The following is a 54,157-nucleotide window of genomic DNA, read 5'->3' on the forward strand; positions in this document are numbered from 1 at the left end:
CACGACGATCATGCCCATCATGCCCATCGCCATCTGCACCATCTCGTCGGCGTGCGGGTGATACATGAAGGTGCCGGCGTGCCTCATCTCGAACTCGTAGACGAAGGTCTTGCCCGGCTTGATGTGCGGCTGCGTCAGGCCGCCGACGCCGTCCATGCCGCAGGGCAGGATCACGCCGTGCCAGTGCACGGTGGTGTATTCCGGCAGCCTGTTGGTGACGAAGATCCTGACCTTGTCGCCCTCGACCGCCTCGATGGTCGGGCCCGGCGACTGGCCGTTATAGCCCCATAGATGCGTGGTCATGCCCGGCGCGAACTCGCGGGTGACCGGCTCGGCGACGAGATGGAATTCCTTCCAGTCGCCGTTCATGCGGAACGGCAGCGACCAGCCGTTGAGCGTGACCACGGGCTGATAGTCCGGCCCAGCGCTTGGATGCAGCGGCGGCTGCATCACCGCCTTGTCCATCACCGGCGCTTCGGGAATGGCGGCGGCCTGGACCCGGCCGGAGACGGCGGAGGCGCCGGCCAGCGCCGCGGAGCCGAGCAGTGTGCGGCGTGAAAACATGCGTGCTCTCCTGTCAGTCGTTGCCGGGCGCGACTGCGCTTGCGGTCTGCTGTGCGCTGTCCTCGCTGCTCGCGACTCCGCCATTGACCGCAGCCGACAGCTCGGCCTCGGCGAGGAAGAAGTCTCTGACGGCGTCGATCGCGGCGCGGCGCGAGGCCAGGCGCTGCCGCGCCTCGAGCAGCAGCGCGAAGATGTCCACCTGCATGCTGGAATAGCGCAGCTGCATCTCCTCGCTGATGATCCGGCGCAGCGGCAGCACCTCGCGGGCGTAGTGGCCGGCGATGTCGAAGGCCGCGCGGTAGCTGCGATAGGCGTCGCGCGCCTCGGAGCGGACGGTGACGGCGCGCTCGGTGAGGCGGTTGAAGGCGATGTTGTAGGTCTCGGCCGCCTGCCGCACGCGGACCTCGCCGCCGTCGAAGATCGGGATCTGGAACTGCACGTCGTAACCGCGTTCGCGGATGACGCGGCCGTCGGGCTCGACGGTCTTGCGATCGAGGCCGGCGAGATCGAGCAGGGTGACGAAGCGCGTCGCCTCGCTGAGCTGCAGCGAGGTGGCGAGCGCCGTGAGCTCGAGGCGGGCGATCTGCAGATCGATGCGATGGCCGACGGCATCGGCCTCGACGAAGGGCTGGCTCAGCGGGCGGCGCGGCAGCGCCGGCAGCCGGTCGGGCAGGCGGAAATTCAGATCGTCGCCCCACAGGCCCATCAGCCGGATCAGCCGCTCGCGGGCGCTTCCTGCGGCACGGCGGGCGGTGGCGAGCTCGGCCGTGATCTCGGCATAGAACACCTGCTCGCGGGCCTGGTCGAGCCGGTTGAGCGCGCCGGTCTCGCCGAGCTTCGAGGCGAGCTTCGCGGTCGCCTCCGCAGCCGATTGCGCCTCGACCAGCAGGGCCACCAGCTCGTTGGCGGCGACGACGCGCACATGCGCGCGGCGCACCTCCGCGGCGAGCCGCAGCGTCGCCAGCGCGGCCTTCAATTGGGCCTGGCGAAACCGCTCGCGCGCGATCTCCGAGCGCAGCGGCAAGGTGGCGAGCGCCAGGATGTCGCCGGCGACCTGGCGCTCGGCCTCCAACGCGCCGTCGCCGCTGATGCGCATCAGGGAGAAGGTCGGGTTCGGCGGCAGGCTGGCCTCGACCATGTCCGCCTCGCTGAGCGCGAGCGCGTTGTAGGCCGCCTGCAGGCCCTTGTTGTTGAACAGCGCGACCTGCACGGCGGCATCAGCCGACAAGGGCCGGGCGAGCAGGCGGCGCGTTGCAGCGCGGACGCGTTCGGCGTCGTCATTGCCTCTCACGGAGGCGACCTCCTTGCCGGTGGTGTGGCCGGTGATGTCCGCGACGGCGCTCATGCCGCCGTCCGGCGAGAACGAGGCACAGCCTGCGAGCGCAAGTGCTGCGGCGAGCGCCGCGAGCCTGATGATCCCCTGCATGTGGCGCTCCTTAGCGGCTCGGCTCAGGGCGCGGTGCGCCGGGGTCGGTGCGCTGGCCCCAGGCGGCCGGTGCGGCCGGGCGCAGCGGCGTGTAGGGCCCGACGACCCCCGACATGCGCACGGGCGCAACGTTCGCCGCCGGATCGGCCGGATCAGCCCCGGCCAATGCGATCGTGCGCGGCTGGCAGGCGCCGAGGCTCGCCGCGGCAAGCAGCGTCAATGCGCAAGCGGCAACGGAGAATGGCAGGCTGCGCCGCGCCGGAGATGCGGCAGCGGGCGTCGCCATGTATTGCGACAACATGAGGTATCCTTGGTCTGTCGATGAATCGCGAGCAGCCGCGCGCGACATGCGCGCGAAGCCGGCGTCGTTCGCTCAGACCAGGACGATGGGGGGCCGATACAGGCGCTGCGGCGTGCGACCGGGCAGGCCTTCGTCGCGCGGGGTCACGCTGGTGGCGGCGAACGAAGCGGGAAGGGTGACCGCCGGCAGCGCGGCAGCGAGGCCCACGGCGCACATCATGGCGCAACAGGGGCCCGGCATCTTGCTGTGATCGTGGTGCGACGGCGCGGGAGCTGGCGCCTGCATCCCAGCGTCTGCAACAGGGTGATCATGATGATGGGCGTGCGCGGTCTCTACCTGCGGCATCGCCGCCAAGATCATCTCGTGATGAGCCGCGTCATGATGAGGGGCCGCAACGGCAACGACGGTCTCGTCGAAGCAGGGCGCCGCCCCATCGCCCAGCGCGAGCGCCACGCCCGGGCTGAGCACGCAGACGAGGTAAGCGAGGACGAGCAGCCGTCCCGCCACCATCAGCATCTTCCGTGTCAGTCCCAAGGACATGCGCGCCCAAATCACTCTGATCCGCCGCGCAACCTAATGATAAAGCGCGGCGCCGCCAAGAGGGCCGGACCGTGATCGTGCAGATCCTCCTGTTGCGCTGCTTCTGCATGCCCAATGCCGCAGCAATGTGGCTTGACCTGATGCGGTGCGGCAACGAAGTTGCGGACATCGTGCACGGACCCAATACAAGATTCGAGGAAGCGCCTCATTTCATTCCGGACTCGCGCCAGGCCTGGGCGCGGCTGGCGCTTGCGCTCGTCATCGGTTCCATCGGCGGCGCGGGGATGTGGACCGTCGTCGTCGTTCTGCCGGTCGTGCAGGCCGAGTTCGCCGCCAGCCGCGGCGCGGTCTCGCTGGCCTATACGCTGACGATGTTCGGCTTCGGCCTCGGCGGCGTCGTCGTCGGCCGCATCACCGACCGCTTCGGCATCGTCACCGCGATGGCCCTCAGCATCACCTGCACCGCGGCCGCCTATCTGCTCGCCGGCGCGTCGGTGACGCTGTGGCAGTTTCAGGCGGTGTATTTCCTGATCGGGATCGGTTCGTCCGTCACCTTCGCGCCGCTGATGGCGGAGGCGTCGCACTGGTTCGTGCGCTATCGCGGCCTCGCCGTCACCATCGTCGCCTCCGGCAACTACGTCGCCGGCACGGTGTGGCCGCCGCTGGTGAACTGGGGCGTGCAGCAGATCGGCTGGCGCGCCAGCCATGTCGCGCTCGGTGTCTTCTGCGCGGTGACGATGAGCGCGCTGCTCCTGGTATTGCGCGCCCGCATGGACGGTGCCGGCGCGCAGAATCATGCCGGCGCGGCGCCGCCGCAACTGGAGCTGCCGATCTCCACCAATGCGCTGACCGTGCTGCTCAGCGTCGCCGCGATCGCCTGCTGCGTGGCGATGGCGATGCCGCAGGTGCACATCGTCGCCTATTGCGGCGATCTCGGCTACGGCGTCGCCATCGGCGCGCAGATGCTGTCCTTGATGATGGGGCTCGGCATCGTCAGCCGGATCGGCTCCGGCTTTCTCGCCGATCGCATCGGCGGCGTCAGGACCTTGCTGATCGGCTCGCTCGCGCAGGGTTTTGCGCTGCTGTTCTATCTGTTCTTCGACGGCCTGACGTCGCTCTATCTGATCTCGGGCATGTTCGGCCTGTTCCAGGGCGGCATCGTACCGAGCTATGCGATCATCGTGCGTGAGGCGATGCCGGCGCGCGAGGCCGCCACCCGGGTCGGCATCATCATCTTCGCCTCGGTGTTCGGCATGTCGTTCGGCGGCTGGGTCTCGGGCGTCATCTTCGACGCCACGGGATCCTATTCGGCGGCCTTCGCCAACGGCATCGCGTGGAATGGCCTGAACCTGGCCATCGTCGTGACGCTGCTGATCCTGGCACGACGGCAACACCGGCTGGCGGCCTGAAACAAGAGGCGTTGCAGCGGAGCCACAGCCGGAGTCCAATATCCGGTTTATATGCACGTCGTCATACAAAATCCCGGCGCCCGCCGCAAATTCATCGAATCACCTCACCCAACTGTGGAACTCGATCGGAGCCGATCGTGGCCATTTGGCCTCGTGCGTGCTCCGCATCGCGAGGTTGGTTGTCGCGAGGTCTCAGCCGAGGCCGCGGTCGCCCGTCGCATGCCTGACGCAGGCAGGCCTCGAGGTGAATGCTCCGGACCGGTCGAGAACGCTGCGGCGGCATCGCGATGGTGCAGGAGGCCGTTGCGCTATGTCCATCGTCACGAAGGCAGCTTCGCAAGTCGCGCTTGCCGCGCTCGCAGCCGGACTCATGCTGAGTCAGGCGTCTGCGCAGGCGTGGCCGCAGTTGCAACAATCGCCGCAACCTTCACAGCCGCCGCGCCCCGCGGCGACCCGCTCGGTAATCGTGCCGGTGGCGCCGGCTCCGTCCAAGCCCAACGCCGCCATTGCTCCGGCGCCGCCACGTCCCGCCGGCCTGCCGGCGTCGCTGTCGCCCGCGCCCGGCAGCGGGCCGGACGTGTGGCGGCTGCCCAACCCGACCGACGTCAACGACGGCACCGTCACCATCATCACCGCGCCGGCCGGCGGCGCCACCTCCGTGTTCGGCTCGGACATGGCGCGCGTGCTCGATGATCAGACCAACGTCCGCGTGCTGCCGGTGCTCGGCAAGGGACCGGTGCGCAACGTCTCCGACATTCTGTTCCTGAAGAGCATCGACATGGGCGCGGTCGCAGCCGACGTGCCCGAATTCTATCGCCTGCAATACGGCATCCCCGACATCACCTCGCAGCTCCGCTACATCGCGCGGCTCTATCACAACGAGATCCATGTCATCGCGCGCTCCTCGATCCGCTCGATCTTCGACCTCAACGGCAAGCGCATCATCGCGCCGACCGATGTCGGCTTCTATTCCGCGCGCGTGATCTTCAACCGCCTCGGCCTGACGGCGTCGTTCGACTATGCGACCGATGATGCCAGATCGATCCAGAAGCTGATCGATGGCGACGCCGACGCCTACATCGTCTCCACCGGAAAGGTGTTCCAGCTCGCCCGCAGCATCAGGAACGACAACCGCGCGCTGCACCTCGTGACGATCCCCTACGACCGCCGGCTGCAGGACCTCTATCTGCCCACGACGTTGTCCTCCGAGGAATATCCGAACCTGCTCAACCCCGGCGAGACGATCGAGACGGTGGCGATCGGCATGCTGCTCGTCAGCTACAATTGGCCGGAGAATACCGAGCGCTATCGCAAGGTGGCGCGCTTCGTCGAGGCGTTCTTCGCCAACTACGACGAGTTCATGAAGCCGCCGCGGCATCCGAAATGGCGGGAGTCGAGCATCGTCGCCGCCATCCCGAACTGGAAGCGGTTCAAGGCCGCGGAAGAGTGGCTGCTGGCGCGCAACATGGTGCCGCGGCCGCAGGTCGCCGACGTGCGCCAGACCCAGTTCGAGAGCTTCGTGCGCCAGAGCGGGGGACAGCTGTCCAACGATCCGGCTGAGCGCAGCTCCCTGTTCCGTCAGTTCCTGCAATGGCGCCAGCAGCATGGCGGGCCGCCGACGCCTTCGCGCTGAGCTGTCAGCTCGCTGTTGTCTACTTCGCGAGCTCTTTCGAGCGCGCCGTGGCCGCGGCGACCGCCCTGGTCAGCAGCGGCTGGAAGCCGTCGGCTCTCATCAGCACCGACAGCGCCGCAGCGGTGGTGCCGCCCGGCGAGGTGACGTTCTGGCGCAGCGTGGCGGACGGCAGGTCCGATTGGCGAAGCAATTCGCCGGCGCCCGACACGGTGTCGCGCGCGAGCTTCGTCGCCAGCGCCTCGGGCAGGCCCGCGGCGACGCCGGCGCGGGCGAGTTCCTCGGCGAGCAGAAATACGTAGGCAGGACCCGAGCCGGACACCGCGGTCACCGCGTCCATCAGCACCTCGTCGTCGACCCATTCCACCGCGCCGGTGGCGCGCAGCAGCGCGTCGGTCAGCGCCCGTTGCGCGGCGCTGACATTGGCGGCGGGCACCGCCACGGTGATGCCGCGGCCGATCGCGGCGGGCGTATTCGGCATCGCGCGCACGACCGCGCCGCCGATCGTTTGCTGCAGGCCGGCGATCGTCGTCCCCGCCATGATCGACAGCACGAGCGTCGCGTCGCCGACCCACGGCTTCAAGGCGGGGCCGGCGTCGGGGAACATCTGCGGCTTGACGGCAACGATGACGACCTCGGCCGGCGCAGCCGCCGTCGGATTGAGGCGGACGCCCCTGGCCACCAGCGCCGTGATCTCCGCCGATGGCATCGGCTCGATCACCACCACGCGCGCAGGATCGAGCCCGCCGGCCAGCCACCCGGTCAGCATCGCGCCGCCCATCTTGCCGGCGCCGGCCAGCACGATGGTGCCGGTGGTGTGTTGAAGTTCGGAAACGGACGTCATTGAGCCACTACCCGTCATGGCCGGGCTTGACCCGGCCATCTATCAAGATCGAGAAGCGGCTTTTAGATGGGAGATGGATGCGCGGGTCAAGCCCGCGCATGACGAGAGGGCGCAGGCCTACGCCTCGCCTTCCGTATCGAACAGCGCGGCCGCCATGGCTTCCTGGGTCGACTTGCCGGCCCAGACCACGAACTGGAAGGCCGGGAAATAGCGCTCGCAGGCGTGGATGGCGCCGGCCAGCATGCTCTCGCATTGCAGTCCCGACGCGGTGATCCCGCCGGGCAGCACCAGGGCCTGGCGGTGCATCACCATGCCGGTGTGGGTCCAGATGTCGAAATGGCCGAGCCAGAGCTGCTCGTTGATCGCGGCGATCAGCCGCTGCACCTCGGCGCGGCGCGCCTCGGGGATCTTCATGTCGAAGGCGCAGGCCAGATGCAGGGCCTCGATCTCCGCCATCCAGGTGAAAGAGAGCTGATAGTCGGTCCACTGCCCCTTGGAGGCGATCGTGATCTCGTCCTCGCCGGAGCGCTCGAACATCCAGTTGTTGTCGGCCGCAATGGTCTCGACCACGCTCAGCGGGTGGTCGGTGGAATCGATAGTGCTTTCGAGCAGGGACATGCCGTCTCGACCTCGTCTTCTTGATCTCGTTGGTACATACGCGGCGACCCGGCCCACGCCCTCTCGGCGCTTCGAGACCCGGCTTGCAGTCCCGGAGGTACCCCGGGCGTGCGAGGACAAACTGATGTGATTTGCGGAATCTGCGCAACGGGGGGGCGAGTCCGTCCACAGCCAAACACCGCTTCGTCCACAACTCCTGTCCGGCCTGTGGAATCATGGCCGAATGAGAACAAAACGGAATCGGATTCGCCGCAACCGCCCCGTCCGAGCCGATTTGGCCGCGGGAACGGCCGCGAGCGGTTGCATGGCCGCCCGTCGTGGACCGCGGGCGTGAGGCCTTGCCGCAGCCGCCGACCGCCTGCATAGTTCGTTCGGGCCGTCCATCCGGGCGGCCGATGTTCTCAGGGCGGGGCGAAATTCCCCACCGGCGGTAAGCGTTCTCGGTCGAGCGCGAGCCCGCGAGCGCCTTCTCGGCAAGGCACGGTCTGGAGAATTCTGTTCTCCGGAACGCGTCGCGCAGAGAAGGGTCAGCAGATTCGGTGCGATTCCGAAGCCGACGGTCACAGTCCGGATGAAAGAGAACGGGTCCCGGCACCCCGCGCAATCCAGCGTGGGGGCGTCGTCGTTCCGTGTGCCCTGATTCTGGTCTCTGACGAGGACAACCATGAATCAGATGTTGCAAGACGCGCCTACTGATACGCCCACCGACACCATCACCGCAGGAACGTCGCCGCCGGCGGATACGCCGGTCGCGTCACCGCCCGACGAGTCGCCACCGGCGCCGTCGCATCCGCGCTTCAGCAAGCCGCAGCGCGTCGCCTTCGTGCAATCGGCCTGGCATCGCGACGTCGTCGCCGAATGCCGTCTGGCCTTCCTCGACGAGATCGAGGCGCGCCACATCCCGCGCGATCGTGTCGACATCTTCGAGGTGCCAGGCTCGTTCGAGATCCCGCTGCATGCGCAGCTCCTGGCCAAGACGCGGCGCTACACCGCCATCGTCGCGGCCGGCCTCGTCGTCGACGGCGGCATCTACCGCCACGAGTTCGTCGCCGACACCGTCATCAAGGCGCTGATGGACGTGCAATTGCGCACCGAGGTGCCGATGTTCTCCGCGGTGCTGACGCCGCAGCAATTCCACGAGACGCAGGCGCATTTCGAGTTCTTCCGCAAGCATTTTGCGACCAAGGGCATCGAGGTGGCGACCGCCTGCGCCGAGACGCTGCTGAGCCTGGAGCGGCTGCGCAGCCAGGTGGCGGCGGGGATCATCTGAGGCGGTGATGTCGTGTGGCTGGCTTCAGGCTAGCCACACACCCGCTATCGAAACGCCGGGATCGAGATCTCACGGCAACGGCAGTGAACTCCCCTCCCCCTTGCGGGGAGGGGTTGGGGGTGGGGGTCTCCGGGCGCCGAACTTCGTCATGTGCATCTTCGGTTTTGCCGAACAAGACGAATGCGATGGCGTGTGTCATCGCCGTCATCCTCTCGAATGCGAGTGATCATCATCGAGAGCACGACTCGTGGACCCCCCACCCCCGACCCCTCCCCGCGAGGGGGAGGGGGCTCACCGTCTCGCGGCTCGAGCTCGAATTCAGCCTCTTGCTCCGCGCCGATCAGTCATCGTGTCGTCCGCCCCACCCTCAGCGACAACACGCCCCCTCACGCTCCCCGCCTTGTGTTGTCAATTTCCTCGCCACCCCTGTAAAATCTCTCCTGGGAGGAGGCTTGCCCGTGGCGACGGGCGGCCGACAAGGATGATCGAAGGATACGATCCTTATCTCGTCGCGCTCTCGGTCGTGATCGCGAGCCTGGGTGGCTATACCGGTTTCAGTCTCACCGCGCGCATCCGCAGCGGTCCGGGAGAGAATGCGCGCGTGCTGCTGTCCGGCGCCGCCGGCATTCTGGCCGTGGGCATCTGGACCATGCACTTCGTGGGCATGATGGCGGCGCCACTGCCGGCCGATGCCGTTTATCTGGTGCTGCCGACCATCATCTCGTTCCTGATCTGTGCGCTCGTGATCGGCATCTCGCTGTTCTTCGTCAGCATCGGCGATCCCTCGCCCCGGCGCGTCGTCCCTTCCGCGCTGCTGCTCGGCGCCGGCATCGCCAGCATGCATTATGTCGGCATGCACGGCCTGTCCGGCTCGTTCGGGCTGACGCATGATCCGATGCTGGTGGCGCTGTCGGTGGCGATTGCGATCGTCGCCGCCTATGGCGGCCTGCGCATCTTCCTGGCGCGGCAGGACGGGCTACGGCTCGCCATCAGCGCGGTTGCGTTCGGCATCGCCGTGTCCGGCATGCATTACACGGCGATGCTGGGAATGCATGTCGTGCCGATGGGTGAGGGACACCATCACGCCGCAACAGGACTTGCTGCGTCGCCGCAAGCGCTCGCGATCGTCGTCGCCGTGCTGTGCTTCGTCATCGTCGCCGGATTTTTGCTGTCGCTGGTGCCGGACCCGCGCCGTCAATCGCAGCCGATGCCGGCCGTTGCCGAGGCTGCGCCGCAATTGGCACCGGAGCCGGCCGCGACGGCGGCCGAACCGGTCGTCGAGGTCGCCGTTCCGAGCCGGGCGACGGCGGCGCCGTTGGGGGGCATCGGCCAGCCGCCGCGCGCGACCGCGGCGCGATTGCCGCTGGAGGGCGCCAACGGCACCCATTTCATCGATGCCGCGGACGTGCGCAGCGTGCGCGCCGATGCGCACTACACGCGGATCCACGACGGCACCCGCGAGCGGATGTGCCCATGGTCGATCTCCGAGGCTGAGGCGCAGCTCGATCCCGGCCGCTTCATCCGCGTGCACCGCAGCCACATCGTCGCGATCGAGCATGTGATCTACGTCGGTAGGGAAGGCGAGGGCGCGATCATCGAGCTCGATGGCCCCTCGAAGCCGCGCGTGCCGGTGAGCCGCGCCAAGGTCGCCGAGGTCAAGGCGCGGCTCGGGCTGCGGCGGCCGGCCTGAGTTCAGCGTTCGTTTCGCTGCTGCAACAGAGCGCCGCCATTCTCCCCAACGCATGCAACACCGCTCGCGCGTCTTGCCCGGCCGCTCACGCCGTCACTCGCGCGATTGGGTCGCCCTCGCTGACGCAATTCGTGCGCGACCAGCCGCATTTCGTGCGATTTCGCCGCTCTCCGTGCCGGCTTCGTTGCGCGGCCAGCGATCCCGATCGACGCTCCGCGCCAATCCGCGATGCGTCCGCGTTCGCACTTCGCTCTCGCAGCACGAACGCCCGCCGCAACAACGCGACGGCCTTGCCGATAAGGCAGGCCAGCACAGGAGAGGAAACGTCATGATTCCTGGCCCGTTCGACTATCACCGGCCGGCGAGCGTCAACGATGCGATCAAGCTGCTCGCCGACCTCGGCGATGACGCGCGACCGCTCGCCGGCGGCCACAGCCTGCTGCCGATGATGAAGCTGCGGCTGGCGACCCCGGCGCATCTGATCGATCTGCACGGCATCGCCGGGCTCAAGGGCATCCGCCGCGATGGCGACCGCATCATCATCGGCGCGATGACCACGCAGGCCGAGCTGCTGGCGTCTGCCGACATCGGCGAGGCGCTGCCGATCCTGCACGAGACCGCGCTCTTGATCGCCGATCCGCAGGTGCGCTACCGCGGCACGCTCGGCGGCAATGTCGCCAATGGCGACCCCGGCAACGACATGCCGGCCTTGATGCTGGCGCTGGACGCGTCCTATCGGCTCGAAGGGCCGAACGGCGTTCGCGAGATCGCGGCGCGCGAGTTCTACCAGGGCGCTTATTTCACCGCGCTCGAGCCCGGCGAGATCCTGACCGGCATCAGCATCCCGCTTCCGGCTGCGGGGCACGGCTACGCCTATGAGAAGCTGAAGCGCAAGGTCGGCGACTATGCGACGGCCGCAGCCGCCGTGGTGCTGACGATGGCTGGCGGCAAGGTGGCGACGTGCGTGATCGCTCTGACCAATCTGCACGAGACGCCGTTGCTGGCGACCGATGCGGCGACTGCAGTGATCGGCACTACGCTCGATGATGCCGCGCTGAAGGCGGCGGCGAGCGCCGCGCGCGCGATCATGCAGCCGGCCTCCGACGCGCGGGGACCTGCCGAGTACCGCACGCATGTCGGCGGCATCATGGTGATGCGCGCGCTGCAGCGCGCTGCGAGGCGGGCAACCTGAACGCACATCGCCACTCGGCGAACTCTCTCTTCTCCTCCCCCCTTGTGGGGGAGGGCCGGGGAGGGGAGTAGCCCTAAGCGACACTGCCGCTGAGGACCCCCACCCCCGACCCCTCCCCGCAAGGGGGAGGGGAGCGCACTGACACTGCGGCTCAAGTGGTGCCCAAGCTTTGCGATTTCCCAGGGAGCGACGAATGCCCAAAACCCATATCACGATGAAGGTGAACGGCAGCGAGGTCGAAGGCCTCGCCGAGCCGCGCACGCTGTTGGTTCATTTCCTGCGCGAGCAGGCGCAGCTCACCGGCACCCATATCGGCTGCGAGACCAGCCATTGCGGCGCCTGCACCATCGACATCGACGGCATGAGCGTGAAGAGCTGCACCATGCTCGCGGTGCAGGCCAACGGCTGTGAGATCACCACGATCGAGGGCATGGCCAACGCGGACGGCACGCTGTCGCCGCTGCAGGAAGGCTTCCGCATGATGCACGGCCTGCAATGCGGCTTTTGCACGCCCGGCATGATCATCCGCGCGCATCGGCTGCTGAAGGAAAATCCGTCGCCGACGGAAGCTGAGATCCGCGCCGGCATCTCCGGCAATATCTGCCGCTGCACCGGCTATCAGAACATCGTCAAGGCGATCCAATACGCCGCCGCCAAGATCAACGGCGTTGAATTCCAGGAGGCCGCGGAATGAACGACATGACTCCCACGCGGGAACAACGCGAAGCCGCGCTCGAAGGCATGGGCTGCCGGCGCAAGCGCGTCGAGGACATCCGCTTTACCCAGGGCAAGGGCAACTACGTCGACGACGTCAAGCTGCCGGGCATGCTGCACGGCGACTTCGTGCGCTCGCCGCATGCCCATGCGCGGGTGAAGGCGATCCACACCGAGGAGGCGCTAAAGGTGCCCGGCGTGCTCGCGGTCATCACCGCCGAGACCCTGAAGACCGTCAACCTCGCCTGGATGCCGACCTTGGCCGGCGACGTGCAGATGGTGCTCGCCGACGGCAAGGTTCTGTTCCAGAACCAGGAGGTCGCCTTTGTCGTCGCCACCGACCGCTACGCCGCCGATGACGGCGTCAACAAGGTCGTGGTCGAGTACGAGCCGCTGCCGGTGCTGGTCGATCCGTTCAAGGCGATGGATTCAGATGCGCCCGTGCTGCGCGAGGACCTCGTCGGCAAGACCTCGGGCGCGCACGGCCCGCGCAAGCATCACAACCACATCTTCGAATGGGCGATCGGCGACAAGGATCTCACTGATGCGGCCTTCGCCAAGGCCGATGTCACCATCAAGGAGATGATCTCCTATCACCGCACCCATCCGTCGCCGCTGGAGACCTGCCAGTGCGTCTGCGCGTTCGACAAGATCAAGGGCGAGCTGACGATCTGGGGTACCTTCCAGGCGCCGCATGTCATCCGCACCGTGGTGTCGCTGATCGCGAAGATCCCGGAGCAGAAGATCCATGTCATCGCGCCCGACATCGGCGGCGGCTTCGGCAACAAGGTCGGCGCCTATCCCGGCTATATCTGTGCCGCGGTGGCCTCGATCGTGACAGGCAAACCGGTGAAATGGGTCGAGGACCGCATCGAGAACCTGACCGCGACTGCCTTCGCCCGCGACTACCACATGACCACCGAGATCGCCGCGACCAAGGACGGCAAGGTCACCGGCCTGCGCGTCCACGTGCTCGCCGACCACGGCGGCTTCGACGCCTGCGCCGACCCGTCGAAATGGCCGGCCGGCTTCTTCAACATCGTCACCGGCTCCTATGATTTCCCGGTCGCGCATTGCGTGGTCGACGGCGTCTATACCAACAAGGCGCCGGGCGGCGTCGCCTATCGCTGCTCGTTCCGCGTCACCGAGGCGGCCTATTGCATCGAGCGCGCGATGGAGATTCTGGCGCAGAAACTCGGCATGGATCCGGCCGAGCTGCGCCTGAAGAACTTCGTCAGGCCGGAGCAGTTTCCTTATCACTCGGCGCTCGGCTGGGAATATGACTCCGGCGACTACCACACCGCCATGCGCAAGATGATGGAGGCCGTGGACTACGCGGCCTTGCGCAAGGAGCAGGCCGAGAAGCGCGCCGCCTTCCGGCGCGGCGAGACCCGCGAGATCATGGGCATCGGCGTCTCCTTCTTCACCGAGATCGTCGGCGCCGGACCGTCGAAGAACTGCGACATTCTCGGCATCGCGATGTTCGATTCCTGCGAGATCCGGCTGCATCCGACCGGCGCCGGCATCGCGCGGATGGGCACCAAGAGCCAGGGCCAGGGGCACGAGACCACCTGGGCCCAGATCATCGCCAGCGAGATCGGCATTCCCGCCGACAACATCATGGTCGAGGAGGGCAACACCGACACGGCGCCCTATGGTCTCGGCACCTACGGCTCGCGCTCGACGCCCGTCGCAGGGGCAGCCATCGCCATGGCCGCGCGCAAGATCAAGGCCAAGGCGCAGATGATCGCGGCCTACAAGCTCGAGGTCCATGAGGACGATCTCGAATGGGACATCGACGGCTTCCGGGTCAAGGGCCTGCCCGAGAAGGTGATGTCGATGAAGGACATCTGCTGGGCGGCCTACAACTCCGTGCCGCCGGGCATGGAGCCGGGGCTGGAGGCCGTCAGCTATTATGATCCGCCCAACATGACCTATCCGTTCGGCGCCTATCTCTGCGTGATGGACATCGACGTCGACACCGGCGTGTACAAGGTCCGGCGCTTCTATGCGCTCGATGATTGCGGCACCCGCATCAATCCGATGATCATCGAGGGCCAGATTCATGGCGGCCTCACCGAAGCCTTCGCGATCGCGATGGGCCAGGAGATCCGCTACGACGCCGAGGGCAATGTCGTGACCGGCTCGTTCATGGACTTCTTCATGCCGACCGCGGTCGAGACGCCGCATTGGGAGACCGACTTCACGGTGACGCCCTCGCCGCATCACCCGATCGGCGCCAAGGGCGTCGGCGAAAGCCCCAATGTCGGCGGCGTGCCGGCATTCTCCAACGCGGTCAATGACGCGTTCTCGTTCTTAGGCTCGACGCACATCCAGATGCCGCATGACTATTGGCGCAACTGGCAGGCGGCGAAGAACCTGGGCGTGGTGGTGTAGACCAGATCCAACAGCACTCCCGTCATTGAGAGGAGCGAAGCGACGAACCAATCCAAAGTCCCGCCCACCACCCTGGATTGCTTCGCTCCGCTCGCAATGACGTCGAGCGAAACGACTCTGTAGCCGCATCGGCAGTGCGCTCCCTCCCCCTTGCGGGGAGGTTGGGAGTGGGGGTCCCGGCGGCAGTCTCGCGCGGGCCCCCCCCTCCCTAGCCCTCCCCCACAAGGGGGGAGGGAACGCACAGGCTTCGCGGTGAAATCGAGAATCAAACGCTTATGAAAACCCGCGACGACATCGCGCAATCGCTCTCCGCCTGCGGCTACATCGCCGATGGCGAGCTTGCGACCGCGATCGCGCTGATGCATCTCCTCAAGCGGCCGCTGCTGCTGGAAGGTGAGGCCGGGGTCGGCAAGACCGAGGTCGCCAAGGCGCTCGCCTGCGTGCACGGCACCGAGCTGATCCGGCTGCAATGCTATGAGGGTCTTGACCAGAGCTCCGCGCTGTACGAGTGGAACTACCAGCGCCAGCTGCTTGCGATCGAGGCGCATCGCGGCCAGCCAGATACCATCGAGGACCAGATCTTCTCCGAGAAGTATCTGCTGGAGCGGCCACTGCTTGCGGCGATCCGCCGCGCCACGCCGCCGGTGCTGCTGATCGACGAGATCGACCGCGCCGACGACGAATTCGAGGCGTTCCTGCTGGAGCTCCTGTCGGACTTCCAGATATCGATTCCCGAGCTCGGCACCATCAAAGCCATCAGCATCCCGCACGTGGTGCTGACCTCGAACGGCACCCGCGAGCTGTCGGACGCGCTGCGCCGGCGGTGTCTGTATCACTATGTCGACTATCCCGACGTCGATCGCGAGGCCCGCATCATCCTGGCGCGGATCGATGGCGCGTCGGCGTCGCTTGCGCTGCAGATCGCGCGCCTGGTCGAGGGCCTGCGAAAAGAAGAGCTGCGCAAGGTGCCGGGTGTGGCCGAGACGCTGGACTGGGCAGCCGCGCTGGTCGGGCTCGATGTGCGCGACCTCGAGGACCAGCCGGAGGTGGTGCATGACACCTTGATGTGTCTGCTCAAGACGCATGAGGACCGCTCCCGCATTACCCGCGAGGTCGCCGCGCGATTGTTGGGGAAGGTCGCATGAGCTGCTGTGGCGCCACGCCTGATCATGAGGACATGGACGCGGTGGCGCGGCTGGTCGCGGGACGCCTCAGCGCATTTCTCAAGACGCTGCGCGAAAACGGCTTTGCGGTCGGCCTGTCGGAGGGGCAGGATGCGGCGGCCGTGATGACCGCAGGCTATGCCGACAGGCCCGGCCTGTTGCGCTCCGCCTTCAAGCACCTGTTTTCGGCGCGCAAGAGCGAGTGGGATCGCTTCGACGGCCTGTTCGACGCGTTCTGGCTCGGCAAGCGCGTGCGCTCGCGCGTTCTGACGGCAGGGTCGCCGCAATCGGCGAACAGCCCGTCCCTGAAGAGTCTGCAGGATGCGAATGCTGCTCGGCAGGGGCATCACGGCCCGACCGATCAGATTCCCTCTGACGAAACCCCACGCGAGGCGGGCGGCGAGGGCGTCCGCGAAGGTGCATCGCGCGTGGAGTCCATCAGCGATACCGACTTTCGCAAGCTCGCAGATCCTGACCAGGTCGCGCTGGCGCATGAGGCCGCGGCGCGGCTCGCCCAGGCGATGCGGACACGGCTGACGCGCCGCGATCAGTTGCGGCGCAAGGGCGAGCGGCTCGACCTGCGCCGCACCATCCACCGCAACATCAGCCATGGCGGCGTGCCGATCGCGCTGGTGCATCGCCGCCGCAAGCCCAAGCCGCTGCGGCTGGTGGTGCTGCTCGACGCCTCCGGCTCGATGAGCCCCTATACGTCGGTGTTTGTTCGCTTCATCCACGGCGTGCTCGACGCCTTCCGCGAGGCCGAAGCGTTCCTGTTTCACACCCGGCTGGCTCACGTCTCCGATGCGATGAAGGAGAGGGATGCCGCGCGGGCGCTCGATCGGCTGTCGATGATGGCGCAGGGCGCCGGCGGCGGCACCAGGATCGGCGAAAGCCTAGCGACCTTCAACCGCTGGCACGCGCCGCGCGTCATCCATTCGCGCACCTGCGTGATGATCGTCTCCGACGGCTACGACACCGGTGACCCAGCCTTGCTCGGCCGCGAGATGGCGCAACTGTCGCGCCGCTGCCGCCGCGTCGTCTGGCTCAATCCGATGCTCGGCTGGCACGGCTACGCGCCGGAAGCCCGCGGCATCAAGGCGGCGCTGCCGCATGTCGATCTCTACGCGCCCGCGCATACGTTGAGTTCGCTCGCGGCGCTGGAGCCTTATTTGGCGAGGTTGTGAGGATGCGATGCGCGGCATTGTTGTGAGCTCAAGGCGCGCTGTCGCAGCATCGGTGGTGCGCTCCCTCCCCCCTTGTGGGGGAGGGCTGGGGAGGGGGGTACCCCGACATCGGTGCAAGACGCCCCCTCCCTAGCCCTCCCCCACAAGGGGGGAGGGAACATACCTTCTCTGTCGAAGCAGTGTGCTTCCGACAGTCCGCATAGGAGGCAGTCATGACCGCTGCTCCCGAACTGCTCGATCTCGCCGCGCAACTGAAGGCCAACGACGAGAGCTTCGTGCTCGCCACCGTCGTCCGTACGGTGTCGGTGACCGCCGCGAAGGCCGGCGCCAAGGCGATCATCCGCCCCGACGGCAGCATCGTCGCGGGCTGGATCGGCGGCGGCTGCGCCCGCGGCGCGGTGCTCAAGGCGGCGCGCGAGGCGCTCGCCGACGGCATTCCGCGCATGGTGTCGGTGCAGCCGGACGACCTGCTCGCCGAGCTCGGCGTCAAGCCGGGTGAGATGAAAGAGGGTGTGCGCTTCGCTTCCAACATGTGCCCGAGCAAGGGCACGATGGACATCTTCGTCGAGCCGGTGCTGCCGCATCCCTCGCTGGTGATCCTCGGCGCCAGCCCGGTCGCGATCGCGCTCGCGGCGCAGGCGCGGCCGCTCGGCTATCACGTGACGCTGGCGGCGCCGGCGTCCGATCTCGTCACGACACCGGAGGCCGATGTGCTGATCGATGGCTTCGCGCTGGATCAACCGGCCGGGAGCAGCCGCTTCGTCGTGGTGTCGACGCAAGGCAAGGGCGACGAGGCGGCCTTGCGCGCCGCACTCGCCTGCGATGCGGCCTACCACGCCTTCGTCGGCAGCCGCCGCAAGATGGACAGCCTGCGCGACAAGCTGATCAAGGACGGCATCGACGCCGCGCTGCTCGACAAGGTCAAGGCACCGGCGGGCCTCGATCTCGGCGCCATCACGCCGGAGGAGATCGCGATGTCGATTCTGGCCGAGATCACTCAGGTGCGGCGTCGCGGCCAGCGCGGCTGATTTCCGTCACGGCGCGAGCGGCAGGTCGAACGAGACCCTGAGCCCATCCGGCGCGAAGTCGCGCGTGACCTCGCCCTTCAGCGCGGCGCCGAGAATGCGCTCGAACAGCAGCGAACCGAAGCCGTTGCGTGCGGGCGGGGAAACCTCCGGCCCGCCGTTCTCCTGCCAGAACAGCTTGAGCCGTCCGTCGGCATGGGTCCAGCCCAGCGTCACGCGACCCGCATCGTTCGACAGCGCGCCATACTTCACCGCGTTGGTGACGAGCTCGTGCAGCCCCATCGACAGATACAGCGCGATGCCCGGCGCGAGCTGCAGGGCGGGGCCGTCGACGGCGATCCGGTCGGACTGCAACGGCGCGAGCTCGGCGCACACCAGCTCATTGAGCGCGACGGCCTCGCGGCCGCGATCCAGCGCCAGCGCGTGGCTGCGCGTCAGCGCCGCGATGCGGCCGCGCAGCACCTCGCCGAACTCGGCTAGCGCCGAATCGGCGCGGATGCTGAGCGCGATGACGCTGTCGACCAGTGCCAGTGTGTTCTTGACGCGGTGATTGAGCTCATGGACCAGCACGCGATGGTGCTGCTCGACCGTGCGCCGCCGCGCATTCTCGGTGCGCAGCGCGATCTCGTCCATCACGATCTCGCTGAGCTCGGTGAGCTGGGCGATGTCGTCGTCGCTCCACGGCCGTGGCTCGTGATCGATGGCGCAGAGCGCGCCGATCACCTCGCCGCTCGGCAGCCGCAGGGGGACGCCGAGATAGGCGATCACGCCGAGAACCGGCACCGCGAGATTATCCTTCACCAGCGGATGCTCGTTGGCGTCGCTGATCACCAGCGGCTGCGCCGAGGTCACGACGTGCTGGCAGAAGGAGTGGCTGAGCGGCGTCTCGCGCAGCGACGCCCACGGCTCGCACAGTCCGACCGAGCTCTTGAAGAACTGCCGGTCGCGATCGACCAGCGCGATGATCGCCGCCGGGGCCTGCAGCAGCCGCGAGGTCAAGCGGGTGACGCGATCGAAGCCCGGCTCCGGCGGCGAGTCGAGCAGCTCGGTTTGCAACAGGGCAGTCAATCGGTCTGGCGCGGAGGCGTCGCGATCGGACGTCATGCAGCTTTCGTCGGTCGGGCGTTCAGCCGGTGACAGGTTGCAAGACGGACCGGACGGAGCGCAAATCCGGAGCCGGTCGATCGTGCGGCGCAGTGGTATTCGGCTGGAACGAAGCCGGCGCAGAGACGAGATGAAGCCATCAACGCGGCCATCGCCGCGCTTCAGGGGCGGGGCGAATCCCGGTTCCACGCAGGTAACCAAGTGGTAGACTATGGCCTGACCAAGGCAAGTTCGGCATTCCGCCGCAGGTTCTCTTTGGTATGCATTATACCCGTCAGCCGCCCTTGACCGCACCCGCCGTCAGGCCGGCCACGATCTGCCGCTGTGCGAACACGGTCAGCAGCAGCACCGGCAGGGTCACGATCAGCGCCGCCGCCGCGAGCGGCCCCCACGAGAGCTGATCGAACGAGATCATGTTGTAGACCGCGACCGGCAAGGTGCGGGTCTCGCGTCCGGCCAGCACGATGCCGAACACGAAATTGTTCCAGGAGAAGATCACCGCGAGGATGAAGGCCACCGCCAGGCCGGGCTTCGCCACCGGCAATGCCACGTGGCGGAAAACCTGCCAGCGCGTTGCGCCGTCGATGCGCGCGGCTTCCTCGAGCTCGATCGGCGTGGTCTCGAAATAGCCGATCATGATCCAGATCACGATCGGCACGGTGACGACGAGATGGATGATGATCTGCGGCCACAGCGTGCCGAGCAGGCCGAGCCACTGAAACAAGAGGAACAGCGGGATGAGGTACGACAGGCCGGGCGTGATGCGCGCGATCAGGATCACGATCGCCGATTTATGCGCGGCCATCCGTGCGATGCCGTAGCCGGCGGGCACGCCGACCAGCATGGCGAGAAAAGTCGCGCCGCCGGTCACCAGCAGGCTGTTCTTGAAATAGGTGAAGAAGCGGTTGGACGACAGCACGTCGGCATAGTTCTTCCAGGCGAAATGCTCCGGCCAGAACACCGGCGGATACGCGGCGTTGTCGACCTCGAACTTCACCGACAGCGAGATCATCCAGAGGAAGAACAGGATCGCCGGGGAGACGATGAGGAAGACGCCGAGCGCGAGGCCGAGCCGGCCGAGGATGGTCTGCGCGCTCATGCGTCGCTCCCCAGCGCATTCCACTGTGCGCGCCGGCGCAGCACCAGCAAGAGCGCAGTCAGCGCGATGATCAGCGCGAAGAACACCACCGCGATCGCCGAGGCATAGCCGAGGTCGTAATAGACGAAGGCGACGCTGTAGAGATAGAGGTTGATGGTCTCCGACGCCGAGCCCGGCCCGCCCTGGGTGATCGCGAAGATGATGTCGAAGCTCTTGATGGCGTCGATGGCGCGGATCATCGCGGCGATGAACAGGAACGGCATGATCAAGGGCAGCGTGATGTAGCGGAACATCTGCCAGGTGCTGGCGCCGTCGATCTGCGCGCTCTCATACGGTTCGGTCGGCAGCGAGGCGATGCCGCCGAGCACGATCAGCATGACCAGCGGCGTCCACTGCCAGGTCTCGACCAGCACCAGCGAGGGGATCACCGTGCCCGGATGAAACACCCAGAGCTGTGGCGGCAGGCCCACCAGCGACAGAAGATAGTTCAGGATGCCGAGCTGCGGGTGGAACATCATGGTCCACACCAGCGCGATCGCGACGGGCGTCGCCATCATCGGCATGATGAAGAGGGCGCGCAGCAGCCCGCGCCCGGGAAAGCGGGCGTGGAAGACGACCGCGGCGAAGGTGCCGAGCACCAGCGGCAGCAGCACCGACAGCGCGGTGTAGGACAGCGTGTGTCCGACCGACTCGACAAAGCGTGGATCTGCCGGCAGCCGCAGGTAGTTCGACAGCCCGACGAAGGTCGTGGGTGAGCCGACCTTCCACTCCTGGAAGCTCATCCAGATCGTGAACAGCCAGGGAAAGATGATCACCGCGAGCACGGTGACCAGCGCCGGCACCACGAACGGCCAGTACGACGGCGGCCGCAACGCGCGTTCCGGCGCAGCGGCGTCCGCTGCCGCGCCGGCCTGTTCGACGATCGTGCTCACGCTTTCTCGCTGCGCTCCAGGATCGGGCGGAACTGCTCGTGCGCCTTCTTCAGCTCGGTCGCGGGATCGGCGCCCGACAGCGTGGCGGTCAACGCAGCACCGACGAGATCGCGGAATTCGGCGACCGGGATGATCACGGGCAGGCCGAGCTTGCTGATCTTGCCGGAGTCGATCGCCGACTGCAGCCACTCCTTCGGCATCTTCACGCCGCCCTGGACTCCGGGATCGTTGAGCACCGAGTTGCGGAACGGCACGCCGCCGCCGGCTTGCACCAGGCGGGCGCCCTGCGGCTTCGACACCAGCCACTGGCAGAGCAGCCAGGCGGCTTCCTTGTTCTTGCTCGCAGCCGCAATGCCGATGCCGTCGCCATAGGTCGCCGAGTACTGTCCCTTCGGTCCGGCGGGCACCACGGTGTAGCCGACCTTGCCGACCACGCGCGAGGCATTGGCGTCCTCCAGCGGCGGCGCCCAGCCGACGCCGTCGATCCACATCGCCGAGCGGCCTTGCGTGAACGAGGCCATCGACTCCATCCAGTTGAAGCCGGCCACGCCCGGAGGCGCGCAGGTGGTCAGCAGCTTCTGATACAGCTTGGTCGCCTCGACGGCCTCCGGGCCGTCGGTCAGGATGTTGCCCTTGGCGTCCAGGAACTCGCCGCCATAGTTGAGGAAGAAGTTCGTCCACAGCGTCATGTTGGCGTTGCGCAGGCCGCGGCCGACGAAGCCGAACGTGCCGTCCTTGGCATCGGTCAGCTTCTGCGCCGCCGTGACCATCTCGTCGAGCGTCTTCGGCACTTCGACGCCCTTCTTCGCGAACAGCTCCTTGTTGTAGTAGAGGATGAAGTAGTCCACCGACCACGGCAGCGAGAACATCCGGCCCTTGTCGTTGCTGGCGTAAGTCAGGCCGGCGGCGGAGAAATCGCTCTGCACGAGGTCCGGCGCCGTGAGGTTCGGATCCTTCATGAAGTCGGTGATGTCGGCGAGCCAGCCGGCCTTCTCGAACTGCCGCTTCTGCACGTGATAGCTGAGATGGACGACGTCGAAGCTCGGCTTGCCCGACGACAGTTCGATCACGACCTTCTGTCGCTGCTGCTGCTCCGGGATCTGCTCGGATTCCACCTCGATGCCGGTCAGCGCGGTGAATTCCTTGATGTTCTTCTGCAGATTGTCGCCGCGCGGCCCCTTGGCCAGGATCACCTCGAGCTTGGTACCGGCATATTTCTTCCACTGCGGCTCCGACCAGGCGGGCTGGCCGGTGAGCGCAAGCGCGCCTGCTGCTGCCGTGCCCGCAAGCATGTTGCGGCGCGTGATCGCGGTCATCATATCCTCCCAGAAGACTTCTTGTTTGGTCGTGAAGTGTAGCGCGATCCAGCGGCGCTGCAACAGCATGGTGCCCGTTCGACTGGGGATGCGACGACAGCGCGTGGTGCGATGCGGCAATCCGTTATGCGCCCGATGCGGCTGTGAAATCCGCCCGCTCCAGCAGCCACGACAGTGCAAAGCCAGCGACGAGCCCCCAGAATGCGGCGCCGATGTTGAGCAGTGGCACGTCGGCGACGGTGACGAGGAAGGCGATCAGGGCGCCGAGGGAGAAGTTCGTTCTGAACGCGGTCACGAACGCCGTCTGCAGCACGCGCAGCATGGCGAGGCCGGCCAGCGCGGTGATCAATGATTTGGGCGCGATCAGCAGCAGCGTGGTGAAGGTCGGCGCCAGCAGGCCGAAGCCGAGCGCAAGCACGCCCACGACCATCGCCGCGGTATAGTGGCGCTTGCGCTCGCCGCCGGAGACGACGATCGCGTTGGTCGGTCCGGTCAGGCAGGTCGACACGCCGCCCACCATCGCGGCGAGCGCCGAGCCGATGCCGCAGGCCACGGTCACCACATTGACCGGGGGCGTGTGGCCGGCGGCGGTCAGCACCGCAAAGCCTTGGCCGTTCTGCACCACCAGCACGGTGACCGCGAGCGGCACGATCAGCTCGATCATGGCCGCGAGCGACCAGGATGGCGTCGGGATCACCGGATGGATCAGCGCGATCTGCAGCGACGCATTCTGATCATACTTGCCGAACAGGAGAGCCGCGAGCGTGCCGATGACGAGCGCGCCGATGATCGGCGGGCAGCGCCGGCCCAGCGCAGGGAGCGCGGTCAACAGCAGCCAGAGCACGACCATCGGCCCGGCGATGGCGAAGTCGGCGAACACGGCGCGGACGAGATCGAGGCCGAAGCGCAGGAATACGCCGGCGACCATGCCCATCACGATCGGCATCGGCACCAGTTGCATGGCGCGCTTGACCCAGCCGGTGAGGCCGAGCACCAGCATCAACAGCGCCGTGCCGTAGAATGCACCGACCACCTGCGGAAAGCTGAGATGCGTCAGCGACTGGCCGACCAGGACGGTGCCCGGAATGGTCCAGAACAGCACCAACGGCTCGCGATAGCGCCACGACAGCGCAAGCGTGATCAGGCCGTTGATGAAGAACACGCCGAAGATCCACGACGCGATCTCCGCCTGCGACAGCCCGCCATTGGCGCCGACCGACAGGATGATGGCGACCGGTCCGGTGATCGCGAACAGCCAGCCGATGAAGCCATGCGAGGCGTAGAGCGGACCGAAGTCACTGGCGATCTGGCCGAGGCTGGGCGGCGGTCCGGCGGGGCGTTCGATGGCGTTGAGCATGGAGGGCAGGGCTCGGGGTGTGTTCTTGTTGTTGTCCTTGGTGTCTCCATGGGATGTTGTGAACCAACCGCAGGTGGTGTGCAAGGCGGCCGCCGGACCGCCCGCGCAGCTGGCGTTCTGCGCGGCGGCGACGGTTTCGATGACGGGTTGGGACTCGTCCGGACTATCATTGGCCATGAGTTGGTTCATGAGAAAACGTCTCCGCGCCGTCTTTGGAGACTTTCTGTCCGAAGAGAGCTTGGAGGCGCGCGGGCAGCGCGACGTATCCATCCCTCCTCTCCTGCGAACGAGGGTCTGCCATGTGTTGCTTCAGGTTCGGGACGATACAGCCGAGACGATTCCGAAATCTCGCTCCGATGCCGTCGAGCTGATCCTGCGCGAGGGCGGCATCGTCGAGAGCGTCCTGTCCTCGTTCGTGTCCGCTGTCTTCCCGCTGGAGATGGAGGCGCCTCTGGATCCGATCAAGGCGAGGCTCGATCGGCTCGGGCCGAACGTCCGCGCGGTGTATCGCGTCGGCGACCATCTGCGCGGGGTGATCGCGTCACCCAGCCGCTTCGATTATGGCACCGTCGTTCCCAACATGAGCGAGGCGATGGAAAAACTGCTGCGCCTGGAGTTTGGTTCTGTGGAGCGGCTCGAGGATGAGGCGGAAACGGCGACGTTCGAGCTCATCAGGAAATTCTAGCCGGCTCAGATCGGGACCAGATGCTCGCGCGACCTCAGGCAGCCTCGTCGGTCATCAGCCTCTTGGCGGCCTGGACTAGCAATCCGGATCGGGTGAAGCCATGAGCCTCTGCGTAGCGGTCGATCTGAGCCAGCACATCCTCGGGCAGCGTAACGTTGACACGGACCGCTTTCGGTTGATCGATCTTCGCCGGGACGAGAACGGCGACGCCGGAGCGGTTGTCCCGATCGGACATGATCTGCTCCAGCGACGACGGCTCGACCGGGCGATCCAGTACGGAGAGATGGTCGTGATGGATCGAGAAGCCGCGGCGTGCTGGATTCCCCGCCTTCGCGGGGAATGACAATGGAGTTCTATGACGGCCTTCTCGATGCCGCGAAATCAACCTCAGTCGAAGAGTCCGGTTGCGACCAGCCTCAGTCGAACAGGCTCGACACCGATTCTTCCGCCGCCGTCCGCCCGATCGCCTCGGCGATCAGCGGCGCGATCGCCAGCGTGCGGATGTTGGGCGCGTTGCGGACCGCTTCGGTCGGCATGATGGAGTCGGTGATGACGAGCTCCTTCAGCCGCGACGAGGTGATGCGGGTCGCGGCACCGCCGGAGAGCACGCCATGGGTGATGTAGGCGTAGACGTCCTTGGCGCCGTATTTGAGCAGCGCGTCGGCCGCGTTCACCAGGGTGCCGCCGGAATCGACGATGTCGTCGATCAGGATGCAGGTGTGGCCGGAGACGTCGCCGATCACGTTCATGACCTCGGACTCGCCGGGACGTTCGCGGCGCTTGTCGACGATGGCGAGCGGCGTGTTGATGCGCTTGGCCAGGCCTCGGGCGCGCGCCACGCCGCCGACGTCCGGTGAGACGACCATGAGGCTGGAGAGATCGAAGCGATCCTTGATGTCGCGCACCATCAGCGGCGAGGCAAAAAGGTTATCGGTCGGGATGTCGAAGAAGCCCTGGATCTGGCCGGCGTGCAGATCGAGCGTCATGACGCGGTCGACGCCCGCATGGGTGATCAGGTTGGCGACCAGCTTGGCCGAGATCGGCGTGCGCGAGTTCGATTTGCGATCCTGCCGCGCATAGCCGAAATAGGGCACCACGGCGGTGATGCGGCGCGCGGAGGCGCGGCGCAGCGCATCGGTGATGATCAGGAGCTCCATCAGCAGGTCGTTCGCCGGATAGGACGTCGATTGAATGATGAAGACGTCGGAGCCGCGGACGTTCTCCTGGATCTCGACGAAAATCTCCATGTCGGCGAAGCGCCGGACCACCGCTTTCGTCAGCGGCAGCCCGAGCTCAGCGGCGATGCCGGCGGCGAGGGCCGGATTGGAGTTGCCGGCGACGAGTTTGATGGAGCCGTTCTTGGCCGACATCGTGAATTCTCCTCGCGTCTCGCTGGAGACCTTGTTCAGCATATCGGGCTATCCATGGAACCGGCAGTTTTGCACGGGCGAGGTGATATCAAGGACACTGCGCGCATGGCAACCCGCCGCAGGTGTTTTTCCCGGTCAAACAGGTGTTTTTCCCGGTCAAGAACGGCGCAAATTGCGCCTCTTTGCCTAATGGTCGGTGTAGCCGAGGGCCGCGACGCTGGTGCCGTCGGATCTGGGCGATGCGGGCTCGGCCGCGGCGACCGCGGGGCCGCGGGCGGCCGGCGCCGCGCCGTCGGCGGGCGCGGTGCCGTTCAGCATGTTCGAAAGTCCGCTGAAGCCGGCCTGCGCGATTTTCCGAAGCACCATGTCGTCGACATTGTTCCACGGATCGCGGCCGCCGCGTCCGACCGGCTCTTCGCCCGACAGCCGCAGCGCGCGCTGCTGATTGCGATCGTAGACGTCGAACACCCAGGCGATCACGCCCTTGCCGCTGACGACCTGGGCGGAGAGATAGGTGCGGACACGATACGCTGCAGGGGCCTCGCGCGACACGATGGCGAGGCTGCGCAGCTTGGACTCGCTGTCGAGCACGCTGACCATGCGGTCGAAGATTTGCGGCGGCGGGCCGTCGATCTGCTCGAAGGCGATCGTGGCGCTATCGGATGCAGGCGCCATCGCATAGGCGTTGGACGGACCACCGCTGCTGGTCGCGCAGCCGCCGAGCGTTGCGGCGGACGTCATCAGCAAAACGGCAACGCAGGCGTGCTGCGCAGCGCGGCTGATCCGTCGAAGTGGTGTCGGCGCTCCCCTCATCGTTGGGAGCGATATCGTTAAAATCGATTAACGTCTAGGTCGCGGCTGCCACAGATCGGGACAGAGTGCACTCAGTTGTACAGAAAGGGTTAAGCAATCCACATGCGGCCACAATGGCGCCCAGCTTCAGCCTTCGAGCATGATGGCGTGGACGTGCCGGCCATAGTCCGGCTCGTTGCGATGGACCGAGCGGCGGTAACTGAAGAAGCGCTCGTCGACATAGGTGTCGAGGCCGAGATCGTCGATCAGCAGCACGCCGGCGTTTTCCAGCCGCATCCGGATGAAGCCGGCGAGGTCGAACATCGCGTGGCCGTCGCGAACCGACGGCAGGAAGAAGCGCGCGTGCTCGGCGTCGTCGTCGAGGAAGCGGGTGACGAACTCGGCGCCGACCTCGTAGCTCGGCTGGCGAATCAGGGGGCCGATCGCGGCAATGATCCGGCCGCGCTCTGCGCCGAGCTCCTCCATCGCCCGCAGCGTGGCTTCGAGCACGCCGGTGAGCGCACCTTTCCAGCCGGCATGGGCCGCGCCGATGATGCGCCTATGCGGGTCGACGAACAGGATCGGCCCGCAATCGGCCGTGGTAACGCCGATCGCGAGATTCGGCGTCGCGGTGACCAGCGCGTCGGCCTTCGGCCTGACGGGGCCGTCCCAGGGCCCGGTCGCGACCACGACGTCGGGCGAATGGATTTGGTGCAGGCTGAGGAACTGGTCGGGCGCGACGCCGAGATGGACGGCCATGCGGCGGCGGTTTTCGCGGACGTTCTCCGGCACGTCATTCGATCCGAGCCCGCCGTTGAGCCCGGCATAGATGCCGTCGGAGACGCCGCCCTCGCGGGTGAAGAAGGCGTGGCGCAGGCCAGGGATCGCGGACATCACATCCGATGATACCAGCATCACGCGCCTCCCGTGTTCTCGTTGGTGTGTTCGTCGCTGATGCCCGCCAGCACCGGAATGGCCGGATCGGAGATGCCGAGCACCTTGAACAGCGACCCCATTCCGCCGCGGCCGCCGCCGGTCAGGCGCTTCAGCCCGCTCGCGATGTCCTCCGAGACTTCCGGCGAGGCCTTCTGCATCAGGGTCAGCGCGCGGGTTTCGATGCCGAGCCGCTGCAGGAACTCGCCCTGCGTGACCGGGCCGTGAACGCGCGCGCCGACGGCTTCCGCGGCCCGCGCCAGCGCGTCGAAATCGACATGGGCGGTGATGTCGGCAAGGCCCGGCGTCTTCAGCGGATCGGCGAAGCTGTGGCGGGCGATCGCCTGGAAGGTATCGCCGACATCGCTGCGGACATGGCCGTAATCGATGATGACGGCGGCGCCGCGCTGGTCGCGGATGCGCCTGGCGATGGCCATCATCTCGGTGTTCGGCCGCCATTCGAAGATTGCGCCGGCCGGGGCGGCGCGCACCAGAGGCGGCAGCAGCAGCTCGAAGCCGGGCGTCGGATCGGCGGCCGCGCCGTAGACGAAGTTCTCCTCCTCGTCGAGCTCGACCACGCGCTCGTGCCAGCCGGTTTCGCGCTTCACCATCTGGTGAATCGGCAGCACGTCGAAATACTCGTTGGCGAAGATGACGCTGGGGCCCTCCGGCACCTCGTCGAAGCTCTCGTGCCAGGTGACGTTGCGCAGGCCGGTCAGCGTCGCCTTCTGCTTTTCACGCAGCACCGGATTGACCTCGACCATGTGAACCGAGATCGTCTGGTACAGCGGCGGCAGCACGCGCAGCGCCCGCAGCGCATCCGACATCATGGTGCCGCGGCCGGGCCCGAGCTCGATCAGCCGGAACTGCTGCGGCGAGCCGGCCGCCTTCCAGATCGAGGCCGCCCACAGCCCGAGCAGCTCGCCGAACATCTGGCTCACTTCGGGGGCGGTGGTGAAGTCGCCCTCGCGTCCGAGCGGATCGCGCGAGATGTAGTAGCCGTGCTCCGGATGCATCAGGCACAGCTCCATGTAGCGCCAGACCGGCATCGGGCCGGACGCCTTGATCAGCCGCTTGATCTCGGTGTGGAGCGGAGACGTGTCGATCACGGATTGGCCTGCAGCGACGGAGTGGCTTGACGACTCTCCGGCCTGCGCAGCGCCCGTGCCACCAGGACGGCGCCGACGATCAGCATCGGCACCGACAGCAGCATGCCCATGGTCAGGCCGCGCCAGAGGAAGCCGAGTTGCTCGTCCGGCTCGCGGAACAGCTCGCTGACGATGCGCGCCGTGCCATAGAGGCCGATGAAGCTGCCGAGGATCATGCCGGGCCGCCTCAGCGCGCCGAGCCGGATCATGATCGCCAGGACGATGAACAGCAGGATGCCTTCGAGGCCGGCTTCGTAGAGTTGGCTCGGATGGCGCGGCAGGTGGGTCGGATCGCGCGGGAAGATCATCGCCCAGGGCAGGCTGGGATCGGCCGTGCGGCCCCACAACTCGCTGTTGATGAAATTGGCGATGCGGCCAAGCAGCAGCCCGATCGGAGCGACGGCGGTGGTGAGGTCGCCGAGCGACAGGATCGGCAGGCCGTTGCGGCGGCTGAACCAGATCACGGCGATGACGCAGCCCATGAAGCCGCCATGGAACGACATGCCGCCCTTCCACAGCTGGAAGATCTCCAGCGGATGGTCGATGAAGAACGGCAGATTGTAGAACAGCACGTAGCCGGTGCGGCCGCCGAGAATGATGCCGATCGTGACCCAGAGAATGAAATCGTCGAGCTGTGGCAGCGAGATCGGCGCCGGGCCTCCCCACAGCCGGTCCTTCTTCAGCAGCGAGCGAGCGTAGAGCCAGCCGATCACGATGCCGCAGATATAGGCCAGCGCGTACCAGCGGATCGCGAACGGGCCGATGGCGATCGCAACCGGATCGAACACGGGGAAGTCGATGAGGAGAGGCGTCATTCACTGGCTTTCGTGGACACGGCGTCCCGCTTCTGGAAGCCCCCGGGCGATGCGGGCTTCGAACGGGCCCCGCCACATGAACAGGCGCGGCGCGATGTGATCTCAGGGCTGCTCATACCAGCGCCGCGGGCCGGCGCAACAAGTACGATGACAAGGAAACCAAGGCATGACAAGACGGGCCCATCTTGCGGGCGGCGACAGGGATCGCCATTCTGTCTTCCACAATCGTGCTCGTCGCGGGACGCGGAGTTTCTCACATGACCCAGACCAACAACCGGTTTTTCGACGAACTCGGCCGCCTGATGAACGATGCCGCCGGTGCCGCCCAAGGCATGAAGCGGGAGGTCGATTCCGTCATCCGCAACCAGGCGGAAAAGATCCTGAACGACCTGGACATCGTGAAGCGCGAGGAGTTCGAGGCGGTCAAGGACATGGCCCGGCTCGCCCGCGAGGAGAACGAGGCGCTGAAGGCCCGAATCGCGGCGCTGGAAGCCAAGCTGGGCGGCGCGGCCGGCACGCCGCCGGGTGCCGGCCGCGCGGACGGCTGACGCCGCGGCCGGATCGCCCTGGGACGGGAGGGGCAGGCGGCCCCTTCATTTCCTTGTCATTTCCCAGGTTTGCCGCTAGAACGCCGCCACGTCCGCGGCCCCCGCACCCCTGGAGGCTTGCCGAAGGACGTCCAGCAACGGGCCGCATTGCGGCCTTTAACTTTTTAAAACAAGGACTTAACACGATGGCGACCGTCAGAGAACTGAAGGCGACCGCCCGTCCGTCAGTCGGCAAGGGGGCCGCACGGGCAGAGCGTCGCGCCGGGAGAGTGCCCGGAGTGATTTATGGAGACAACCAGCCCCCGCTGCCGATCTCGGTGGAAGACCGCGAGCTGCGCCAGCGCATCCTTGCGGGCCGGTTTCTGACCACGATCTTCGACGTCACCCTCGACGGCAAGAAGCACCGGGTGATCCCGCGCGACTTCCATCTCGATCCGGTCAAGGACTTCCCGATCCACGTCGACTTCATGCGGCTCGGCCAGGGCGCGACCATCCGCGTCAGCGTGCCCTTGCATGTGGTGGGTTCGGAAGCCGCGCCGGGCGTCAAGCGCGGCGGCACGGTCAACATCGTGACCCACACGCTCGACCTCGAGTGCCTGGCGGAGAACATCCCGCAGTTCATCGAGGCCGATGTCAGCGCGCTCGAGATCAACCACTCGCTGCACATCTCCGACGTCAAGCTGCCGACCGGCGTGAAGACGCTGTCGCGCGACGACGCCACCCTCGTGACCATCGTGCCGCCGTCCGGCTATGGCGAGGAGCAGAAGGCTGCTGCTGGCGCCGCCGCGGCACCCGCTGCCGCTGCTCCGGCTGCCGCTGCGAAGGCCCCTGCTGCCGCGGCCAAGGCGCCGGCTGGCGGCGACAAGAAGAAGTAAGCCGTTCCGCTTGCGGGAAGCACGGGCGGGTCCCGCGCTTCCCGAAGCGACGGCGGGTGCGGATGCCGCGTCATGCTGCTGTTTGTCGGCCTCGGCAATCCCGGCGCGAAATATGCGCGCAACCGGCACAATATCGGCTTCATGGCCGTGGACGAGATTTCGCGGCGTCACCGCTTTTCGCCGTGGCGCCGCAGGTTTCAGGGCGAGACCTCGGAAGGCACGCTGGACTCCGAGCGCGTCATCCTGTTGAAGCCCTCGACCTATATGAACGAATCCGGCCGCGCCGCGCAGGAGGCGGCCAGCTTCTTCAAGCTCGGCGTCGGCGACGTCACGGTGTTTCAGGATGAGCTGGAATTGCCGCCGGGCAAGCTGCGCGTGAAGGTCGGCGGCGGCATTGCTGGCCATAACGGGCTGCGCTCGATCTCGGCGCATCTCGGCAACGACTATCGCCGCGTCCGGCTCGGCATCGGCCATCCCGGCGTCAAGGAATTGGTGCACGGCCACGTGCTGTCGGACTTCGCCAAATCCGACATGCCCTGGGTCGAGGCGCTGTGCGAGGCGGTGGCCGACAATGCAGGTTTGTTGACGGGCCGGCGCGACTCCACCTTCGCCAACAAGGTGCATCTGGCGCTGCAGGCCAAAGGTTTTCTGGACAAGGGCGACGCTGGCGCCGTGTGAGGCGCCTCAGGCCGTCGTCTAAAAGGATGCGGGACGGGTCATGGGATTCAAATGCGGAATCGTCGGGTTGCCCAATGTCGGCAAGTCGACGCTGTTCAATGCGCTGACGGAGACGGCGGCGGCGCAGGCCGCGAACTATCCGTTCTGCACCATCGAGCCGAATGTCGGCGAGGTCGCCGTGCCCGATCCGCGGCTGGAGAAGCTCGCGGCCATCGCCAAGTCGGGACAGATCATCCCGACGCGGCTGACCTTCGTCGATATCGCCGGCCTGGTGCGCGGCGCCTCCAAGGGTGAAGGCCTCGGCAACCAGTTCCTCGCCAACATCCGCGAGGTCGACGCGATCGCGCATGTCGTGCGCTGCTTCGAGGATTCCGACATCACCCATGTCGAGGGCAAGATCGCGCCGCTCGCCGATATCGAGACCATCGAGACCGAACTGATGCTGGCCGATCTCGACAGCCTCGAGAAGCGGGTCGACAACCTGTCCAAGAAGGCCAAGGGCGGCGACAAGGATGCCAAGGAGCAGTACGAGCTCGTCACCCGTGCTCTGGTGCTGCTGCGCGACGGCAAACCGGCGCGGCTGTTGGAGCGTAAGCCTGAGGAGGAGCGCGCCTTCGGCATGCTCGGCCTGCTGACATCCAAGCCCGTGCTCTATGTCTGCAATGTCGAGGAAAGCTCTGCCAAGGACGGCAATAGTTTCTCCCGGGCGGTGTTCGCGCGGGCCAAGGAAGAGGGCGCGGTCGCCGTCGTGATCTCAGCCAAGATCGAGTCTGAGATCGCGACGCTGTCGCGCGAGGAGCGCGTCGACTTCCTGGAGACCTTGGGGCTCGAAGAGGCTGGCCTCGATCGGCTCATCCGCGCCGGCTATCAGCTGCTCGACCTGATCACCTATTTTACCGTAGGTCCGAAAGAGGCGCGGGCCTGGACCATTCACCGTGGCACCAAGGCGCCGGCGGCTGCCGGCGTCATCCACACCGATTTCGAGAAGGGCTTCATCCGCGCCGAGACTATCGCCTTTGCCGACTACGTCGCGCTTGGCGGCGAGGCGGGCGCGCGCGAGGGCGGCAAGCTGCGGCTCGAAGGCAAGGAGTATGTCGTCGCCGACGGCGACGTGATGCACTTCCGCTTCAACAACTGAGAGCCTGTGGGGCGGTTACATCCGCCCCTGCTCGCGGATCGCGCCGAGGTGCTCGTTGATACGGAAGACGATCAGCACGAACTCGGCGATGATGCGCGAGAACACCATGCCGACGATGATTCCGGCGAGCGAGGACAACAGCATCAGGAAACCGCCGAACGGGCTGATCGCCATTTCGGAGAGGCCCGTGAAAATGCCGCGAATTCCCGACAGGATGATCAGCGCAATCACGAGCCAATAGAACGTCTTGATGATGGTGGGCGTGATGAAGCGGTCCCACTGGAACAAATCGCGAAATTCCAACATCCTGATCCCCCGGCCACGTCCGAATCGAAGTCGAATCCGTCTTTAAGTCCTGCTCGACTCTCGCGCCAGACGACATGCGCGGCGGCCGAGTTGGTCCCAGTGTGTGGCGCCTTCTGGCACTCTCGTGCGACTGGACCGGGCGTCAGCCATGCGAGCGGCCCGGTTGTGATTGCTGCAAAGTGCGGCCACAATCGGGCTTCTTTCAGCCATTCCCAGCCTCATGACCCTCACCTTCGAAGATTTTCCGCAAGGCCCGTTCGGCAGCTTTGGCCCGCGACACGTCACCCGCGACGAGATCATCGCCTTCGCCTCTGAGTTTGATCCGCAGCCGATGCATTTGGACGAAGAAGCCGCCTCGCAGTCGATGCTCAGGGGCCTGTCCGGCTCGGGCTGGCACCTCTGCTCGCTGATGATGCGCATGATGTTCGACGGCTTCATCGGCCGCACCGCCTCGCTCGGTTCACCGGGCGTCAACGAGGTCCGGTGGCTCTCGCCCCTGCGTCCCGACGATGAGCTGATGCTCGATGTGGAGGTTCTGGAGGCGCGGGTGTCGCGGAGCCGTCCGTCGACGGGGATCGTCACTTTCAAATGCAGCGTGCGCAACAAGGCAGGTATGAGACTTTGCGAGATGGTCTCGCCGATCATTGTCGAGCGCCGTGAGAGCCGCGGGCAGGTGGGCTGATGCGCTTTTTCGAAGATCTTCAGGTCGGCCAGCGCCGCGAGCTCGGCTCCTACACGTTCACAGCCGAAGAGATTAAGCGCTTTGCCGTTCAATTCGATCCGCAACGCTTTCACCTCGACGAGGAAGAGGGCCGCCGATCGCTGTTCGGCGGGCTCGCGGCATCGGGATGGCACATCGGCTCCGTCTGCATGAAGCTGATCGTCGCGGATAATCAGCGCCTCCTGGAGATCGCGCGCTCGCGCGGCGAGCCGATCGTCCTCGGAGGTCCTTCTCCCGGTTTTCGGGATCTGCGCTGGCACAAGCCGGTGCTTGCGGGTGATACGATCAGCTTTTCCAGTGAGATTGATTCGCTTCGCGCGTCGGCGTCGCGCCCGGAGTGGGGCATCCTGCAGGCGCGCAATACCGGCATCAATCAGCACGGCGATCTGGTGTTCTCGGTGCTGGCATCGGCCTTTGTCCCTCGACGGAACGAGGGTTGAGGCGAAAAGGTCACGCTTCGTAGGATTGTCGGCGCGGAACGAACTTCGCGCTAACGCATTCTGAACTCCGACTCTATAAGACAGCCAATCAGGGATCAGGATGTGGGGGATGAGTATGGCAGATCGCGGTGGTCTGAAACTCCTCGGCTTTATCTTTGCCAGCGTGACGCTCGCGGTGATGCTCGCGACGGGAATGGTCGTTAAGGGCTATGCCGACGGCTCGTACTCGCTGGAGACGTCAGCGACGATCAACGAGTGACGGCTTAACTACTCGTTAACCAGAACGGACCACGCGGTCCTGTTTGTAGAGGCGGTCTAGCGGCTCCAGATGAGCACCATGACCGCCATCGCCACCACCAGCAAACCGACGAAGCGGACCATGATGGTCCCGATCCGCTGAGGCTCAGGCCTCAGAGGAATCGGATCGGTGTTTTCCGGCCGGATCGTTTCCATGTAAGTGACACCCTTTTGACGCAACCTGCCCGCCACGAGATGGGCGGGAGTTGGTCGCGGGAGGGCCGGGTCACGTTCAAGGGCGAGGCGCTGCAAAGACGAAAACCGCCGCGCGATGGCTCGCACGGCGGTCCTCTTCAAGGTCCGGAAAGAACGCTCAGCTGCTGCGCAGGCCGTCGGCGGCGCGCTTCCACTGCGTGACGTTCTCGGCGATCGCGCGGGTCGACTTCATCGCCGCCTGGCTGAGCTGCGCGTAGCTCGCGATCTCGCGCTGCACGCGCTGGCCCTCGGCATGCAGCAGTTCGCGCAGGCTCTCGAGCTCCCCGATCAAGTTCTCGATCTCCGACAGGGAGGTGCCGGCGACGCGCTGGATCAGCGTGGTGACGCTGTTCACCGCCGCATCGGCATCGATCGAAGCCTCGGCCGTGGCGGCCGCATTGGGACGGCGCAGATAGGCGATATCATTACGGACGAAATCACGAATGCCGGCCTCGACTTCGGAGACCGCCGCCAGATCCGTATCCAGCTCGGCTTCAGTTCCATCGATCTTGTCCGGACGAATGACATTCATCGGCTATTTCCTCATTTCGCGTTCAAGCGAGCGCGGTGTCCCCGCACGACGAACTTCTCAAAGCCTATCAGTGCGGCCAAATTGGGCCGCACCGCGGCGAAGTTGCGGCGATGGTTCGACCATTCGTGGCGGGCTGCCGCAATGGTGAACGTCACCAGCTCCGCTTGAAGCCGGCTGAAATGCTCTTGCTGGTGCCGCCCTGCGCGGTCTCGCTGACCGAGCCGGATACGCTCAGGCCATCCGACAGCTTCTGCTCGGCACCGAGCTTGCGCAGCCATTTGTCGTCGCTGGACGACAAGGTCTGGCCGGCGGTGACGCTCGTGCCGGTGTCGCCGATCGAGAGCCTGGCGGATTGCTCGGTGTCGAAGCTGCGGCTGGTCTTCGGCGCCGCGCCGGGAATCGGCACCATGCCCTGCTGGGTGACGTTGTAGCCGTTCTGCAGGGTCAGATTGTAGTGATCGATCGGCACCGCCTTGGTGATGGTGGTGCCGAGCCGGCTTTGATCCGAGCCGGGGTCGACGCGGGCCTCGATGGCGGTCTTGTCCCAGATCGAGCCGGCGCCAGGCGCGGTGACGGCCGCCCAGGCCGAGCCGCCGGATTGCGGAGCATTGCCGCCGTTCTCGGCCTTCTCCGCCAGCAATTCCGACATCGTGGTCGGCTGCCGCGCGACCGTCATGTCGGCGCCGACGCGGGCGTCCCAGAACGGCGACACCGACTGCTTGACCGACACGCCCGAGGCGAGGCTTCCCTTGTTTTGGTTCGACCAGTCGAGCGCGGCGGCTTTCTCTGCGGCGGCCTTGCGCCGCGCCGCGGCGGCGGCTTCGGGACGGTCGAGGAAGGTGGTGTCGTCGATTGCGAGCTGGCTCCAGTCGAGCTTTTCGACGTCGATGTCCTTCATCGGGTCGGCCGCTGCGGCCTGGTCCTCGGACTTGTCATCGTCCTCCGGCGCCGGCGCGATCTGCTGCCAGGGCACGATCTGCAGCGGTTGCGGCGCCTGCATCAGCGTCTGGGCCTGCGCGGCGGACGCAAGAAGGCCGAAGCCGGCCGTAAAAACCGCCAGCGCGCAACCATACGATGTCATGAGAGCAACCCCCGCCGCCCGAACCTGTGTGCCGGAATATGGTGGAATCTTGGCGCAAAATTATGGCTGCGCCAGTCACGATCTGTTGGGTTGTCGGTGAGTGCGACCACAATCCAACGCGCGGGGCGGCGGGCTCAGGCGAAGCTGCCGATGCGCGGCAGGTCGATGGAGCGGCCGAGCGTCTGCTCGACCAGATCGAACGTATCGATCAGGATCCGCAGCCGGGCGAGCTTTCCGGCGCGGAATTGCATGAATTGCGCGAGCCGCGCGGTGATCGGCTTGTCGGAATCCTGCGCCGTCATCGCACAGCGGACCATCGTCGCCGCGCTGGTCTCGTCCAGCATCAAGGTCTCGCGCTCCAGCCGCCGGATGCTCACATTGTCCGCGATCTGCCTGACGGCGTCGAGCACCGCCGCGCGGCCGTGCCGCGCGCCGAGGAAGGGAAACATGTCGATCGGGCCGTAGATGGCCCAGTCGATGTCGTCGTCGAGAAGCTCGGCGAAATCGTCGAAACGGCGGTCGTTGATCGCGCCATGCAATGCGCGCGACAGACGCCAGAGGCTGTGCTCCGTCATCGGCTCGGGATCCTGAACTGGCTTGCGAGGGGGCGCGCCGGCCTGAAGGCGACGTCGCAACGACGTCGCGCCGGGGCGCCGAATCTATCTCTCTTACGCCGCCTCACATAAATCAGCCACCTGCGCGCGCAACGGCTGTTTTTGCATTGCACAAATGCGCGCGGCAGCCGGTCGCCGCGCCCCTAACGCCCTTCGTGCTGCATCCGCTGCTGCGCGATCGCGACCTCGTGGTCGCGGAAGGCGGCCATGCCGAACAGGGTGGCGCCGGCGAGACCGCCGATCAGGGCGCCGAGCGGCATGAACGTGAAGAACACCAGCATGCCTGCATAGCCTTCGAATTCGCTGGTGTTGAACAGCTCGATCCAGGCCAGTCCAAGCCCTACTCCGATCGTCGCGCCGCCGACCACGCCCATCACCAGTCCGGCCATCGCCAGGAATGCTATTCTCATGTCACCGATGCCTCGTATACCACCGCTGATGGGGTGCGGAGCCCGGGCCACAGGTTCAAGGCAACGGCGCCGCCGGTGGTGACGTTTGCGTGATCGGTCGGTCAGGGCCGGGCGGCGCCCGCGATCAGCAGCCGGCTGAGATCGCATTCCAGCACCTGCTGCACCAGGTCGTAGGTGTCCATGATCTCGCGGATGCGGGCGACGCGGCCGTCGCGCAGCGTGTAGAAGGCCGCGACGTCGTATTGCACGATGCGGTCGTTGTCGCGCTTGCGCAGGAAGATGCGCAGATCCACGGCGACCTGGTTGCCTTCGCAGATCATGGTCTTGATCTCGTGCCGGACCTCGGCATAGCGGCTGCGCGCCGTCTCCCACATCTGCCGCACCTCGGCCTTGCCCCGGCGGCCGCCGAGATGGGGGAAGATGTCGATCGGCGCCGAGGCGAAGTGCTCGAGATCGTCGGTGCAATGCGCCAGCACGCTGTCGAAATCGCCGGCGGCATGGGCCTCGAGCAGCTTGCGCACGCGCTGCTTGTTGATGTGCTCGATCATCCTGTCTCCACTGACGGGAACGCCCGCGTCGGCGATGGCGTTCTGGAGATGCCGGCCCGCAGCCGTCAACCACTTGCGTCACCGTCTGCCGGCGCAATGCGCCGGTACGGTGAACGGAAGCTTGGCGCGGGATCGCGTCATGATCATGTCTCGGGCCATCTCTCACCCCATGGGTCATCCCCGCGCGCGAAAGGTTCGCGCAAGGCGTCATGTCGGTTGCAGGGCGGGAACCGCTCCGCGTCGCCGTTACCCCGCACCATTCTTGCGGAGCTCGGTCACGAAGATGTCGATCACGAAGACCATGCTTGCCGCCTCCGTCGCAGCGCTGGCGCTGCTGTCGACGCAGGCCGCCGAGGCCAAGGGATGCATCAAGGGCGCCATCGTCGGCGGCGTTGCCGGCCACTATGCCGGTCATCACGGCGTGCTCGGCGCGGCCGCCGGCTGCCTCTATGGCCGTCACCGTGCCAAGGAGCAGGAGCGTCAGCAGCAGCAGGGCCAGGTCAACGGGCAGGGCCGGACGTAGTTGATCCGCGCGTCCATCGTGCTTGGCATGCCTTCACCTCAAGCTGGTGGCGATGGTCCGGCGTGACCGGGCGTTCGGTCCGTGCCAGAGGTGCCGGCTACAAGGGAGCGCCGCTTGTTCGCGTCGTGGCTTTTTCCGTTACGCCAGCGAGGATGATGCGCATCGGCCTCAACAAACCCTGTTGTCGTCCCGGCGAACGCCGGGACCCATACCCCCGGGGAGCGGTTTGAGGCACGCTTGCTATTGGCTTCTTGTCCCTCACGACCGCCGCTGCGTATGGATCCCAGGTCGCCGCGCCGCGCTGTCGCGTCGCAGCTTGCCCGCGACGGCAGTGGAGAGAACAACGGATTTACGATTCAAACAGCTAAGGATTGCTCCGGGACACGACGGCGCGGTCTCGCGGCATGTGATGCCCGAGTGATGCGATCCGCGTGGCCCTCGTGAGTGCAGAGGGCGCAGGGAATGCCGGGTGAAGGCCTCACCCATGGCCCGCCTGCGAAAAAAAATGCAGGCGGCAGGTACCACAGGCAAAGCCGATTCAACCGGCATTCCCTGCGCGACGGTCTTCACGCTTATACGCAGTCTCCCTGGTGCGCCGGGCTTGTTGGCCACCATCCCCAGCGCAATGCGCTCGCATTGCGCCAGGTTGATACCAGCATCGGGGTATCAGGACGCTGCGACTTCACGTCCGCAAGCGATCGTTCGTCCGCGTCTTCGTGAGAAGACGCTGCGATCTCTCGCGGCCATCGCATCCCCGCCTCGCGTGTCGTGACGATCGCGCGCTACGCCCCTCTGCGGTGAGGCGGGATGCGGGGAGATAATCATGATTTCCGATAAAGCGCAAGGAATTTTTATTTTTCGGAATCTTGACAGCCATGCTTGTGTCGTTCGGCGGCCGTCTGGTGGAACGCGTCCTGGGGCTGCGCCCTGCGCCCTGCGCCGTCCGCGCGTACGATGTGGACGTATTGAGGGGAGTGTTCGACGTTCTCTGCGGCGTCATTCCCGGGCGACTCGTCAGCGTCGAGCCTGGAATCCATAGCCGCAGGCGTCTGAGGCTCCCATGGCTCAACGCTGGTCAAGGTGACGAGCGAACCATTCTGCCGCATGACCAATTCGGCCAGGTTCACGCGGGGACGGCCACGTATCCCTCGCGCCGCGCGGTCCAAACCTGCTCGTATTGTTTGCACCGATAGACGTAACCGATAGACGTACAGGACAAGGCGTTGCGAGAGCCTCTTGACCCCGCGTCAATATTCAGATCTACAGGAAAACATAGTTTACGATTTTTGAATCTTTTTAGCTTTCAATTAAGTGGCTGAAATGGCGTTGAGAGTGGCGATGTCGGATCCTGACGCAGACCTCCGGAGATACTTGGGGCAACGTCGCTTCGCGACTGTTCTAGCAGATCCTCCGTGGCGGTTCGCCAACCGTACCGGCAAGATAGCGCCAGAGCACGCGCGACTGTCGCGCTATGGAACGATGAAATTAGAAGAGATCGCGAGTCTACCTATAGGAGACTTTGTAAAACAGACCGCACATCTTTATTTGTGGTGTCCAAATGCCCTTCTGCCGGAGGGACTAGCTGTTATGGCTGCATGGGGGTTCGACTATAAATCTAACATCGTTTGGCACAAAGTCCGTAAAGATGGCGGTTCTGACGGGCGCGGGGTGGGGTTTTATTTCCGCAACGTCACAGAATTGCTGTTGTTCGGGGTGCGAGGAAAAAATGCGCGAACACTCGCGCCGGGTCGGCACCAAGTCAATTTGGTTGGTGCCCGTAAGCGTGAACATTCCCGCAAGCCGGACGAGCAGTACGAGATAATTGAAGCCTGTAGTCCGGGACCGTTCCTCGAGTTATTCGGACGTGGGCTTCGTCGAGGCTGGTCCACGTGGGGTAATCAGGCGGACGAAAGCTACGCGCCGACTTGGAAAACGTACTCAAATCATTCGCGAGCCGGTGCGCTCACTTTAAGTTAACCTGCGGGCTTGCTTTAGTTAGTTGGCTGCTGGATCGTCTCTTGTCCACGCAGTATCCTGAAAAGGCGCGCCTCGCCACTAGCCCCGGGAGCAAATTCATCGGTGTTGAACATTTGGTCGTCTACCTCGACCCTCTTGAAAACTCTATCTAAGAACTTGGACGATGTTGGTACGTCGCCAGGGGCGGCTACTTCGAGATAAGCGTAGCGTAAAAATCGCATTAGCGCTCGAAATCCATTTGTTCTGTTTAGCATCATCCCCCTGCCTCGTTCGTTCCAAGCGGAAGGCCATCGGTCGCGAACAGCATTGAAGTAATTGGATACTATTTCTGCGATCGAAAGGTCTTCCTTCGCTACGAACAGGTTTCGAAGGGGCATCTTGTATAGTTCCTCGCCGTAGGTCTTTTCTAGGTTGCCTCCTCTAAGCAGGATATCGCGGTCCTTTTTCGGGTCCGAACTTATATAGGGCATCAAAGCTTCAACAAATGTTGCTTGTGTGATCGGTTCAAACACCCGCCCTTCGGTAGCGAAGCCAAGCCTTTTTATCCGCTGATGAAGTGCGCAGTTCTTGTCCCTATCCAGGGCGACCGCGATGTTGTGGCATGTTTTCTGTGGGCTAGGTGTGCGCGCGAGCGAAAACAAATCGTAGACAAGACTCTTGTGGACTTTTGTTTGTTCGAGATTCACTGTCGCAAAAATCTGAGCTTGATCGGCGATATCTGCTCCGACGAATAGCGTTACAGGGACATCGAATGTTTCGCGATTAAAGGCCCGCAACCCTGCAATTCTGTGTTGGCCGTCTAACACGCGCGCCAACTTTCCGATAGGAATAGAGGGGGCGGCTTCACCCTTGCGGCAATTTGAAACTTTCATCGTATTGGCGTTCTGGTCGAATGATGCGAATTCTTCATCTATCGCCAGAATGACAGAGGTTGGAAACGAGGCGTCCTTGTAAGTTACGTAGTCTGCTAAACTTCTTACTCGATCATCGTCAAGCGGTCTCTGTATGCCGAGATAGCGTTCTACATCTCGGTCCTCTTGGAGCACTCGCCTGACGTCGAAGTAAGAGATTCGGATTAGCGTCTTAAACGGAATCGATGCAATGAAGATGTCGCCAATGGGTTGCGTTGCGCGGATGCAAGCGAACGAATATTCAATTGGGTCTGGGTCGACAACCTCAGGCGTTTTGGGCATTCGATCGTCTTTCCCACTCCGTCGCAAATGTATCTTCGTCAAGTCTGGCTGACTTCACGAAATCAGTCATCGCGTTTCGATATGCTGATGCAGCAAAGAAGCAATAGAGGGAAAAGAGATAGGTGAACACCGATGCCCAAAAGACGCCGGAGAGATTAAACTTTATTCCGCTTTCGTGCGAGCTAAGGACAGGATTTTTCATAAGACTAAAGGCAAAGCCTGCGAAGACGCATATGACTGCTGAGAAAAGGACGAAAGCGAGGCCGTGAGGAAAAGCAATTACCAAGCTGAACTTATTTGGACCGCTGCCGATTTCTCCGTACTTGCGCGTTATTATGAAGATTAGTGGACCGAGGAGGGCGGCTGAGTAGATAAATAATTCCCCTTCGTCGATCGTCTTTTCGACGTGTCCGAAAAAACTAACGTCTGTCTGAAAAATTATCGGACCCAGTAGTGGCATAATCCAGAGCGGCATCGTTGTGAAAATTGTTGTGATGCACAACTCTGCCCATGCTTCGCGAAGGTCTCCCCGAGAACATTTTGGGAAGTCGCGGCTAAATGGAATGAGATAAAGTAGCAGGTTAGCAATTGCTCGGATTGCTGCCATAATGGCTCGCCGTCGAAATCATGAAAGTCCATTTAGCGCCGTCAATTGATATTGTGTCAAGATCGGTGGTCTGTTGATGTGGATTCTTGGTCTGGTTGTGGATGGTTGCGGCATTTTTCTTTTCTTGGAATTAGGGCGAGGACCTGAAAATCTTGTAGAGGCGGATCGTTCGTCCACGGGGCATTCCGCTATCGCTGCCTTGATCAGGCAGGCGTTCCGACGTCCACTTCAAACCTCACCGCTTCTTCCACCCACCTCGCTTGCCCGGCGCGCCACCCGTCGACCGCGGCGCCGGGCCGAATTCGGGGCCGGACTCGCGGGAGTTGGTGGGCTGGATGATCTTGCTGCTGCTGCCGAATGGCTTTGGCGGCAGCTTGGCGTTGGGGCGGTAGGGCAGGGATTCCGGGCCGTGCATCTCGTCGAGATGCGGCTTGTGGACTTTGGAGCCGGTGCGCGAGCCGCCGCTCATGATATCGTCGAGGGACGGCACGAGCGGGTCGCGGGGCTTCACCCCACCCCGGCCGCCCTTGGCGGCCGACCCTCCCCCTCCAGGGGAGGGTGAAGAGGAGCCGCCAGCGCGTGTCGCAGCGCCGCGGCCCTTCATCGCCGTGGTCGGGAGATTGGCGGCGTCGCCGTACTTCTTGGCGCCGGCGTAGCTGCCCGCCTTGCCCTGCACGGTGCGCTGCTTGGCGGTGGGGTCGTCGACGACGGCGAGCTCGGTGGCGCGCAGGCGCTTGACCTCGTCGCGCAGGCGGGCGGCTTCCTCGAAGTTCAAATCGGCGGCGGCTTCGCGCATGCGGGTTTCGAGATCGGCCAGCACCGCCTCGAAATTGTGGCCGATCGAGATGACGTCGTCGGTAGTGGTGCCGCCGCCGGTCTCGATCAGCACGTGGTCGCGCTCGTAGACCGAGTTGAGGATGTCGCCGATCGACTTCTTCACGCTCTCCGGCGTGATGCCGTGGGCCGTGTTGTACTCGACCTGCTTCTCGCGGCGGCGGTTGGTCTCGGCGATGGCGCGCTCCATCGAGCCGGTCATCTGGTCGGCGTAGAGGATCACCTTGCCGTCGACGTTGCGCGCGGCGCGGCCGATGGTCTGGATCAGCGAGGTCTCGCTGCGCAGAAAACCTTCCTTGTCGGCGTCGAGGATGGCGACCAGCGCGCATTCGGGAATGTCGAGGCCCTCGCGCAGCAGGTTGATGCCGACCAGCGCGTCGAAGGCGCCGAGGCGCAAGTCACGGATGATCTCGATGCGCTCGATGGTGTCGATGTCCGAATGCATGTAGCGGACGCGGATGCCCTGCTCGTGCAGATATTCGGTGAGGTCCTCGGCCATGCGCTTGGTCAGCACCGTGATCAGCGAGCGATAGCCGGCCTGCGCGGTAGCGCGGACCTCGCCGAGGAGATCGTCGACCTGGGTGCGGGCGGGGCGGATGTTGACGGGCGGATCGATCAGCCCGGTCGGGCGGATGACCTGCTCGACGAACACGCCGCCGGCCTCGTTCAGCTCCCAGCCGCCGGGGGTCGCCGACACCGCCACCGTCTGCGGCCGCATCATGTCCCACTCCTCGAAGCGCAGCGGGCGGTTGTCCATGCAGGAGGGCAGGCGGAAGCCGTATTCGGCCAAGGTCGCCTTGCGGCGGAAGTCGCCGCGGAACATGCCGCCGATCTGCGGCACGGTGACGTGGCTCTCGTCGGCGAACACCAGCGCATTGTCGGGGACGTATTCGAACAGCGTCGGCGGCGGCTCGCCGGGCAGCCGGCCGGTGAGATAGCGTGAGTAGTTCTCGATGCCGGCGCAACTGCCGGTCGCCTCCATCATCTCGATGTCGAAGGTGGTGCGCTGCTCCAGCCGCTGCGCCTCGAGCAGGCGGCCCTGCGCGTGCAACTGGTCGAGCCGGATCTTCAGCTCCGACTTGATCGACTTCATCGCCTGCACCAAAGTCGGGCGCGGCGTCACATAATGCGAATTGGCGTAGACCTTGATGAACTCCAGCTCGTCCTGCTTGTGGCCGGTGAGCGGATCGAACTCCTCGATATTCTCCACGGTGTCGCCGAACAGGTTCACGCGCCAGGCGCGGTCCTCATAGTGCGCCGGGAAGACGTCGATGACGTCGCCCCGCACGCGAAAGGTGCCGCGGGTGAAATCGTGCTGGGTGCGCTTGTATTGCAGGGCGACGAGGTCGGCGATGAGCTGGCGCTGGTCGATGCGCTCGCCCTTCTTCAGCGCGAAGGTCATCGCGGTGTAGGTCTCGACCGAGCCGATACCGTAGATGCAGGACACCGAGGCGACGATGATGACGTCGTCGCGCTCGAGCAGCGCGCGCGTCGCCGCGTGGCGCATGCGGTCGATCTGCTCGTTGATCGAGGAATCCTTCTCGATATAGGTGTCGGTGCGCGGGACGTAGGCCTCGGGCTGGTAGTAGTCGTAATAGGAGACGAAGTATTCGACCGCGTTGTCGGGGAAGAAGCTCTTGAACTCGCCATAGAGCTGCGCGGCGAGCGTCTTGTTCGGCGCCAGGATGATCGCCGGGCGCTGCGTCGCCTCGATCACCTTCGCCATGGTGTAGGTCTTGCCGGAGCCGGTGACGCCGAGCAGCACCTGGGTGCGGTCGTTGCGCGCGATGCCTTCGACCAGCTCCTTGATCGCCTGCGGCTGGTCGCCCTTCGGCTCATAGGCCGACTTGATCTCGAAGCGCACGCCGCCTTCGGACTTCTCCGGGCGGGGCGGGCGGTGCGGCGTCCACACCTTGAGCGAGCCGTCGTCCTTGCGGAACTCGGGACGGCCCTCGCGGATCAGCGACTCCAGCGCTTCCGCCGTGGCCTTGACGCCGAGCGCCTCCATCTTGTTGCGCGGCGGGCGGGCGAGCGCCTCCTCGTCGTCCTCGGCCGTGGGCAGGCCAAGCTGCCGCGCCAGCTCGGGATCGAGCGTCGGGATGGTGGCGGCGGTGCCGTAATTGGCTTGCGGCGCTTCGGCGAGGCCGGAGGATGAGGCGGCGTCATCCGCCCCGAGGGGTTGATGCGAAGGAGAGAGGCCCCCACCCTGGCCCTCCCCCGCAAGCGGGGGAGGGGACGCAAGGCGCGTGGCCTCGATATCCTCGCTGGCAGCGGTGTGCGACGCCGGCCGTCTGGAGCCCTCCCCCGCTTGCGGGGGAGGGTTGGGTGGGGGCAGGCTCCGAGTCTCGCTCGTCGACGTCTGGCGCGCTCCGGCCGGCTGCGGATTCGGCCGCAGCGGCATGGACCGCGCCGAGGCGTCGCCCGTCGCAACCTCGGCACTCCTGCCCTTGGTCGACGCCCGCGCGCGGTGCGCGGCGGCCTCGCCGCCGCTGCGGCGGTCCCAGGAATTGTCCGGCGGAGGCTTCAGTCCCGTTGAGGAACCGATGCCGCTCTCGCCGCGGTTGATGGCGGGATTGAGCAGCTCGGCGAGCGCGGGCGCGATCGGCTGCACGTCGGGCCGGTGCGCTTTCGATTTCGGAGTTCGGCCAGGCTTCTTGGGGGTGTCGGGGGTCTTCGCCATGGCCCGAATATGGGACGGATGACGCCGACTTGAAAGAGTGATCGGGCGCCGCGCAGCGGCCTTGCTGACAGCATGGTGGCAGCAGGACGGCCCGAGATGCGCCTGCACGCGGAAGGCCACACGAGATCAGCAAGCGACTCGCGAGCCGTGGCGCGCGCGATGGCGCTCCAGCGACGCCTCGCTGCGGTTCAATGCCGGGTCGGCTGCTCGACGATGTCGAGATGCACGCCGTGGCAGGCGACGCATTGCAGGGCCCAGTACTCGGAACCGCCGCGGCCGTTGATGACGCTCAGGACGCTCAGCTCGGCATCGCAGTCCGGGCATCGCGTACGCACCGAATAAGCGAGGTGTTTGACGGCAGGCTCAGCCATGAATTGCAGTCCGCATTACGAATACACTCGGCATTTCGAATTGGCGTTTGGATTGTTGGCTTGGAACCGTCTGGCCGCGCGGATGGACTCTCGGGGACTTCACTCTCGAAGATTGTTCCACGTCGCGCTATCCGTCTTTTCCCGGGGGGCGGTCGATATCCTCCGTTGCATGCTCGAAGCGACGGCCTATCAGCTGGCCGTCGTCAGTCCCACCGCTTGCGGAAGCGGTCGATGTGGCTCTTGGCATCGGCGATCGCCATGTCTGCATCGGACCAGGCAAAGCCGACTTCGAGAGACGGGAACGAAACACCATTGATCACCACCGGGGTCATGTCCGCGCGGCGGATCCGCGCGTGCCACAAGCCGCGTCCTGCTTCGAACGGCTCGATGGCGAAGTCCTCGTACAAATACGTCATTGCGCAGTCCTGGATGTTCCAAACTGCAACAACAGCATGAGTTTGTCCGAGCATTTGTGAACAGGTTCACACGTCAGCGTCTTTTTTGAGCGCGTCCCTGCGCTGAGAATTCCGGGTCGCGGGTTGCGACGCTGCGCGCATGATCCAGCGCCGGAACGCGGCGAAATCACGTTGGCCGGCCTGGAAATGGCGGTAGACAAGATACCAGCGCTCGCCTTTTGGGACGGTCAGTGCGAATGGTGCAACCAGGCGTCCCGCCGCGAGGTCATCGTCGATATAGGGACGGATGCCCATCGCGACGCCGAGCCCGTCGATCGCGGCCTGCAGCGCATGCCCGTAATACTGGAACTCGGTGCCGCGCGCGCTGACGCGGGTGACGCCCGCGGCCTTCAGCCACAGCGCCCAGTCCTCGGCCGCATGCGACACCCGCAGCAGGCTCGGGCCCTTGAGGTCGGCCGGTTTCTTCAAGGTCGCGGCCAGCCGCGGCGTGCACACCGGCACGAGATCGGCGGCGAACAGCGGCTCGGCGACGAGACCCGGCCAGGCGCCGTGGCCGAGCTTGATGCCGCAGCTCCAATCGTCGCCGAACGGCACCGCCGCCCCGCCGGTGGTGATGCGGACCTCGATGTCCGGCTGCTCGGTGCTGAAATCGGCGAGCCGCGGGATCAGCCATTTCATCGCGAAGGTCGGACCGACGCCGAGCGTCAGCACGCGCATCGACGACGGCGCCATGATCTGCGCGGTCAGGCTCGACAGCGCATCGAAGATCGGCGTCAGCCCGCTCTGATAGGCGCGCCCCGGCGCGGTCAGCGCCAGGCGGTTGGCCTTGCGCTCGAACAGCACCACGCCGAGCCGCTGCTCGAGCAGGTTGACCATGCGGCTGATCGCGGCCGCGGAGACGTTGAGCTCGCTGCCGGCCGCGGCGAAGCTGCCGGTGCGCGCCGCCGCCTCGAATGCCTTGATGCCGTTGAGGAACAGCAGCCGTCTCATCGAGCCCTCAGGAAAACTGATGGAGGGCAAGATAACTCGGTTTGTGCGGCTGTCACCAGTGCGACAATCTGCATGGCGAGGAGATCAGCCATGACACCAGCCCTGATTGCAGCGCTCGGATTGCTGATGGTGGCGACGGCGTTCCTGTCGGGCCTGTTCGGCATGGCGGGCGGGCTGATCCTGATCGGCGTGCTCTTGGCGATCATGCCGCTGCCGGCGGCGATGGTGCTGCACGCGGCGACGCAGATGGCGTCCAACGGCTGGCGCGCGGTGCTGTGGCGCCGGCATATCCGCTGGCGGCCGGTCGCGGTGTATCTCGTCGGTTGCGCGCTGGCACTCGGCCTGTGGTCCCTGGTGCGCTACGTGCCTGACAAGCCGGTCGCGCTCCTGCTGCTCGGCGTCACGCCGTTCATGGCGCGGCTGATGCCGGCCGGCCTCAGGCCCGATCCGGACAGCGTCTGGCAGGGCGCGATCTACGGCACGATCTGCATGGGGCTGATGCTGATGACCGGGGTGTCGGGGCCGCTGCTCGACACGTTCTTTCTCGGCGCGCGGTTCGACCGCCGCTCGATCGTCGCCACCAAGGCGACGTGCCAGGTCGCGAGCCACCTCACCAAGCTGATCTATTTCGGCGGCATCATCGATCAGGCCGCGGGCCTCGATCCCGTGCTCGCGCTCGTCGCCGTCGGAGCGTCGATGCTCGGCACGAGCCTGGCGCGGCGGCTGCTGGAGGCGATGAGCGAGCAGCAGTTCCGCACCTGGGCCAACCGCATCATCACGGCGGTGGCGAGCTACTACATCCTCTATGGCGGCTGGCTGCTGCTGGCCGCGCAGAGCTCGGCGGCGGCAGAGTGAGGTGCGCATGGCCGTATCGGCATACCCCCTGGTGCTGGACTTCATCGAATGGATCGCGCGCGCGCCGCGCAGCCATGCCGAGGTGGTGGCGACGTGGCGAACGAGCTGCCCGCGGCTGACGGTGTGGGAGGATGCCGCCGATCTGGGCTATGTCACGCGCGAGGCGATCGCGGGCGTCGGCCTCTTCATCGTCGTCACCGATGCCGGCGCGCAGCTGTTGCGCGACAACGGCCGCGTCGCGCGCTAGAACGGTCCGGAGTTGGAGGAAAGACCGGGAATGGCAGTGAAGCTGTATGAACTGGTCGGGACCGATGCGGGCCGCCCGTTCAGCCCCTATTGCTGGCGCACGCGGATGGCGCTGGCGCACAAGGGCCTGAGCGCAGAATCGATTCCGTGGCGCTTCACCGAGAAGAGCGCGATCGCGCCGCATGGATCGGAGAAGGTGCCGGTCATGCTCGACGGCGACCGCGCGGTGGCCGACTCCTGGACGATCGCCAACTACCTCGAGGACACCTATCCGGGCCGGCCGTCGCTGTTCGGCGGCGCCGGCGGCCGCGCGATGGCGCGCTTCCTCAATGCCTGGGGTGACGTCGCCATCGTCGGCGGCATCTTCCCGCTGATCATCGCCGACATCCCGAAGAACCTTGCCGCCGAGGATGCCGACTATTTTCGCAAATCGCGCGAGGCGCGGTTCGGCAAGAGCCTCGAAGAGGTCATGGCGACGCGCGACCAGGCGGTCATCGGCTTCCGCAGATCGCTGGAGCCGCTGCGCCAGACCTTGAAGACGCAAGCCTTCATCGGCGGCGACGCGCCCGACTATGCCGACTACATCGTGTTCGGCGGCTTCCAATGGGCGCGCGTGGTGAGCCCGTTCCGGCTGCTGGAGGAGAGCGACAGCGTCCATGCCTGGCGCGAGCGGCTGCTCGATGCGTTCGACGGGCTGGCGCGCAAGTCGCCGGGCCACCCGGTCTAGAAACGCGGCGGCCGGCGCTCGCGCCAGGCCGCCAGCCCATCGGTGAGATCGCGGCTGCCGACCAGGCTCGCGAACTGCTCGCTCTCGACCTGCAGCCCCTCGCCGACCGCCATGTTGAGCCCTCGCGTCGCGGCGGTGATGATGCCGGCGATGGTGTCCGGCCCGTGCCGGATGATGCGCTGCGCCAGCGCGCGCGCCGCCGGCAACAGCTCGTCGTGCGGCACGACGGCGTTGACGAGGCCGATCTCCAGCGCGTGCTGCGCCGGGAAAGCGTCACCGGTCAGCAGCAGCTCGAGTCCGCGCTTGCGGCCGACCAGCCGCGGCAGCCGCTGCGTGCCGCCGAAGGTCGGCGGCATGCCGAGCCTGATCTCGGGCTTGGCGAAGCTGGCGCGCTCGCTCGCGACCGCAAGATGCACGGCCTCGGTGATCTCGCAGCCGCCGCCGAAGGCGAGCCCGTTGACCGCGGCGACGACCGGCTTGCGGAACGCCTCCAGCCGCGCCGTCATCGCCTGGCCGCGCCGCACGAAGTCGCGCAGCGCCGCGGCGCGCCCCTTGCGGACGCTCTCGGTGAATTCGTCGATGTCGGCGCCGGCCGAGAAGGCGCGTTGTCCCGCGCCGGTGAGGATCACGGCCCTGACGCCGGCATCGGTCTCGATGCGGTCGAACGCGGCCATCAATCGATCGATCAGCGCGTAGCTGAGCGCGTTCAGTCGCTCCGGCCGGTTCAGCGTGATCGTGGCGATGCGGTCGGAGATGTCGAGCAGGATGAGGTCGGTCATGGCGTCTCGCAGGCTGGCGGTTGGAGCAGGCGAAGACTAGGCGTCGCGGCAGCCGAGGTATATTCACTGATGAGTATACATTGACCGAGACCGAGCGCCGCCATGCCCCGATCCTCCGATCCCACGCCCGCCCGCATCGTCGCCGCCGCGAGCAGGCTGTTCTATGCCGAGGGCATCCGCGCCGTCAGCGTCGACGCGGTGGCGGAAAAGGCCGGCGTCACCAAGAAGACGCTGTATTATCATTTCCGCAGCAAGGACGATCTCGTCGCGGCCTATCTCGCCGCGCGCGACCAGCCGAACCTGGAGCTGTTCAAGCGCTGGTTCGATGAGACCGAGGGCGCGCTGCCCGACAAGATCGCCGGGATCTTCAATCAGCTTGCGCGCGCCGCGCGGCATCCGAAATGGCGCGGCTGCGGCTTCCTGCGCACCACCGCGGAGCTCGCCAATCTGCCCGGCCATCCCGCGATCAGGATCGGCGCCGCCCACAAGAAGAAGTTCGAGGCCTGGCTGCAGGCGATGTTCGAAGAGCAGGGAATTGCCGAAGCGGGCGAGCTCGCGCGGCAGATGCTGCTGCTGCTCGACGGCGCATTCGCGGTCGTGCTGCTGCATCGGGACGCCAGCTACATGGAGACCGCGGGCGCGGCGGCGCGGACGCTGGTCGCGGCGGCGCTGCCAAAGGGGAGGCGATATGCTTCCCGCAGGACCGTCAGCCGGCGCAGCCGCGTCCCCTGACCCGCTCGCCGCGAACGATCGTTGCGACCATCTGGCTCGCCATGCCGTCGAAATCGGATGGCTTGATGTAGCCGGCGGCGTAGGCTTCCTGGGTCAGGCGTTCGATCCGGCGATCCTCGGCGGTCGTCCAGACGCCGGCGATGTAGGCGGCGCCGGCCGGACCATAGGTCTCGGGATAGCGCTCGTTCTGGTTCTGCCGATGATAGTAGTAGTGGTTGAGGCCGCTGATGAAGCTGTCGCGATTGGCGCCGCAGCGGTCGCTCCAGGCCAGATCGAGCGCCTTCAGCGCGTCCTGGCGCTGCGAGCGCCGGGCGTCCTCGGTGTATTTCTCGTGGTCCTGAAACTCCGCGCCCGTGACGGGCGGAAACGCAGCCGCCGCACTCGGCGCGTCGGTCAGGAACAGGCGTCCGCCAACCTGCCAGACGAGGATGGCTGCGATGATGAAGATCAGCCGGTTCATGGCAGCGCTCGTTTGCTATCGTCGTTCGCGTTGCGCCTGCCGGATACGGCACACCGACGATTCGTCGGACCAGAGACCGGGGCCGGCGAACATCGGGACGTCCTCGCGCACATCGGCCGGAAAGTCCGCCTTGGTGATCCCCTTCTCGTCGAAGGCTTCGAACAAGGCCTCCCTCACACGCTGATCGAGCGGCGTGCCGACGCTGTCGGCCGCCTCCTGGAGCGATTTGTCCGTGCAGATTTTTGCGCCCCAGAACTGCCGCTTGCAATCCAGCTTGGCGACATAGGCGCGAGTATAGGCTGTCAGTGCGTCCACCAGGTTCTGCTTCATGGTCTTGTCGCATGGCGACAGCTTGTAGGCCGTCGCGGCCTGCAGCGCGTCCATGCGCAACGCGTCGAGCTTGGGATTCTTGTCGCTCTGCGAGGTATGCTCCGCGAGCCACGCCTTGCGCTCGAACTCCTTTGCCTCCGGGCCGCCGAAGGTCTTGTCCACCAGGGGAGATAGAGGCGTCACAACGGCCCCGCTCTCGCGCAAGGGCGCAGCGAGATTTGCCGCGGTTTCAATCGAAGCCGTCCGAGTCATGCCCCGCCACGGTCCATCTGGAAGCGGAAAGCCTCTCACCGCCCAACTCACACCTGCGAACGCAACCAAAAATGCCGCACCTGCGGCGCCAATAAATCGCAACATGAAAGAAGCCCATCCGCCAACGCCTGTACGGTAGTGCGTGCGGGTTAATGCATCCGATAGGGCCGCCGGCGGCGCGCAACGACGTGAACCGATCGTGACCGTCTTCTGCCGCCTTTGAAGACAATGGCTGATGAATTAGCGGCATGGCCGGACGTGCCTGCCGACGTGACGTCATGTCTTGACGGGCAACACCGAACGGCGCGCGAGCAGCGCGATGGCGGCATCGAGATCCGGCAGCACGGCCGCCGCATTCGCCCGCGAATGATCGTTCGGCGGCACGATGTCCGGCACCATCAAGGTGATTGCGCCTGCGGCGTGCGCCGAGGCGACGCCGGGATTGGAATCCTCGATCGCGACGCAGGCCGGCGCGCGCGTCCGTAGCCGTTCCGCGGCGAGCAGATAGAGGTCCGGATGCGGTTTGGCGCGGGTCACGTCGTCGCGCGTCAGGACCGCATCGAAGCGGTGGTTGATGCGGGCGAGGCGGAGATGCTCCGCGGCCGTGCTGCGCGAGGACGAGGTGACGACGGCCTTGGGCAGGCCGACCGCGTCGATCGCGTCGAGCAGCGCGACGACGCCGCGCTTCAGCGGCATGCCCGCCTGCAGGATCTCGACCGTCTTGGCCGCGAACAGGCGGTTGACTTCGACCAGCGGAAAATTGTCGCCGAAATGGTCGCGCAGGGTCTGCTCGTTGTCGGGTCCGGGAATGCCGATCATCGCATGGCAGAGCTCGACGACGCCGTCGCTGTAGCCGAGCGCATTCAGCGCCGCGATCGCAGCTTCGAGATAGACCTTCTCGGTGTCGAGCAGCGTTCCGTCCATGTCGAGCAGGACCGCTTCGACGTGCCAGCGCGTCACGATCCTGCCTCCGGTTTGCCCGCCAGTCTCTTGAGGCAGTTGGCGCACAGGCAGTCCTTGAAATTGCTCTGTCCGGTCTTGGGCAGTGGCAGGCGCACGGCCTCCTCGAAGCACCAGCAGGAGCCGCCGGGATCGCAGCTGAACTCCGCGCCGCACGACTCGCAGGTGAGTCGCCGCGCGGTCATGTCCGCTAAACGATTTGTCACGTTCGGAGCCACGTCCGACCAGCCCCTTTTCATGTCCGGTTCATCTGCCGGGGCAAGTATAGTGCGTGACAATCTGCCGCGCCATCGCAGTCTGCGGTCGCGGCAACACAGCGTTTCGGGAGCTCCCGCGATGACGGGGTCGAGGATGTGGCATGGCGCGTGATGCCCGAGCGGCTCTTGTTGCATTGAATCGCTTCGGCTTCGGCGCGCGTGGCGGCGCCTCGGGCGATCTCGTCAATGCGGCGTCGGACCCGCGCGGCTTCGTCAAGGCCGAGCTCGGGCGTCCCAATGGAGCGCTCTTGGAGGCGCCGGGTCTGCAGTCGACGCCCGCACTCGCCGATGCCGTCTTCGCCTATCAGGACGAGGTCAAGCGGGCCCGCGAGGCCGCGAAGTCGGAGGCTGCGCCGCAGGAGCAGTCCAGCCCCACGCGCGGCCTGTCCACGAACGGCGCGGACAAAGCCACGGCCGCAACGCCATCGGCGGCCCCAGCAGCCGGCGCCGACCCTGCACCCGCGATGCAGGGGACGCCGGCAAAGCCCGCGCAGGCTCAGCAGCCGCCCAACGTCGTCCAGAAGACGTTCCGTGCCGAGGCGCTGGCGCGGCTGCAGCGCGCCGTGCTCGCCGATTGCGGCTTCACCGAGCGGCTGGTGGCGTTCTGGTCGAATCATTTCTGCATCTCCGCAGGCAAGGGCGAGTTGGCGCGGATGTGGGCCGGTGCGTTCGAGCGCGAGGCGATCCGGCCGCACGTGCTCGGACGCTTCGCCGACATGCTGAAGGCGGTCGAGCAGCATCCGGCGATGCTGTTCTTCCTCGACAACCAGGAATCGCTCGGACCGGACTCGCGCGCCGGCCAGAACCGCAAGCGCGGCCTCAACGAGAACCTTGCGCGCGAGATCATGGAGCTGCACACGCTGGGTGTCGGCGGCGGCTACACCCAGGAGGACGTGACCTCGCTGGCGCGCATCATCACCGGCTGGAGCTTTGCCGGCCGCAACAGCCGCAACACGGCGCCCGGCAGCTTTGTGTTCAATGCCAATGCGCACCAGCCGGGGCCGCAGACCCTGCTCGGCAAGGTCTATCAGGATGACGGTCTCGCGCAGGGCGAGGCCGCGCTCGCG

At 65.8% G+C, this 54,157-nt stretch carries 60 protein-coding genes and 1 riboswitch (2 of these 61 cut by a window edge); of the genes, 25 read left to right on the plus strand and 35 right to left on the minus strand.

Going from position 1 to position 54,157, the window contains the following annotated elements; genetic code table 11:
- The 4 genes from QW881_RS24500 to QW881_RS24515 all read right to left on the minus strand — a co-directional run.
- On the minus strand, positions 1-564 hold the 5' portion of the coding sequence (locus tag QW881_RS24500) for a copper oxidase (RefSeq protein WP_315757383.1). Its footprint begins 771 nt before the window's first position; only the first 564 of its 1,335 coding nucleotides appear in the window; its start codon is at positions 562-564; its stop codon lies off the left edge, out of view.
- A gap of 13 nt (positions 565-577) precedes the next feature.
- Complete coding sequence (locus QW881_RS24505; RefSeq protein WP_315757382.1) at positions 578-1,990, minus strand: TolC family protein; 1,413 nt, start codon at positions 1,988-1,990, stop codon at positions 578-580.
- A 10-nt stretch (positions 1,991-2,000) separates the two neighbouring features.
- Entirely contained in the window at positions 2,001-2,291 is a 291-nt protein-coding gene (locus tag QW881_RS24510; RefSeq protein WP_315734023.1) for a hypothetical protein, read from the minus strand.
- 72 nt (positions 2,292-2,363) lie between these two features.
- Entirely contained in the window at positions 2,364-2,807 is a 444-nt protein-coding gene (locus QW881_RS24515; protein ID WP_315757381.1) for a hypothetical protein, read from the minus strand.
- Between the two features lie 164 nt (positions 2,808-2,971).
- Between QW881_RS24515 and QW881_RS24520 the strand changes: the two genes are divergently transcribed.
- Both QW881_RS24520 and QW881_RS24525 read left to right on the plus strand, forming a co-directional pair.
- The gene (locus QW881_RS24520; RefSeq protein WP_409999010.1) at positions 2,972-4,240 is read left to right on the plus strand and encodes an MFS transporter; all 1,269 of its coding nucleotides are present in this window, start codon (positions 2,972-2,974) and stop codon (positions 4,238-4,240) included.
- Positions 4,241-4,550: 310 nt separating this feature from the next.
- Positions 4,551-5,873 (plus strand): TAXI family TRAP transporter solute-binding subunit, encoded by a 1,323-nt coding sequence (locus QW881_RS24525; protein ID WP_315757380.1) that lies wholly within the window; start codon positions 4,551-4,553, stop codon positions 5,871-5,873.
- 19 nt (positions 5,874-5,892) lie between these two features.
- On the opposite strand, the gene proC is transcribed toward QW881_RS24525, so the two are convergent.
- Together proC and QW881_RS24535 are read right to left on the minus strand one after the other, a co-directional pair.
- Positions 5,893-6,714 (minus strand): pyrroline-5-carboxylate reductase, encoded by an 822-nt coding sequence (proC, locus tag QW881_RS24530; RefSeq protein ID WP_315757379.1) that lies wholly within the window; start codon positions 6,712-6,714, stop codon positions 5,893-5,895.
- Positions 6,715-6,831: 117 nt separating this feature from the next.
- Entirely contained in the window at positions 6,832-7,332 is a 501-nt protein-coding gene (locus tag QW881_RS24535; protein WP_315734012.1) for a YbjN domain-containing protein, read from the minus strand.
- 393 nt (positions 7,333-7,725) lie between these two features.
- Positions 7,726-7,919, plus strand: a riboswitch (FMN riboswitch).
- Between the two features lie 77 nt (positions 7,920-7,996).
- Between QW881_RS24535 and QW881_RS24540 the strand changes: the two genes are divergently transcribed.
- The 8 genes from QW881_RS24540 to QW881_RS24575 all read left to right on the plus strand — a co-directional run bounded on the left by QW881_RS24540 (position 7,997) and on the right by QW881_RS24575 (position 17,970).
- Positions 7,997-8,602: a 6,7-dimethyl-8-ribityllumazine synthase gene (locus tag QW881_RS24540; protein ID WP_315757378.1), complete on the plus strand. Its 606-nt coding sequence runs from the start codon at positions 7,997-7,999 to the stop codon at positions 8,600-8,602.
- A 481-nt stretch (positions 8,603-9,083) separates the two neighbouring features.
- Positions 9,084-10,292 carry an MHYT domain-containing protein gene (locus QW881_RS24545; RefSeq protein WP_315757377.1) on the plus strand — a complete coding sequence of 403 codons (1,209 nt, stop codon included), beginning with the start codon at positions 9,084-9,086 and terminating at the stop codon, positions 10,290-10,292.
- A 328-nt stretch (positions 10,293-10,620) separates the two neighbouring features.
- Positions 10,621-11,484: a xanthine dehydrogenase family protein subunit M gene (locus QW881_RS24550; RefSeq protein WP_315757376.1), complete on the plus strand. Its 864-nt coding sequence runs from the start codon at positions 10,621-10,623 to the stop codon at positions 11,482-11,484.
- Between the two features lie 193 nt (positions 11,485-11,677).
- The gene (locus tag QW881_RS24555; protein WP_315757375.1) at positions 11,678-12,178 is read left to right on the plus strand and encodes a (2Fe-2S)-binding protein; all 501 of its coding nucleotides are present in this window, start codon (positions 11,678-11,680) and stop codon (positions 12,176-12,178) included.
- Entirely contained in the window at positions 12,175-14,595 is a 2,421-nt protein-coding gene (locus QW881_RS24560; RefSeq protein WP_315757374.1) for an aerobic carbon-monoxide dehydrogenase large subunit, read from the plus strand. The genes QW881_RS24555 and QW881_RS24560 overlap by 4 nt, the downstream gene beginning before the upstream one ends.
- A 275-nt stretch (positions 14,596-14,870) precedes the next feature.
- Positions 14,871-15,740, plus strand: a complete 870-nt coding sequence (locus tag QW881_RS24565; RefSeq protein WP_315757373.1) for a MoxR family ATPase — start codon at positions 14,871-14,873, stop codon at positions 15,738-15,740.
- A complete protein-coding gene (locus QW881_RS24570) occupies positions 15,737-16,942 on the plus strand; it encodes a VWA domain-containing protein (RefSeq protein ID WP_315757372.1) in 1,206 nt (401 codons plus the stop codon). Before QW881_RS24565 ends, QW881_RS24570 begins: the two co-directional genes overlap by 4 nt.
- Positions 16,943-17,154: 212 nt before the next feature.
- Positions 17,155-17,970 (plus strand): XdhC/CoxI family protein, encoded by an 816-nt coding sequence (locus tag QW881_RS24575; RefSeq protein WP_315757371.1) that lies wholly within the window; start codon positions 17,155-17,157, stop codon positions 17,968-17,970.
- A 6-nt stretch (positions 17,971-17,976) separates the two neighbouring features.
- Here QW881_RS24575 and QW881_RS24580 read toward each other — a convergent pair whose 3' ends face one another.
- The 5 genes from QW881_RS24580 to QW881_RS24600 form a co-directional block, all read right to left on the minus strand.
- Positions 17,977-19,071, minus strand: coding sequence for an HWE histidine kinase domain-containing protein (locus QW881_RS24580; RefSeq protein WP_315757370.1), 1,095 nt, complete (start codon positions 19,069-19,071; stop codon positions 17,977-17,979).
- Positions 19,072-19,345: 274 nt separating this feature from the next.
- A complete protein-coding gene (locus QW881_RS24585; RefSeq protein WP_315733991.1) occupies positions 19,346-20,170 on the minus strand; it encodes a carbohydrate ABC transporter permease in 825 nt (274 codons plus the stop codon).
- Complete coding sequence (locus tag QW881_RS24590; protein WP_315757369.1) at positions 20,167-21,102, minus strand: sugar ABC transporter permease; 936 nt, start codon at positions 21,100-21,102, stop codon at positions 20,167-20,169. The genes QW881_RS24585 and QW881_RS24590 overlap by 4 nt, the downstream gene beginning before the upstream one ends.
- Positions 21,099-22,418, minus strand: coding sequence for a sugar ABC transporter substrate-binding protein (locus QW881_RS24595; RefSeq protein ID WP_315757368.1), 1,320 nt, complete (start codon positions 22,416-22,418; stop codon positions 21,099-21,101). The genes QW881_RS24590 and QW881_RS24595 overlap by 4 nt, the downstream gene beginning before the upstream one ends.
- Positions 22,419-22,542: 124 nt before the next feature.
- Positions 22,543-23,775 (minus strand): benzoate/H(+) symporter BenE family transporter, encoded by a 1,233-nt coding sequence (locus tag QW881_RS24600; protein WP_315757416.1) that lies wholly within the window; start codon positions 23,773-23,775, stop codon positions 22,543-22,545.
- Positions 23,776-23,962: 187 nt separating this feature from the next.
- On the opposite strand from QW881_RS24600, the gene QW881_RS24605 reads away from it, so the two are divergent.
- Positions 23,963-24,460 (plus strand): hypothetical protein, encoded by a 498-nt coding sequence (locus QW881_RS24605; protein WP_315757367.1) that lies wholly within the window; start codon positions 23,963-23,965, stop codon positions 24,458-24,460.
- A 34-nt stretch (positions 24,461-24,494) separates the two neighbouring features.
- On the opposite strand, the gene QW881_RS24610 is transcribed toward QW881_RS24605, so the two are convergent.
- The 6 genes from QW881_RS24610 to lgt all read right to left on the minus strand — a co-directional run bounded on the left by QW881_RS24610 (position 24,495) and on the right by lgt (position 29,518).
- Positions 24,495-24,845, minus strand: coding sequence for a type II toxin-antitoxin system HicB family antitoxin (locus QW881_RS24610; RefSeq protein WP_316172913.1), 351 nt, complete (start codon positions 24,843-24,845; stop codon positions 24,495-24,497).
- Between the two features lie 31 nt (positions 24,846-24,876).
- Entirely contained in the window at positions 24,877-25,830 is a 954-nt protein-coding gene (locus tag QW881_RS24615; RefSeq protein WP_315735662.1) for a ribose-phosphate pyrophosphokinase, read from the minus strand.
- 186 nt (positions 25,831-26,016) lie between these two features.
- Positions 26,017-26,571 carry a hypothetical protein gene (locus QW881_RS24620; protein ID WP_315757365.1) on the minus strand — a complete coding sequence of 185 codons (555 nt, stop codon included), beginning with the start codon at positions 26,569-26,571 and terminating at the stop codon, positions 26,017-26,019.
- Between the two features lie 198 nt (positions 26,572-26,769).
- The gene (pgeF, locus tag QW881_RS24625) at positions 26,770-27,516 is read right to left on the minus strand and encodes a peptidoglycan editing factor PgeF (RefSeq protein ID WP_409999009.1); all 747 of its coding nucleotides are present in this window, start codon (positions 27,514-27,516) and stop codon (positions 26,770-26,772) included.
- Positions 27,517-27,536: 20 nt separating this feature from the next.
- Entirely contained in the window at positions 27,537-28,664 is a 1,128-nt protein-coding gene (locus tag QW881_RS24630; protein ID WP_315757363.1) for a class I SAM-dependent methyltransferase, read from the minus strand.
- On the minus strand, positions 28,661-29,518 hold the full coding sequence (gene lgt / locus QW881_RS24635; protein ID WP_315757362.1) for a prolipoprotein diacylglyceryl transferase: 858 nt from the start codon (positions 29,516-29,518) through the stop codon (positions 28,661-28,663). Before lgt ends, QW881_RS24630 begins: the two co-directional genes overlap by 4 nt.
- 257 nt (positions 29,519-29,775) lie before the next feature.
- On the opposite strand from lgt, the gene QW881_RS24640 reads away from it, so the two are divergent.
- From QW881_RS24640 to ychF, 4 genes are all read left to right on the plus strand, one after another.
- Positions 29,776-30,066 (plus strand): accessory factor UbiK family protein, encoded by a 291-nt coding sequence (locus QW881_RS24640; protein ID WP_315757361.1) that lies wholly within the window; start codon positions 29,776-29,778, stop codon positions 30,064-30,066.
- 185 nt (positions 30,067-30,251) lie between these two features.
- Complete coding sequence (locus QW881_RS24645) at positions 30,252-30,941, plus strand: 50S ribosomal protein L25/general stress protein Ctc (protein ID WP_315733977.1); 690 nt, start codon at positions 30,252-30,254, stop codon at positions 30,939-30,941.
- 72 nt (positions 30,942-31,013) lie between these two features.
- Complete coding sequence (gene pth / locus QW881_RS24650; RefSeq protein ID WP_315757360.1) at positions 31,014-31,619, plus strand: aminoacyl-tRNA hydrolase; 606 nt, start codon at positions 31,014-31,016, stop codon at positions 31,617-31,619.
- Between the two features lie 40 nt (positions 31,620-31,659).
- Positions 31,660-32,757 carry a redox-regulated ATPase YchF gene (gene ychF / locus QW881_RS24655; protein WP_315757359.1) on the plus strand — a complete coding sequence of 366 codons (1,098 nt, stop codon included), beginning with the start codon at positions 31,660-31,662 and terminating at the stop codon, positions 32,755-32,757.
- Between the two features lie 15 nt (positions 32,758-32,772).
- On the opposite strand, the gene QW881_RS24660 is transcribed toward ychF, so the two are convergent.
- Positions 32,773-33,063: a DUF4282 domain-containing protein gene (locus QW881_RS24660; protein ID WP_315714083.1), complete on the minus strand. Its 291-nt coding sequence runs from the start codon at positions 33,061-33,063 to the stop codon at positions 32,773-32,775.
- Positions 33,064-33,283: 220 nt separating this feature from the next.
- Between QW881_RS24660 and QW881_RS24665 the strand changes: the two genes are divergently transcribed.
- The 3 genes from QW881_RS24665 to QW881_RS24675 all read left to right on the plus strand — a co-directional run bounded on the left by QW881_RS24665 (position 33,284) and on the right by QW881_RS24675 (position 34,483).
- Positions 33,284-33,745, plus strand: a complete 462-nt coding sequence (locus QW881_RS24665) for a MaoC family dehydratase (RefSeq protein ID WP_315757358.1) — start codon at positions 33,284-33,286, stop codon at positions 33,743-33,745.
- On the plus strand, positions 33,745-34,224 hold the full coding sequence (locus tag QW881_RS24670; protein WP_315733971.1) for a MaoC family dehydratase: 480 nt from the start codon (positions 33,745-33,747) through the stop codon (positions 34,222-34,224). The genes QW881_RS24665 and QW881_RS24670 overlap by 1 nt, the downstream gene beginning before the upstream one ends.
- A 109-nt stretch (positions 34,225-34,333) precedes the next feature.
- Entirely contained in the window at positions 34,334-34,483 is a 150-nt protein-coding gene (locus tag QW881_RS24675) for a hypothetical protein (RefSeq protein ID WP_315714401.1), read from the plus strand.
- A 56-nt stretch (positions 34,484-34,539) separates the two neighbouring features.
- On the opposite strand, the gene QW881_RS24680 is transcribed toward QW881_RS24675, so the two are convergent.
- From QW881_RS24680 to QW881_RS24705, 6 genes are all read right to left on the minus strand, one after another.
- Entirely contained in the window at positions 34,540-34,803 is a 264-nt protein-coding gene (locus QW881_RS24680; RefSeq protein ID WP_315757357.1) for a hypothetical protein, read from the minus strand.
- A gap of 31 nt (positions 34,804-34,834) precedes the next feature.
- Positions 34,835-35,248 (minus strand): hypothetical protein, encoded by a 414-nt coding sequence (locus QW881_RS24685; RefSeq protein WP_315714086.1) that lies wholly within the window; start codon positions 35,246-35,248, stop codon positions 34,835-34,837.
- 151 nt (positions 35,249-35,399) lie between these two features.
- Positions 35,400-36,329, minus strand: coding sequence for a hypothetical protein (locus tag QW881_RS24690; protein WP_315757356.1), 930 nt, complete (start codon positions 36,327-36,329; stop codon positions 35,400-35,402).
- Positions 36,330-36,463: 134 nt separating this feature from the next.
- On the minus strand, positions 36,464-36,904 hold the full coding sequence (locus tag QW881_RS24695; RefSeq protein ID WP_315733968.1) for a nuclear transport factor 2 family protein: 441 nt from the start codon (positions 36,902-36,904) through the stop codon (positions 36,464-36,466).
- 182 nt (positions 36,905-37,086) lie between these two features.
- On the minus strand, positions 37,087-37,353 hold the full coding sequence (locus tag QW881_RS24700) for a hypothetical protein (protein WP_315714089.1): 267 nt from the start codon (positions 37,351-37,353) through the stop codon (positions 37,087-37,089).
- A 101-nt stretch (positions 37,354-37,454) separates the two neighbouring features.
- Entirely contained in the window at positions 37,455-37,901 is a 447-nt protein-coding gene (locus tag QW881_RS24705; RefSeq protein ID WP_315757355.1) for a nuclear transport factor 2 family protein, read from the minus strand.
- 301 nt (positions 37,902-38,202) lie between these two features.
- Between QW881_RS24705 and QW881_RS24710 the strand changes: the two genes are divergently transcribed.
- Complete coding sequence (locus QW881_RS24710; protein ID WP_315714380.1) at positions 38,203-38,424, plus strand: hypothetical protein; 222 nt, start codon at positions 38,203-38,205, stop codon at positions 38,422-38,424.
- Positions 38,425-39,762: 1,338 nt separating this feature from the next.
- On the plus strand, positions 39,763-40,401 hold the full coding sequence (locus QW881_RS24715; RefSeq protein ID WP_316172915.1) for an MT-A70 family methyltransferase: 639 nt from the start codon (positions 39,763-39,765) through the stop codon (positions 40,399-40,401).
- Between the two features lie 14 nt (positions 40,402-40,415).
- Here QW881_RS24715 and QW881_RS24720 read toward each other — a convergent pair whose 3' ends face one another.
- From QW881_RS24720 to QW881_RS24745, 6 genes are all read right to left on the minus strand, one after another.
- Entirely contained in the window at positions 40,416-41,594 is a 1,179-nt protein-coding gene (locus QW881_RS24720) for a DGQHR domain-containing protein (protein ID WP_316159086.1), read from the minus strand.
- Positions 41,578-42,201, minus strand: coding sequence for a hypothetical protein (locus QW881_RS24725; RefSeq protein ID WP_316159085.1), 624 nt, complete (start codon positions 42,199-42,201; stop codon positions 41,578-41,580). Before QW881_RS24725 ends, QW881_RS24720 begins: the two co-directional genes overlap by 17 nt.
- Positions 42,202-42,436: 235 nt before the next feature.
- On the minus strand, positions 42,437-45,715 hold the full coding sequence (gene uvrB, locus QW881_RS24730) for an excinuclease ABC subunit UvrB (protein WP_316159084.1): 3,279 nt from the start codon (positions 45,713-45,715) through the stop codon (positions 42,437-42,439).
- A 188-nt stretch (positions 45,716-45,903) separates the two neighbouring features.
- The gene (locus QW881_RS24735) at positions 45,904-46,086 is read right to left on the minus strand and encodes a hypothetical protein (RefSeq protein ID WP_315733962.1); all 183 of its coding nucleotides are present in this window, start codon (positions 46,084-46,086) and stop codon (positions 45,904-45,906) included.
- A 203-nt stretch (positions 46,087-46,289) separates the two neighbouring features.
- Positions 46,290-46,502 carry a hypothetical protein gene (locus QW881_RS24740; protein ID WP_315733961.1) on the minus strand — a complete coding sequence of 71 codons (213 nt, stop codon included), beginning with the start codon at positions 46,500-46,502 and terminating at the stop codon, positions 46,290-46,292.
- Positions 46,503-46,568: 66 nt separating this feature from the next.
- The gene (locus QW881_RS24745; protein WP_315757352.1) at positions 46,569-47,492 is read right to left on the minus strand and encodes a LysR substrate-binding domain-containing protein; all 924 of its coding nucleotides are present in this window, start codon (positions 47,490-47,492) and stop codon (positions 46,569-46,571) included.
- A 90-nt stretch (positions 47,493-47,582) separates the two neighbouring features.
- On the opposite strand from QW881_RS24745, the gene QW881_RS24750 reads away from it, so the two are divergent.
- The 3 genes from QW881_RS24750 to QW881_RS24760 are packed head-to-tail and all read left to right on the plus strand — an operon-like array spanning position 47,583 to position 49,320.
- Positions 47,583-48,347: a sulfite exporter TauE/SafE family protein gene (locus tag QW881_RS24750; protein ID WP_315757351.1), complete on the plus strand. Its 765-nt coding sequence runs from the start codon at positions 47,583-47,585 to the stop codon at positions 48,345-48,347.
- Between the two features lie 7 nt (positions 48,348-48,354).
- Positions 48,355-48,594 carry a hypothetical protein gene (locus QW881_RS24755; protein WP_315757350.1) on the plus strand — a complete coding sequence of 80 codons (240 nt, stop codon included), beginning with the start codon at positions 48,355-48,357 and terminating at the stop codon, positions 48,592-48,594.
- Positions 48,595-48,624: 30 nt separating this feature from the next.
- Entirely contained in the window at positions 48,625-49,320 is a 696-nt protein-coding gene (locus QW881_RS24760; RefSeq protein ID WP_315757349.1) for a glutathione S-transferase family protein, read from the plus strand.
- Here the strand turns inward: QW881_RS24760 and QW881_RS24765 are convergent.
- Positions 49,317-50,099, minus strand: coding sequence for a crotonase/enoyl-CoA hydratase family protein (locus QW881_RS24765; RefSeq protein ID WP_315757348.1), 783 nt, complete (start codon positions 50,097-50,099; stop codon positions 49,317-49,319). The genes QW881_RS24760 and QW881_RS24765 overlap by 4 nt on opposite strands.
- A 102-nt stretch (positions 50,100-50,201) precedes the next feature.
- Here QW881_RS24765 and QW881_RS24770 point away from each other — a divergent pair, with 102 nt between their 5' ends.
- Positions 50,202-50,831 (plus strand): helix-turn-helix domain-containing protein, encoded by a 630-nt coding sequence (locus QW881_RS24770; RefSeq protein WP_315757347.1) that lies wholly within the window; start codon positions 50,202-50,204, stop codon positions 50,829-50,831.
- On the opposite strand, the gene QW881_RS24775 is transcribed toward QW881_RS24770, so the two are convergent.
- The 4 genes from QW881_RS24775 to QW881_RS32625 form a co-directional block, all read right to left on the minus strand.
- Positions 50,806-51,291, minus strand: a complete 486-nt coding sequence (locus QW881_RS24775) for a hypothetical protein (protein ID WP_315757346.1) — start codon at positions 51,289-51,291, stop codon at positions 50,806-50,808. The two genes, QW881_RS24770 and QW881_RS24775, sit on opposite strands and share 26 nt — an antisense overlap.
- 15 nt (positions 51,292-51,306) lie before the next feature.
- Positions 51,307-51,873 (minus strand): hypothetical protein, encoded by a 567-nt coding sequence (locus tag QW881_RS24780; protein WP_315757345.1) that lies wholly within the window; start codon positions 51,871-51,873, stop codon positions 51,307-51,309.
- 276 nt (positions 51,874-52,149) lie between these two features.
- Positions 52,150-52,833, minus strand: a complete 684-nt coding sequence (locus QW881_RS24785) for an HAD family phosphatase (RefSeq protein WP_315757344.1) — start codon at positions 52,831-52,833, stop codon at positions 52,150-52,152.
- Complete coding sequence (locus QW881_RS32625; protein ID WP_410052596.1) at positions 52,830-53,225, minus strand: cysteine-rich CWC family protein; 396 nt, start codon at positions 53,223-53,225, stop codon at positions 52,830-52,832. Before QW881_RS32625 ends, QW881_RS24785 begins: the two co-directional genes overlap by 4 nt.
- Here QW881_RS32625 and QW881_RS24795 point away from each other — a divergent pair.
- Positions 53,192-54,157 carry the 5' portion of a DUF1800 family protein gene (locus tag QW881_RS24795; RefSeq protein WP_315757343.1) on the plus strand. It continues 555 nt past the right edge of the window, so the window shows 966 of its 1,521 coding nt (coding positions 1-966); it begins with the start codon at positions 53,192-53,194; the stop codon falls past the right edge of the window. The two genes, QW881_RS32625 and QW881_RS24795, sit on opposite strands and share 34 nt — an antisense overlap.

The organism is Bradyrhizobium sp. SZCCHNS3016 (assembly GCF_032484535.1).
GTDB lineage: Bacteria > Pseudomonadota > Alphaproteobacteria > Rhizobiales > Xanthobacteraceae > Bradyrhizobium.

What these genes read in the sequence shown, in the direction of transcription:
- QW881_RS24675 (WP_315714401.1), top strand. Translation starts at nt 34,334, where the DNA reads ATGAGTATGGCAGATCGCGGTGGTCTGAAACTCCTCGGCTTTATCTTT.
- QW881_RS24645 (WP_315733977.1), top strand. Translation starts at nt 30,252, where the DNA reads ATGGCGACCGTCAGAGAACTGAAGGCGACCGCCCGTCCGTCAGTCGGC.
- QW881_RS24685 (WP_315714086.1), bottom strand. Translation starts at nt 35,248, where the DNA reads ATGAATGTCATTCGTCCGGACAAGATCGATGGAACTGAAGCCGAGCTG.
- QW881_RS24615 (WP_315735662.1), bottom strand. Translation starts at nt 25,830, where the DNA reads ATGTCGGCCAAGAACGGCTCCATCAAACTCGTCGCCGGCAACTCCAAT.
- QW881_RS24735 (WP_315733962.1), bottom strand. Translation starts at nt 46,086, where the DNA reads ATGGCTGAGCCTGCCGTCAAACACCTCGCTTATTCGGTGCGTACGCGA.
- QW881_RS24515 (WP_315757381.1), bottom strand. Translation starts at nt 2,807, where the DNA reads ATGCTGATGGTGGCGGGACGGCTGCTCGTCCTCGCTTACCTCGTCTGC.
- QW881_RS24755 (WP_315757350.1), top strand. Translation starts at nt 48,355, where the DNA reads ATGGCCGTATCGGCATACCCCCTGGTGCTGGACTTCATCGAATGGATC.
- QW881_RS24760 (WP_315757349.1), top strand. Translation starts at nt 48,625, where the DNA reads ATGGCAGTGAAGCTGTATGAACTGGTCGGGACCGATGCGGGCCGCCCG.
- QW881_RS24740 (WP_315733961.1), bottom strand. Translation starts at nt 46,502, where the DNA reads ATGACGTATTTGTACGAGGACTTCGCCATCGAGCCGTTCGAAGCAGGA.
- QW881_RS24725 (WP_316159085.1), bottom strand. Translation starts at nt 42,201, where the DNA reads ATGGCAGCAATCCGAGCAATTGCTAACCTGCTACTTTATCTCATTCCA.
- QW881_RS24705 (WP_315757355.1), bottom strand. Translation starts at nt 37,901, where the DNA reads ATGATCGAGCACATCAACAAGCAGCGCGTGCGCAAGCTGCTCGAGGCC.
- QW881_RS24535 (WP_315734012.1), bottom strand. Translation starts at nt 7,332, where the DNA reads ATGTCCCTGCTCGAAAGCACTATCGATTCCACCGACCACCCGCTGAGC.
- lgt (WP_315757362.1), bottom strand. Translation starts at nt 29,518, where the DNA reads ATGACGCCTCTCCTCATCGACTTCCCCGTGTTCGATCCGGTTGCGATC.
- QW881_RS24745 (WP_315757352.1), bottom strand. Translation starts at nt 47,492, where the DNA reads ATGAGACGGCTGCTGTTCCTCAACGGCATCAAGGCATTCGAGGCGGCG.
- QW881_RS24665 (WP_315757358.1), top strand. Translation starts at nt 33,284, where the DNA reads ATGACCCTCACCTTCGAAGATTTTCCGCAAGGCCCGTTCGGCAGCTTT.
- QW881_RS24505 (WP_315757382.1), bottom strand. Translation starts at nt 1,990, where the DNA reads ATGCAGGGGATCATCAGGCTCGCGGCGCTCGCCGCAGCACTTGCGCTC.
- proC (WP_315757379.1), bottom strand. Translation starts at nt 6,714, where the DNA reads ATGACGTCCGTTTCCGAACTTCAACACACCACCGGCACCATCGTGCTG.
- QW881_RS24510 (WP_315734023.1), bottom strand. Translation starts at nt 2,291, where the DNA reads ATGTTGTCGCAATACATGGCGACGCCCGCTGCCGCATCTCCGGCGCGG.
- ychF (WP_315757359.1), top strand. Translation starts at nt 31,660, where the DNA reads ATGGGATTCAAATGCGGAATCGTCGGGTTGCCCAATGTCGGCAAGTCG.
- QW881_RS24620 (WP_315757365.1), bottom strand. Translation starts at nt 26,571, where the DNA reads ATGACGTCCGCCGCAACGCTCGGCGGCTGCGCGACCAGCAGCGGTGGT.
- QW881_RS24540 (WP_315757378.1), top strand. Translation starts at nt 7,997, where the DNA reads ATGAATCAGATGTTGCAAGACGCGCCTACTGATACGCCCACCGACACC.
- pth (WP_315757360.1), top strand. Translation starts at nt 31,014, where the DNA reads ATGCTGCTGTTTGTCGGCCTCGGCAATCCCGGCGCGAAATATGCGCGC.
- pgeF (WP_409999009.1), bottom strand. Translation starts at nt 27,516, where the DNA reads ATGTCCGCGATCCCTGGCCTGCGCCACGCCTTCTTCACCCGCGAGGGC.
- QW881_RS24520 (WP_409999010.1), top strand. Translation starts at nt 2,972, where the DNA reads ATGCGGTGCGGCAACGAAGTTGCGGACATCGTGCACGGACCCAATACA.
- QW881_RS24720 (WP_316159086.1), bottom strand. Translation starts at nt 41,594, where the DNA reads ATGCCCAAAACGCCTGAGGTTGTCGACCCAGACCCAATTGAATATTCG.
- QW881_RS24695 (WP_315733968.1), bottom strand. Translation starts at nt 36,904, where the DNA reads ATGACGGAGCACAGCCTCTGGCGTCTGTCGCGCGCATTGCATGGCGCG.
- QW881_RS24600 (WP_315757416.1), bottom strand. Translation starts at nt 23,775, where the DNA reads ATGCTCAACGCCATCGAACGCCCCGCCGGACCGCCGCCCAGCCTCGGC.
- QW881_RS24580 (WP_315757370.1), bottom strand. Translation starts at nt 19,071, where the DNA reads ATGACGTCCGATCGCGACGCCTCCGCGCCAGACCGATTGACTGCCCTG.
- QW881_RS24770 (WP_315757347.1), top strand. Translation starts at nt 50,202, where the DNA reads ATGCCCCGATCCTCCGATCCCACGCCCGCCCGCATCGTCGCCGCCGCG.
- uvrB (WP_316159084.1), bottom strand. Translation starts at nt 45,715, where the DNA reads ATGGCGAAGACCCCCGACACCCCCAAGAAGCCTGGCCGAACTCCGAAA.
- QW881_RS24690 (WP_315757356.1), bottom strand. Translation starts at nt 36,329, where the DNA reads ATGACATCGTATGGTTGCGCGCTGGCGGTTTTTACGGCCGGCTTCGGC.
- QW881_RS24570 (WP_315757372.1), top strand. Translation starts at nt 15,737, where the DNA reads ATGAGCTGCTGTGGCGCCACGCCTGATCATGAGGACATGGACGCGGTG.
- QW881_RS24595 (WP_315757368.1), bottom strand. Translation starts at nt 22,418, where the DNA reads ATGACCGCGATCACGCGCCGCAACATGCTTGCGGGCACGGCAGCAGCA.
- QW881_RS32625 (WP_410052596.1), bottom strand. Translation starts at nt 53,225, where the DNA reads ATGCAACAAGAGCCGCTCGGGCATCACGCGCCATGCCACATCCTCGAC.
- QW881_RS24525 (WP_315757380.1), top strand. Translation starts at nt 4,551, where the DNA reads ATGTCCATCGTCACGAAGGCAGCTTCGCAAGTCGCGCTTGCCGCGCTC.
- QW881_RS24700 (WP_315714089.1), bottom strand. Translation starts at nt 37,353, where the DNA reads ATGAGAATAGCATTCCTGGCGATGGCCGGACTGGTGATGGGCGTGGTC.
- QW881_RS24715 (WP_316172915.1), top strand. Translation starts at nt 39,763, where the DNA reads ATGTCGGATCCTGACGCAGACCTCCGGAGATACTTGGGGCAACGTCGC.
- QW881_RS24605 (WP_315757367.1), top strand. Translation starts at nt 23,963, where the DNA reads ATGAGAAAACGTCTCCGCGCCGTCTTTGGAGACTTTCTGTCCGAAGAG.
- QW881_RS24545 (WP_315757377.1), top strand. Translation starts at nt 9,084, where the DNA reads ATGATCGAAGGATACGATCCTTATCTCGTCGCGCTCTCGGTCGTGATC.
- QW881_RS24565 (WP_315757373.1), top strand. Translation starts at nt 14,871, where the DNA reads ATGAAAACCCGCGACGACATCGCGCAATCGCTCTCCGCCTGCGGCTAC.
- QW881_RS24750 (WP_315757351.1), top strand. Translation starts at nt 47,583, where the DNA reads ATGACACCAGCCCTGATTGCAGCGCTCGGATTGCTGATGGTGGCGACG.
- QW881_RS24640 (WP_315757361.1), top strand. Translation starts at nt 29,776, where the DNA reads ATGACCCAGACCAACAACCGGTTTTTCGACGAACTCGGCCGCCTGATG.
- QW881_RS24550 (WP_315757376.1), top strand. Translation starts at nt 10,621, where the DNA reads ATGATTCCTGGCCCGTTCGACTATCACCGGCCGGCGAGCGTCAACGAT.
- QW881_RS24660 (WP_315714083.1), bottom strand. Translation starts at nt 33,063, where the DNA reads ATGTTGGAATTTCGCGATTTGTTCCAGTGGGACCGCTTCATCACGCCC.
- QW881_RS24710 (WP_315714380.1), top strand. Translation starts at nt 38,203, where the DNA reads ATGCTTGCCGCCTCCGTCGCAGCGCTGGCGCTGCTGTCGACGCAGGCC.
- QW881_RS24670 (WP_315733971.1), top strand. Translation starts at nt 33,745, where the DNA reads ATGCGCTTTTTCGAAGATCTTCAGGTCGGCCAGCGCCGCGAGCTCGGC.
- QW881_RS24575 (WP_315757371.1), top strand. Translation starts at nt 17,155, where the DNA reads ATGACCGCTGCTCCCGAACTGCTCGATCTCGCCGCGCAACTGAAGGCC.
- QW881_RS24765 (WP_315757348.1), bottom strand. Translation starts at nt 50,099, where the DNA reads ATGACCGACCTCATCCTGCTCGACATCTCCGACCGCATCGCCACGATC.
- QW881_RS24775 (WP_315757346.1), bottom strand. Translation starts at nt 51,291, where the DNA reads ATGAACCGGCTGATCTTCATCATCGCAGCCATCCTCGTCTGGCAGGTT.
- QW881_RS24780 (WP_315757345.1), bottom strand. Translation starts at nt 51,873, where the DNA reads ATGACTCGGACGGCTTCGATTGAAACCGCGGCAAATCTCGCTGCGCCC.
- QW881_RS24585 (WP_315733991.1), bottom strand. Translation starts at nt 20,170, where the DNA reads ATGAGCGCGCAGACCATCCTCGGCCGGCTCGGCCTCGCGCTCGGCGTC.
- QW881_RS24555 (WP_315757375.1), top strand. Translation starts at nt 11,678, where the DNA reads ATGCCCAAAACCCATATCACGATGAAGGTGAACGGCAGCGAGGTCGAA.
- QW881_RS24560 (WP_315757374.1), top strand. Translation starts at nt 12,175, where the DNA reads ATGAACGACATGACTCCCACGCGGGAACAACGCGAAGCCGCGCTCGAA.